The 55,149-nt window shown below is 68.5% G+C and carries 56 protein-coding genes and 1 pseudogene (1 of these 57 only partly in view); 36 read left to right on the plus strand and 21 right to left on the minus strand.

All coding sequences use genetic code 11. The annotated features are described in order from the left end of the window. Positions 1–100, plus strand: a pseudogene (locus DFP85_RS16735) (IS481 family transposase); the annotation flags it as partial. A gap of 75 nt (positions 101–175) precedes the next feature. Here DFP85_RS16735 and DFP85_RS16740 read toward each other — a convergent pair. The 5 genes from DFP85_RS16740 to DFP85_RS16760 all read right to left on the minus strand — a co-directional run bounded on the left by DFP85_RS16740 (position 176) and on the right by DFP85_RS16760 (position 4,478). Beyond that, positions 176–463, minus strand: a complete 288-nt coding sequence (locus DFP85_RS16740; protein ID WP_133637569.1) for a hypothetical protein — start codon at positions 461–463, stop codon at positions 176–178. 13 nt (positions 464–476) lie between these two features. Beyond that, positions 477–863: a CBS domain-containing protein gene (locus DFP85_RS16745; protein ID WP_133637570.1), complete on the minus strand. Its 387-nt coding sequence runs from the start codon at positions 861–863 to the stop codon at positions 477–479. A 26-nt stretch (positions 864–889) separates the two neighbouring features. Beyond that, on the minus strand, positions 890–1,240 hold the full coding sequence (locus DFP85_RS16750; protein WP_133637571.1) for a P-II family nitrogen regulator: 351 nt from the start codon (positions 1,238–1,240) through the stop codon (positions 890–892). Continuing rightward, entirely contained in the window at positions 1,237–2,733 is a 1,497-nt protein-coding gene (locus DFP85_RS19260) for a DUF1538 domain-containing protein (RefSeq protein ID WP_341776985.1), read from the minus strand. Before DFP85_RS19260 ends, DFP85_RS16750 begins: the two co-directional genes overlap by 4 nt. 146 nt (positions 2,734–2,879) lie before the next feature. Next, positions 2,880–4,478, minus strand: coding sequence for a cation:proton antiporter family protein (locus DFP85_RS16760; RefSeq protein ID WP_208108539.1), 1,599 nt, complete (start codon positions 4,476–4,478; stop codon positions 2,880–2,882). 143 nt (positions 4,479–4,621) lie between these two features. On the opposite strand from DFP85_RS16760, the gene yegS reads away from it, so the two are divergent. The 6 genes from yegS to DFP85_RS16785 all read left to right on the plus strand — a co-directional run bounded on the left by yegS (position 4,622) and on the right by DFP85_RS16785 (position 9,580). Next, positions 4,622–5,524, plus strand: a complete 903-nt coding sequence (yegS, locus tag DFP85_RS16765) for a lipid kinase YegS (protein WP_133637573.1) — start codon at positions 4,622–4,624, stop codon at positions 5,522–5,524. Between the two features lie 242 nt (positions 5,525–5,766). Further along, positions 5,767–6,363 (plus strand): LemA family protein, encoded by a 597-nt coding sequence (locus DFP85_RS16770; protein ID WP_133637574.1) that lies wholly within the window; start codon positions 5,767–5,769, stop codon positions 6,361–6,363. A gap of 10 nt (positions 6,364–6,373) precedes the next feature. Further along, a complete protein-coding gene (locus DFP85_RS19140) occupies positions 6,374–7,585 on the plus strand; it encodes a M48 family metallopeptidase (protein ID WP_243737332.1) in 1,212 nt (403 codons plus the stop codon). Next, a complete protein-coding gene (locus DFP85_RS19145) occupies positions 7,500–8,294 on the plus strand; it encodes a hypothetical protein (protein WP_243737333.1) in 795 nt (264 codons plus the stop codon). Before DFP85_RS19140 ends, DFP85_RS19145 begins: the two co-directional genes overlap by 86 nt. 40 nt (positions 8,295–8,334) lie before the next feature. Beyond that, positions 8,335–8,763 (plus strand): VOC family protein, encoded by a 429-nt coding sequence (locus tag DFP85_RS16780; RefSeq protein ID WP_133637575.1) that lies wholly within the window; start codon positions 8,335–8,337, stop codon positions 8,761–8,763. 70 nt (positions 8,764–8,833) lie between these two features. Beyond that, positions 8,834–9,580, plus strand: a complete 747-nt coding sequence (locus DFP85_RS16785) for an LptM family lipoprotein (protein ID WP_133637576.1) — start codon at positions 8,834–8,836, stop codon at positions 9,578–9,580. Positions 9,581–9,687: 107 nt separating this feature from the next. On the opposite strand, the gene DFP85_RS16790 is transcribed toward DFP85_RS16785, so the two are convergent. After that, positions 9,688–9,894 carry a cold-shock protein gene (locus tag DFP85_RS16790; RefSeq protein WP_040187864.1) on the minus strand — a complete coding sequence of 69 codons (207 nt, stop codon included), beginning with the start codon at positions 9,892–9,894 and terminating at the stop codon, positions 9,688–9,690. A 302-nt stretch (positions 9,895–10,196) separates the two neighbouring features. On the opposite strand from DFP85_RS16790, the gene DFP85_RS16795 reads away from it, so the two are divergent. Both DFP85_RS16795 and DFP85_RS16800 read left to right on the plus strand, forming a co-directional pair. Continuing rightward, a complete protein-coding gene (locus DFP85_RS16795) occupies positions 10,197–10,622 on the plus strand; it encodes an NINE protein (RefSeq protein WP_208108540.1) in 426 nt (141 codons plus the stop codon). A gap of 35 nt (positions 10,623–10,657) precedes the next feature. Continuing rightward, positions 10,658–11,302: a LysE family translocator gene (locus DFP85_RS16800; protein ID WP_133637577.1), complete on the plus strand. Its 645-nt coding sequence runs from the start codon at positions 10,658–10,660 to the stop codon at positions 11,300–11,302. Between the two features lie 70 nt (positions 11,303–11,372). Here DFP85_RS16800 and DFP85_RS16805 read toward each other — a convergent pair whose 3' ends face one another. Then, positions 11,373–13,313 (minus strand): transglycosylase SLT domain-containing protein, encoded by a 1,941-nt coding sequence (locus DFP85_RS16805; protein WP_133637578.1) that lies wholly within the window; start codon positions 13,311–13,313, stop codon positions 11,373–11,375. Between the two features lie 159 nt (positions 13,314–13,472). On the opposite strand from DFP85_RS16805, the gene DFP85_RS16810 reads away from it, so the two are divergent. The 8 genes from DFP85_RS16810 (at position 13,473) to sixA (ending at position 21,802) form a co-directional block, all read left to right on the plus strand. Further along, positions 13,473–13,829, plus strand: a complete 357-nt coding sequence (locus DFP85_RS16810) for a YkvA family protein (protein ID WP_133637579.1) — start codon at positions 13,473–13,475, stop codon at positions 13,827–13,829. A 48-nt stretch (positions 13,830–13,877) separates the two neighbouring features. Then, positions 13,878–14,375, plus strand: coding sequence for a PaaI family thioesterase (locus DFP85_RS16815; protein WP_133637580.1), 498 nt, complete (start codon positions 13,878–13,880; stop codon positions 14,373–14,375). Beyond that, a complete protein-coding gene (locus DFP85_RS16820; protein ID WP_133637581.1) occupies positions 14,368–14,838 on the plus strand; it encodes a PaaI family thioesterase in 471 nt (156 codons plus the stop codon). Before DFP85_RS16815 ends, DFP85_RS16820 begins: the two co-directional genes overlap by 8 nt. A gap of 87 nt (positions 14,839–14,925) precedes the next feature. After that, positions 14,926–16,830: a molecular chaperone HtpG gene (htpG, locus tag DFP85_RS16825; RefSeq protein ID WP_133637582.1), complete on the plus strand. Its 1,905-nt coding sequence runs from the start codon at positions 14,926–14,928 to the stop codon at positions 16,828–16,830. Between the two features lie 283 nt (positions 16,831–17,113). Beyond that, positions 17,114–18,685, plus strand: coding sequence for a Re/Si-specific NAD(P)(+) transhydrogenase subunit alpha (locus DFP85_RS16830; RefSeq protein WP_133637583.1), 1,572 nt, complete (start codon positions 17,114–17,116; stop codon positions 18,683–18,685). 16 nt (positions 18,686–18,701) lie between these two features. Then, positions 18,702–20,144, plus strand: a complete 1,443-nt coding sequence (locus tag DFP85_RS16835; RefSeq protein ID WP_133637584.1) for an NAD(P)(+) transhydrogenase (Re/Si-specific) subunit beta — start codon at positions 18,702–18,704, stop codon at positions 20,142–20,144. A gap of 115 nt (positions 20,145–20,259) precedes the next feature. Then, a complete protein-coding gene (locus DFP85_RS16840; RefSeq protein WP_133637585.1) occupies positions 20,260–21,327 on the plus strand; it encodes an NAD(P)H-dependent glycerol-3-phosphate dehydrogenase in 1,068 nt (355 codons plus the stop codon). After that, positions 21,320–21,802 carry a phosphohistidine phosphatase SixA gene (gene sixA / locus DFP85_RS16845; RefSeq protein WP_133637586.1) on the plus strand — a complete coding sequence of 161 codons (483 nt, stop codon included), beginning with the start codon at positions 21,320–21,322 and terminating at the stop codon, positions 21,800–21,802. The genes DFP85_RS16840 and sixA overlap by 8 nt, the downstream gene beginning before the upstream one ends. Here the strand turns inward: sixA and DFP85_RS16850 are convergent. Beyond that, positions 21,799–22,746, minus strand: a complete 948-nt coding sequence (locus DFP85_RS16850; protein ID WP_133637587.1) for an AEC family transporter — start codon at positions 22,744–22,746, stop codon at positions 21,799–21,801. The genes sixA and DFP85_RS16850 overlap by 4 nt on opposite strands. 231 nt (positions 22,747–22,977) lie before the next feature. On the opposite strand from DFP85_RS16850, the gene DFP85_RS16855 reads away from it, so the two are divergent. From DFP85_RS16855 to DFP85_RS16865, 3 genes are read left to right on the plus strand one after another with little or no spacing between them, the layout of a single operon-like run. After that, entirely contained in the window at positions 22,978–23,793 is an 816-nt protein-coding gene (locus tag DFP85_RS16855) for an alpha/beta fold hydrolase (protein ID WP_133637588.1), read from the plus strand. Then, the gene (locus DFP85_RS16860) at positions 23,790–24,647 is read left to right on the plus strand and encodes an alpha/beta fold hydrolase (protein ID WP_133637589.1); all 858 of its coding nucleotides are present in this window, start codon (positions 23,790–23,792) and stop codon (positions 24,645–24,647) included. The genes DFP85_RS16855 and DFP85_RS16860 overlap by 4 nt, the downstream gene beginning before the upstream one ends. A 28-nt stretch (positions 24,648–24,675) precedes the next feature. After that, complete coding sequence (locus DFP85_RS16865) at positions 24,676–25,764, plus strand: patatin-like phospholipase family protein (RefSeq protein WP_133637590.1); 1,089 nt, start codon at positions 24,676–24,678, stop codon at positions 25,762–25,764. A gap of 6 nt (positions 25,765–25,770) precedes the next feature. On the opposite strand, the gene DFP85_RS16870 is transcribed toward DFP85_RS16865, so the two are convergent. Next, positions 25,771–26,349, minus strand: coding sequence for a Smr/MutS family protein (locus DFP85_RS16870; protein WP_133637591.1), 579 nt, complete (start codon positions 26,347–26,349; stop codon positions 25,771–25,773). A gap of 161 nt (positions 26,350–26,510) precedes the next feature. On the opposite strand from DFP85_RS16870, the gene prmB reads away from it, so the two are divergent. From prmB to phaC, 5 genes are all read left to right on the plus strand, one after another. Beyond that, complete coding sequence (gene prmB / locus DFP85_RS16875; protein ID WP_133637629.1) at positions 26,511–27,425, plus strand: 50S ribosomal protein L3 N(5)-glutamine methyltransferase; 915 nt, start codon at positions 26,511–26,513, stop codon at positions 27,423–27,425. 30 nt (positions 27,426–27,455) lie between these two features. Then, positions 27,456–28,541 carry a chorismate synthase gene (aroC, locus tag DFP85_RS16880; protein ID WP_133637592.1) on the plus strand — a complete coding sequence of 362 codons (1,086 nt, stop codon included), beginning with the start codon at positions 27,456–27,458 and terminating at the stop codon, positions 28,539–28,541. Positions 28,542–28,598: 57 nt separating this feature from the next. After that, positions 28,599–29,033 carry a DUF6489 family protein gene (locus DFP85_RS16885; protein WP_133637593.1) on the plus strand — a complete coding sequence of 145 codons (435 nt, stop codon included), beginning with the start codon at positions 28,599–28,601 and terminating at the stop codon, positions 29,031–29,033. A gap of 133 nt (positions 29,034–29,166) precedes the next feature. Continuing rightward, positions 29,167–29,604, plus strand: a complete 438-nt coding sequence (locus tag DFP85_RS16890) for a phasin family protein (protein WP_133637594.1) — start codon at positions 29,167–29,169, stop codon at positions 29,602–29,604. 172 nt (positions 29,605–29,776) lie between these two features. Continuing rightward, on the plus strand, positions 29,777–31,600 hold the full coding sequence (gene phaC, locus DFP85_RS16895) for a class I poly(R)-hydroxyalkanoic acid synthase (RefSeq protein WP_133637595.1): 1,824 nt from the start codon (positions 29,777–29,779) through the stop codon (positions 31,598–31,600). Positions 31,601–31,828: 228 nt separating this feature from the next. On the opposite strand, the gene lnt is transcribed toward phaC, so the two are convergent. From lnt to DFP85_RS16925, 6 genes are all read right to left on the minus strand, one after another. After that, positions 31,829–33,298 carry an apolipoprotein N-acyltransferase gene (lnt, locus tag DFP85_RS16900; RefSeq protein ID WP_243737334.1) on the minus strand — a complete coding sequence of 490 codons (1,470 nt, stop codon included), beginning with the start codon at positions 33,296–33,298 and terminating at the stop codon, positions 31,829–31,831. Positions 33,299–33,326: 28 nt separating this feature from the next. Continuing rightward, on the minus strand, positions 33,327–34,196 hold the full coding sequence (locus tag DFP85_RS16905; RefSeq protein WP_133637597.1) for an HlyC/CorC family transporter: 870 nt from the start codon (positions 34,194–34,196) through the stop codon (positions 33,327–33,329). Then, positions 34,193–34,696 carry an rRNA maturation RNase YbeY gene (gene ybeY / locus DFP85_RS16910; protein ID WP_133637598.1) on the minus strand — a complete coding sequence of 168 codons (504 nt, stop codon included), beginning with the start codon at positions 34,694–34,696 and terminating at the stop codon, positions 34,193–34,195. The genes DFP85_RS16905 and ybeY overlap by 4 nt, the downstream gene beginning before the upstream one ends. Then, positions 34,693–35,790, minus strand: coding sequence for a PhoH family protein (locus DFP85_RS16915; protein ID WP_133637599.1), 1,098 nt, complete (start codon positions 35,788–35,790; stop codon positions 34,693–34,695). The genes ybeY and DFP85_RS16915 overlap by 4 nt, the downstream gene beginning before the upstream one ends. 73 nt (positions 35,791–35,863) lie before the next feature. After that, positions 35,864–37,207 carry a tRNA (N6-isopentenyl adenosine(37)-C2)-methylthiotransferase MiaB gene (gene miaB, locus DFP85_RS16920; RefSeq protein WP_133637600.1) on the minus strand — a complete coding sequence of 448 codons (1,344 nt, stop codon included), beginning with the start codon at positions 37,205–37,207 and terminating at the stop codon, positions 35,864–35,866. Positions 37,208–37,391: 184 nt separating this feature from the next. After that, positions 37,392–37,598 (minus strand): hypothetical protein, encoded by a 207-nt coding sequence (locus tag DFP85_RS16925; RefSeq protein WP_133637601.1) that lies wholly within the window; start codon positions 37,596–37,598, stop codon positions 37,392–37,394. Between DFP85_RS16925 and DFP85_RS16930 the strand changes: the two genes are divergently transcribed. Together DFP85_RS16930 and DFP85_RS16935 are read left to right on the plus strand one after the other, a co-directional pair. Beyond that, positions 37,597–38,226 carry a TIGR04211 family SH3 domain-containing protein gene (locus DFP85_RS16930; protein ID WP_133637602.1) on the plus strand — a complete coding sequence of 210 codons (630 nt, stop codon included), beginning with the start codon at positions 37,597–37,599 and terminating at the stop codon, positions 38,224–38,226. The two genes, DFP85_RS16925 and DFP85_RS16930, sit on opposite strands and share 2 nt — an antisense overlap. 23 nt (positions 38,227–38,249) lie before the next feature. After that, entirely contained in the window at positions 38,250–38,876 is a 627-nt protein-coding gene (locus DFP85_RS16935) for a class I SAM-dependent methyltransferase (protein WP_133637603.1), read from the plus strand. A 6-nt stretch (positions 38,877–38,882) separates the two neighbouring features. On the opposite strand, the gene DFP85_RS16940 is transcribed toward DFP85_RS16935, so the two are convergent. Then, positions 38,883–39,473, minus strand: a complete 591-nt coding sequence (locus DFP85_RS16940) for a YajG family lipoprotein (RefSeq protein WP_133637604.1) — start codon at positions 39,471–39,473, stop codon at positions 38,883–38,885. Between the two features lie 121 nt (positions 39,474–39,594). Between DFP85_RS16940 and DFP85_RS16945 the strand changes: the two genes are divergently transcribed. From DFP85_RS16945 to DFP85_RS16955, 3 genes are all read left to right on the plus strand, one after another. Beyond that, on the plus strand, positions 39,595–40,020 hold the full coding sequence (locus DFP85_RS16945) for a GNAT family N-acetyltransferase (protein ID WP_133637605.1): 426 nt from the start codon (positions 39,595–39,597) through the stop codon (positions 40,018–40,020). Between the two features lie 81 nt (positions 40,021–40,101). Next, a complete protein-coding gene (rpe, locus tag DFP85_RS16950; protein WP_133637606.1) occupies positions 40,102–40,800 on the plus strand; it encodes a ribulose-phosphate 3-epimerase in 699 nt (232 codons plus the stop codon). A gap of 8 nt (positions 40,801–40,808) precedes the next feature. Next, positions 40,809–41,105, plus strand: a complete 297-nt coding sequence (locus DFP85_RS16955; protein WP_243737335.1) for a GIY-YIG nuclease family protein — start codon at positions 40,809–40,811, stop codon at positions 41,103–41,105. Positions 41,106–41,131: 26 nt separating this feature from the next. Here DFP85_RS16955 and DFP85_RS16960 read toward each other — a convergent pair whose 3' ends face one another. Continuing rightward, a complete protein-coding gene (locus DFP85_RS16960; protein WP_133637607.1) occupies positions 41,132–42,430 on the minus strand; it encodes an NAD(P)/FAD-dependent oxidoreductase in 1,299 nt (432 codons plus the stop codon). A gap of 106 nt (positions 42,431–42,536) precedes the next feature. On the opposite strand from DFP85_RS16960, the gene gph reads away from it, so the two are divergent. From gph to trpC, 5 genes are all read left to right on the plus strand, one after another. Then, entirely contained in the window at positions 42,537–43,331 is a 795-nt protein-coding gene (gph, locus tag DFP85_RS16965; protein ID WP_133637608.1) for a phosphoglycolate phosphatase, read from the plus strand. Positions 43,332–43,583: 252 nt separating this feature from the next. Then, positions 43,584–45,071 carry an anthranilate synthase component I gene (gene trpE / locus DFP85_RS16970; RefSeq protein ID WP_133637631.1) on the plus strand — a complete coding sequence of 496 codons (1,488 nt, stop codon included), beginning with the start codon at positions 43,584–43,586 and terminating at the stop codon, positions 45,069–45,071. Between the two features lie 52 nt (positions 45,072–45,123). Then, positions 45,124–45,708 carry an anthranilate synthase component II gene (locus DFP85_RS16975; RefSeq protein WP_133637609.1) on the plus strand — a complete coding sequence of 195 codons (585 nt, stop codon included), beginning with the start codon at positions 45,124–45,126 and terminating at the stop codon, positions 45,706–45,708. Positions 45,709–45,738: 30 nt separating this feature from the next. After that, positions 45,739–46,758, plus strand: coding sequence for an anthranilate phosphoribosyltransferase (gene trpD, locus DFP85_RS16980; protein WP_133637610.1), 1,020 nt, complete (start codon positions 45,739–45,741; stop codon positions 46,756–46,758). Between the two features lie 8 nt (positions 46,759–46,766). Next, complete coding sequence (trpC, locus tag DFP85_RS16985; protein ID WP_133637611.1) at positions 46,767–47,573, plus strand: indole-3-glycerol phosphate synthase TrpC; 807 nt, start codon at positions 46,767–46,769, stop codon at positions 47,571–47,573. A 101-nt stretch (positions 47,574–47,674) separates the two neighbouring features. Here the strand turns inward: trpC and DFP85_RS16990 are convergent, their stop codons facing one another. The 3 genes from DFP85_RS16990 to DFP85_RS17000 all read right to left on the minus strand — a co-directional run bounded on the left by DFP85_RS16990 (position 47,675) and on the right by DFP85_RS17000 (position 53,061). Next, a complete protein-coding gene (locus tag DFP85_RS16990) occupies positions 47,675–49,474 on the minus strand; it encodes a cation:proton antiporter (protein WP_133637612.1) in 1,800 nt (599 codons plus the stop codon). Positions 49,475–49,553: 79 nt separating this feature from the next. Further along, positions 49,554–49,754: a DUF2905 domain-containing protein gene (locus DFP85_RS16995; RefSeq protein ID WP_133637613.1), complete on the minus strand. Its 201-nt coding sequence runs from the start codon at positions 49,752–49,754 to the stop codon at positions 49,554–49,556. Positions 49,755–49,824: 70 nt separating this feature from the next. Next, positions 49,825–53,061, minus strand: a complete 3,237-nt coding sequence (locus tag DFP85_RS17000) for an FAD-binding and (Fe-S)-binding domain-containing protein (RefSeq protein WP_133637614.1) — start codon at positions 53,059–53,061, stop codon at positions 49,825–49,827. A 215-nt stretch (positions 53,062–53,276) separates the two neighbouring features. Between DFP85_RS17000 and serS the strand changes: the two genes are divergently transcribed. Then, a complete protein-coding gene (gene serS / locus DFP85_RS17005) occupies positions 53,277–54,554 on the plus strand; it encodes a serine--tRNA ligase (protein WP_133637615.1) in 1,278 nt (425 codons plus the stop codon). A gap of 12 nt (positions 54,555–54,566) precedes the next feature. Here the strand turns inward: serS and DFP85_RS17010 are convergent, their stop codons facing one another. Continuing rightward, positions 54,567–55,149 carry the 3' portion of an SIMPL domain-containing protein gene (locus DFP85_RS17010; RefSeq protein WP_133637616.1) on the minus strand. The gene runs 200 nt beyond the window's last position, so the window shows 583 of its 783 coding nt (coding positions 201–783); its start codon lies beyond the right edge, outside the window — the gene reads right to left on this strand; it ends in the stop codon at positions 54,567–54,569.

Here is a 55,149-nt window from a genome sequence, read left to right on the forward strand (position 1 = left end):
TCAGTACAACTGGCATCGGCCGCATGCCAGCCTGGATTATCATCCTCCGGTTAGCCGGCTGGGCCTTTCCGTGAACAACCTGATGGGTTTACACAGCTAGGTTCGTTCCCGACGAACCAACGCACTTCCCACATCCATGTGGGTCGTCGAGCGCAGCAGCAAATCCTCCGCCCAATCAGTTGATCAGCCAGCTCAGCACCGTCACCCCCAGCAGCCACCAGATCAGGGTGGCGACGATGGCGCGGCGCATCAGCGCGGCGATGCCCTTCCACAGCAGCCACAGGCCGATCACCAGCACCACCAGGCTGATCAGCGTGGGGGCGATGCCCAGCGACTCGGAGAGCCCCTGCATGAAGCCGCGGGCCGCATCGTCGATACCCGTGAAGAAGCCGATGAGGCCATCGACGATGAAGCGGATGAACTCTCCGAAGGCGTTGCCGATGAAGGCGAAGACGTCGTCCATGGGTGAGGCGTTCCTATTCGATCATGTCGAGCACGGTGCCGACGATGTCATCCATGGTGACCAGCCCGAGGAGCCGGTTGTCGTCCAGCACGAGTACCCGCTTGACCACGTTGCTGGTCATCAGCCCGGCCACGTGGCGCACGTCCAGCGACTCGCCGACACCGATGGCCGGCTTGGCGCAGACGTCGTAGACATTGATCAGGTCGATGTCGCCGTTCTCGGCGACGATGGTCTTGAGGACATTGGTATAGGTGATCAGTCCCCAGGCATCGTGGGGGTCCTGCTGCTCCACCACCAGGCACTTGAGATTGTGCTGTTTCATCAGGCTCAGGGCGTCGCGCAGGGTGGCGAAGGGCGACACCGTCACCACGTCGCGCATCATGATGTCCTTGACCAGCATCGTGTTACTCCATCGGTAGAAAAAGGTCAGACTTCGTGCCTGAGGCGCTCCTCGAAGCGCTTGAGCTGTGACATGTCGATGCCGCCAAGATGCTCCACGGGCAGCGTCATCACCAGACCCTTGGAGTCCTCGCCCGAGGGATTGAGGACGTGGCGGATGGCCTTGAGCACCTTGAGGGAGAGGCCCTTCTCGAGGGTCATCAGCATCACGCTCTGGCTACCTTCGTAGGTCAGGCCGAAGAACGTCTTCTTGCGCTCTCCGCCGATGCCGCGGCCCGCCATCAGGGTCATGCCGACGGCGCCGGCCCTGGTGGCGGCGTCGATGCACTCCTGTTCCATGTCCTCGGGGACGATGGCGACCAGCAGGGAAAACTTCATGGCGTCTTGTCTCTCGTCTTGGCCACTCTATCCATCAGAATGGCATAGCCCATAACGGTCACGATAGGAAAGATCGAGGCGAAGGCGATCAGCCCGAAGCCGTCGATCAGCACGTTGCGGCCCTCGATCTGGCTGGCCAGGCCGATGCCCAGTGCGGTCACCAGGGGGACGGTCACCTCCGAGGTGGTCACGCCCCCCAGATCGAAGGCCAGCGCCACGATATAGCGGGGAGCGAGCAAGGTGAGGAGGATCACCAGCAGGTAGCCGCCGATGATGTAGTGGTGGATGGAATCGCCGCTGATGATGCGGTGCACGCCGATGGTGATGCCGATCGCCACCCCCAGCGCCACCAGCAGGCGGATGACGTTGCCCTGGATCTTGCCCGCGGCGGCTTCCTCCGCCTGCTGGCCCACGGCGAGCAGGGCCGGCTCGGCCATGGTGGTGGCGAAGCCGATGCAGAAGGCAAACAGGTAGACCCACAGCCAGGTGTCCAGGGCGATCAGCTGCTCCGCCATGTTCCGGCCGATCGGGAAGAGGCCTAGCTTGAGTCCTACCACGAAGGCGTAGAGCCCGACAATCACCAGGGCGAAGCCGATTCCGACCCTGACGGGGCTGGAGAGCGGGTGGCGAAGTACGGCGTACTGGAAGAACAGGATCACCAGGAGGATCGGCAACACATCGCGCAGCATGGCGAACAGCTCGAGCACCATCGCCAGCAGGCCGCCGGGTGCCTCGACCTCCGCCTGGACAGCGATCAGCGCAGCATTCCCCGCTTCGCTCTCCGAGCCGCCGTAGACCAGGATGCCGTAAAGCTGCACGCTGATCATGGGCACCATCACCGCCAGGGCCACCAGGCCGAAGCCGTCGATCAAGGGGTTGCGCCCCTGGATCGAGGACGCCAGACCGATGCCCAGTGCGGCGATCAGCGGCACGGTGACGATATTGGTGGTCACCCCGCCGGAGTCATAGGCCAGGCCGACAATCTCCTCGGGGGCGAAGAAGGTGACCAGCACCACCAGCACGTAGCCGATGATCATGTACCAGTGCAGGGGATGGCCGAGGATCACCCGGAAGACCCCGAGGGCCATCACCAGCCCCACCGAAGTGGCGACGATCAGGCGCAGGGTGAGGGCGTCGATGCGTCCCGCACTGATCTCCTTGGCCTGCTCCGCCACGGCGATCAGGGCGGGTTCCGCGACCACGGCCGAGAACCCCATGGCGAAGCCGAACAGCATCAGCAGGGGCATGGAGCCACGGCGGGTGAACTGGTTGGCCAGGCGCTTGCCCACCGGGAAGATGCTCAGTTCCAACCCCTGGAGAAACAGCGCCACCCCGACGGCGACGATCAGCAGGCCGCCGGCCATGGCCAGGCCACCCTCCGGCCACTGGCGAAGAAGCAGCGCCTGGAAGGCCACCACCACCACGATGATGGGCATCAGGTTGCGCAGCGCGTGGAGCAGGGCGTGGGCGAAGTCCCTGAGTTGTTCAGCCAAGACGGACTCCCTGGTTTCCCTGTTGACCGCCAACCTGTCCGGCCGGGGCGGGTATGACCTGCCCCAATCTATCATCAATAGACCGCCACGCCGCAGGTCGGGCTTGATATGGATCAAGCCTTTTCTGTGATTCTCTCCTGTCGCTATCAGCCCAGCTGACGCGTCATGGACTCGACACCGGACTCCTCGGCGGCGCTGTCGGCCAGCGCCCGACCGGCCTCGTCATAGACGTGGAAGACCGCATTGGCGCCGAGTGCCATGATCGGCTCGATCTCCTCGGGATATTCCACGATGGCGGTGATGCGCCCGCTGAAGGCCCGCGATTTCAGCTGCTTGAGGGCGAAGAGGTTACCCGCATGGTGGGGCATGGCCAGCACCACCATCTTGACGCCCCTGGACATCAGCAGCTTGTCCCAGAAATCCGAGTCGACGGCATCGCCCTCGACGATATTGAAGCCGCGCTTGCCGAGGGTCTCGACGGTATTGGTGTTGCTGTCGATGCCCAGCACGCGCAGCCCGTACTCCTTCTGCAGGCGACGGTAGACACTGCGGCCGATGCGGCCCATGCCCAGGACCACGGCCTCGGCGTCCCCGACCTCGATGGGCCGGTCGCGGGGCGCCAGCTGCCGAGGGTCGCGCTGCGGCATGCTGGGTTCGAACCGGCGATAGATCCCCTCGCTGAAACCGTTGAGGATGGCCGACGCGGCGAAGCTGATGGCCACGGCCAGCGACAGGACGACCAGCCACTGCTCGTCCAGCCAGCCGCTGGCCACGGCGATGGTGCCCACGATGAGGCCGAACTCCGAATAGTTGGACAGGCTTAGGGTGGCCAGCAGCGAGGTCCGGTTGCGCATCGGAAAGCACGAGAACACGAGCTGATAGAGCAGGCTCTTCAGCGGCAGGATGGCCACTAGCACCAGGGCCATGCCAAGGTGTGTCCAGCCCGGCATGGCGGTCAGCCCGATGCTCAGGAAGAACCCCACCAGCAGCAGCTCCTTGAGGTTGAACATCGAACGGGCGAGGGTCTGTGCCGCAGGGTGGGGAGCCAGCAGCAGCCCGATGATCAGCGCCCCCAGGTCTCCCTTCACGCCTACCGACTCGAAGAGGGCGTAGCCCAGCACCAGGGCCAGCAACATGCCGAACAGGATCTGCATCTCGCCATGACCCAGGCGGTCGAGCAGGGCACGCAGGGCCGGCGCCAGGGGGAGCAGCAGCACCAGGCCCAGGGCCCAGGGGCTCGGCAGCTCACCGGTGGAGGCGGTCAGGAAGAAGACGGCAAAGATGTCCTGCATGATCAGCACGCCGATAGCCAGTCGCCCGTAGGCGGTCTGGGTCTCGCTGCGCTTGTCGAGAATCTTGACCACGAAGACGGTGCTGGAGAAACTCAGCGCAAAACCCAGCATGGCGAGCTTCTGCCAGCCGGCCCCCGCAAGAAGGCCCAGCCCGAGCCACTTGAACAGCGACAGCAGCGCCACCATCAGAAGCGTCGATGCCAGCATGTGCAGGGAGGCACTGCCCCAGACATCCCGACGCAGCAGGGTGCGCACGTCGAGTTTCAGGCCGATGGTGAAGAGCAGCAGGGTGACCCCGATATCGGAGAGGGTCTGCAGCAGCGGGGTCTTGTCGAAGCCCAGAGCATTGAGCACGAAGCCGGCAGCCAGGAAGCCCACCAGGGGCGGTAAGCGCAGGCCCATTGCGGTGAAGCCACAGACGAAGGCTGCGAGAAGAAAGGCCGGTTCGATCATGCTCACTCCCTGTTCGGCACGCGACGGCAAGACGGATAGTGTAGGGAAATCCTAAGCTGATTGGCATGCATGATTCGGCCATGCCCTCATCGGGGGGATGGCGTCATGATCGGGACGGGACGCAGCAAGCGAGAGGAACGCGAATGGCCAGGTTGATTCTCAATGGCAAGTCGGCGCAGCTGCCGGCGGTGAGGGAGGCGGTCTTCGCCCGACGCGAGGCGGGGGACGACCTCGAGGTCAGGGTCACCTGGGAGCAGGGCGATGCCGCCCGCCTGGCAGAGCAGGCCGGGCGTGACGGGGTGGCGCGGGTGGTCGCCGGTGGGGGTGACGGCACGGTCAACGAAGTGGTCAACGGCCTGATGCGGCTGTCGCCCGGGCAGCGCCCCGGCCTTGGGATCCTGCCCCTGGGCAGCGCCAACGACCTGGCCACCTCGCTGGGTCTGCCGCTGGAGGCCGAGCCCGCCCTGGCCTCGGCCCTGCAGCTTCCCCTGCGGCGCATCGACGTGCCGCGACTGGACGACTGGCACTTCCTCAACATGGCCACCTGTGGCTTCGGGGCCGAGATCACCTCCTCCACCCCCAAGACCCTCAAGCGTGTGCTGGGTGGCGGCGCCTACTCGCTGATCGGTGCGGTGAAGGCCTGGGACTACCGGCTCTATCCCGGGGTGCTGCGCTGGGAGGGCGGTGAGCGTCGCGCCGAGGTCTTCATGCTGGCCATCGGCAACGGTCGCCAGTCCGGCGGTGGCCAGGCCTTGACGCCCGACGCCTCGCTGGACGACGGCCTGCTCGACGTGCTGCTGCTGCATGATGTCGCCTCCCTGGCACGGCTGCGCGCCATGCGCCGCGAACTGGCGTCGCGCCCCGAGCGGGGCCGCTACGTGGATGCCTTCCGTACCGACGGCCTTGCCTTCGAGGCCGAGGAGGAGCTGCCGGTGACCCTGGATGGCGAGCCGCTGCATCGGCGGGGGTTCCGGGTGGCCATCAGCCCCGGGGCGCTGGCGCTGGCGGCCCCGCCTGAGTGCCCGCTCTTCTCGCGCCCGCCGTGAGGCAGTATCCCGCGGTCAGGCCTGCGCCCTGGCTGAACACTGCCTGCGCTTGCTCCTATGGTGATAACCATCGGCTCGTGCGCGAGTCCGAACAATGTCCTCATTACCACCCCCCAGGCGCCGCCCTTTGCCGTTTCCTGGCTTGCCGGGTCATCGCTCGACGACGTGTCGGGCAAGGCTTAAGGTTAACGGCAACCGTCCCCTGGCGGCCCCTACCTCTGTCGACAAGGAACCACGACACCATGGACCTCTCGCTGATCATTCCCGTCGTGCTGCTGGGCGCCCTGCTGGTCTACGGGGTGGCCATCTACAACCGGCTGGTGACGCTGAAGAATCGCTACCAGAATGCCTTCGCCCAGATCGAGGTGCAGCTCAAGCGACGCCACGACCTGATCCCCAACCTGGTGGAGACCGCGCGGGCCTACATGAGCCACGAGCGCGAGACCCTGCAGGCGGTGACCGAGGCGCGCAACGCCGCCGAGGTCGGCCTGCAGCACGCGGCGGCGCGGCCCGGCGAGCCCGGCGCCATGGCCGAGCTGGCCGGCGCCGAGGGCGCTTTGGGCGCCGCCCTGGGGCGCCTCAACGTGGTGATGGAGGCCTACCCGGATCTGAAGGCCTCCGACAACATGCACCAGCTCTCCGAGACCCTCACCAGCACCGAGAATCGGGTGGCCTTCGCCCGCCAGGCCTTCAACGATGCGGTGATGCAGTACAACGCCTATCGGCAGAGCTTCCCGCCGGTGCTGCTGGCCGGCTCCTTCGGCCACAAGCAGGATGCGGCCCTGCTGGAGTTCGCCGACAGCGCCGAGATCCAGACGGCGCCCCGGGTGAGCTTCTGAGCCGGTCCCCGTGGACTTCTTCACGGCCCAGGATCGCGCCCGGCGGCTGACCGGGCGGCTGGTCCTGCTGCTGGTGCTGGCGGTGCTGGCGCTGATCGCCGTCACCTCCGTGGTGGTGGCCCTCGCGGTGGTGCTGCTCGACGGCGCTTCCTTCGCCGGCGATCCCCTGGCGCGCGCCCTGCAGCCGCGGCTGCTCGTCGGGGTGGCGACGGTGGTGATCCTGGTGGTGGGCCTGGGGAGCCTGGTCCGCCACCTGCAGCTGAGAGCCGGGGGCAGCGCGGTGGCCGAGGCCCTGGGTGGCCGACCGCTCAACCTGGAGACCCGCGATGCGGGCGAGCGCCGGCTGCTCAATGTGGTGGAGGAGATGGCCATCGCCTCCGGCATGCCGGTCCCGCTGGTCTACGTGCTGGAGGACCAGGCCATCAACGCCTTCGCGGCCGGGCACGAGCTCGACGACGTGGCCATCGGGGTCACCCGCGGCGCCATCGAGGCCCTCGACCGCGACCAGCTGCAGGGGGTGATCGCCCATGAGTTCAGCCATATCCTCCATGGTGACATGCGGCTCAACCTGCGACTGGTGGCGCTGCTCCACGGCATCCTGGTGATCGGCCTGATCGGTCGCATGCTGCTGCATGCCTCGGGCAGCGGTCGTCGGCTGCGCTCGCGACGGGGCAGGGGGCATGCCGCGGTGCTGGGGCTGGGGGCGGCGCTGATGGTGGTGGGCTATGCCGGCACTCTGTGCGGCAACCTGATCAAGGCCGCGGTGAGTCGCCAGCGCGAATTCCTGGCCGATGCCAGTGCCGTGCAGTTCACCCGCAACCCCGAGGGCATCGGTGGGGCGCTGAAGGTGCTGGCCGCCCATCGCCTCGGCTCGCGCCTGCTCGCCACCCATGCCGCGGAGTTCAGCCACCTCTTCTTCGGCAGCGGCGTGCGCTCCCTGTCGCGCCTGACCGCTACCCCCCCCCCCGGTGGAGGCGCGGATTCGCCGGGTGCTGCCCCACTGGGACGGCAGCCTGCCGCCGGCCCCGGCGATCCGCTCGCCACGACCCCGCCAGGCCAGTGTTTCTCCTCCCGGCGGGGCACGGGGTGCCGAGACCCTGGCCGCGGGGGCGCTGGCCGCCGCGGTGGTGGCAAGCGTGGGGCGGCCGAGCGCCGAGGACATCGCCCGCGCTCGCCGTCGCCTCGGCGAGATCGACGAGCGCCTGTTCGAGGCCGCCCATGAGCCCTTCGCCGCCCGGGCACTGGTCTACGGGATCCTGATGGGCGCGGACCCGCGCAGCCGCCAGGCGCAGCGCGAGGCCCTGGCCGGCCAGGCGCTACCCGAGGTGCTCAGCGAGCTCGAGGCCCTCGACGTCCCGCTGTCGGGGCTGGCGCCCGGACAGCGCCTGCCGCTGATCGAGCTGGCCCTCCCGGCGCTGCGCCAGCTTTCCGCGGCCCAGCATGCCCGCTTCCTGGCCTGCCTGCGCCGGCTGATGGCGCTGGAGCTGCATGCCGGTGCCCTGCAGTGGGCCCTGCACCGGCTGGTGGTCCAGGGCATCCAGGGGGAGCGGCGGGCCCGTCGTGACCGGCACCTGGCCGACCTGGCCGGGCCGCTGTCGCTGCTGCTCTCGACACTGGCACGGGCAGGCCAGCAGGACGCGGGGCAGGCGCGGGTCGCCGTCGAGCGGCTCGCCGCGGTGCTGGGCGTGTCCCTGGACTTCGTCGCTGAGCCGGCCCTCGCCTCCGACCTCGACTGGGCCATGGCGCGGCTGGCGCGCCTGGTGCAGGCCGAGCGGGGGCCCCTGCTGGCGGCCATGAGCTGCTGCGTGGAGCATGATGGCCGGATCGACCCCGAGGAGGCGGAACTGTTGAGCGCCGTGGCCTGGACCCTGGGGTGCCCGCTGCCCTCAACCGAGCGCGCGGCTGGCCAGGTGGGCGCCGGAACGGCATGATGAAGGAATCGACACCCGTCACCAGCCGGAGGACTCCGTGATGCTCACTCCCTTCCACCTGGCCGTTCAGGTCCGCGACCTGGCCGAGGCACGCCGCTTCTACGGGGAACTGCTGGGCTGCCCGGAAGGGCGCGCCAGCGATGCCTGGGTCGACTTCAACCTCTATGGCCACCAGTTCGTCTGTCACCTGAACCCTGCCCTGGGGGAGAAGGGGGTCGACGACCACCGAAACCCGGTGGACGGTCATGGCGTGCCGGTGCCGCACTTCGGGGTGGTGCTGGAGATGGCCGACTGGGAGGCCCTGGTCGACCGCCTCACTTCGGCGGGCGTGCGCTTCGAGATCGAACCCTATATCCGCTTCCGTGGCGAACCCGGCGAGCAGGCCACCATGTTCTTCCGTGACCCCAGTGGCAATGCCATCGAGTTCAAGGCGTTCCGCGACATCGCCGGCCAGCTGTTTGCCACCTGAGGCGCCACGCCGCCTTGCGAGAGCGGGGGCGCTCTGGTGCAATGTCGTCCCTTTCGTCAGGAGCAAGAGAATGGCAATGAAACCCTGGATGTCGCTGGTCGCGGTCATGGTGCTGACCATGGGGCTCGCCGGCTGCGGCAACGGTGACGACGAGCCTGCTCCGGCCGAGGTCGAGGAGACGCAGGAAGGGGCCACTGAATCGCCCGACGAGACGGATCAGCAGCCGGCCTCCGGCGAGGCTCCCCCGGAGAGCCAAGCCCCCGCGGAGAGCCAATCCGCCGCGCCTGACGAGGCGGCCGTCGGTGCCGAAGAGGAGGTCGACGGCGAGGGGCCGGTCGACCTTGAGGGCGAGGGCGAGGTGGACACCGAGGCCGAGACCCTGGGTGCTACACCGGACGATACCCTGGACGAGGATGAGGCCCTGCCCGGCGAGACGACCCGCTCCGATGTCGATGCGATCATCGAGGAGACTGAGCGGCGCTTCGAGGAGGCCAGCCGCCAGATCGACGAGCAGTTCGAGAGTGCCGAGCAGGAGCCCATCGAGCTCGAGCCCATGGAATCCTCTCCCGCGTTCGAGTCCGACATCGGCCTGGACGAGTCGCCGGGCAGTGACCTGGATGAGCAGCAGGCATTACCCGGGGAGAGCACCAGCTCGGACATCGAGGCGATCCTCGAGGAGACCGAGAAGCGCTTCGAGGAGGCCAGCCGAAAGATCGACGAGCAGTTCGAGGAGGCGGAGCGCCAGCCCCCGGGAAGTTCGTCGGAGCTCGATGCGCTCGAGCTCGAGGATAGCGACGGCGCCGGCACCGGCGATTGACGCCTCGTCCCTGAGGCCCGGAACGAAAAAGGCCCACCGTGAGGTGGGCCCTTCCCTGTGGCAACCGGTCGGCAGGGCCGTCCGGTTGCCTCCGGCTCGACCGAGGATCAGTCGGCGGCGCGGATGTTGGAGGCCTGAAGGCCTTTCTTGCCCTGGGTCACCTCGAAGGTGACCTTCTGGCCGTCCTGCAGGGACTTGAAGCCTTCAGCCTGAATCTCGGAGAAGTGAGCGAACAGGTCATCACCGCCGTCGTCCGGAGAGATGAAGCCGTAGCCCTTGGTGTCGTTGAACCACTTGACAGTGCCAGTTGCCATCGTCGATTTCCTTAACTAACTAAATAATGGTGCTGGGTCGGGCAGGGAGTATCCTCGCCGCAGACCCGTCATGCGTGGGCAAGGCAAGAAGGAAGTGCGCACCGGGTGCAACGAACGAATCGAAGTACAACTGACGACTTTTCTGCTTGCTGACCAACGCAGCGGATAGTGCAACAGCGCCAGGGTTGCGTCAACACGGTGGCACAGGGAGACTGGCGCTGCGCCCGCAAGATCACTGTAGATGCAAAGCCTGTGAGCGTCCAGCCTCCATCCCGACCGTTTCACCCATGGAAGAGCGCCCCATGACCCATACCCGAATCGCCTCCCGGGACACGCACAGCAAGCTGATCGGCTACCTGCTGTGGCTGTTCGGTTTCCTCGGTGCCCACCGCTTCTACTATGGCAAGCCGGTGACCGGCACCATCTGGTTCTTCACCCTGGGGTTGCTGGGGGTTGGCTGGCTGATCGACCTCTTCCTGATCCCCTCCATGGACCGCCAGGCGGACCTGCGCTTCCAGGCCGGCCCCATCAGCTACTCCCTGGCCTGGCTGCTGCTCACCTTCCTGGGCGTGTTCGGCATCCATCGCTTCTACCTCGGCAAGTGGCTGACCGGGCTCATCTACCTGCTGACCTTCGGGCTCTTCGGCCTTGGCGTGCTCTACGACTTCTGGACCCTCAACGACCAGATCTCCGTGCGCCATGCCCGTCGCGGGATCTTCAACGGCTGACGGCACTGCCCGTTCACTGACGGCTGAGGGCGATGATGTTCTTCGATGCACAGTTCTGGCCCTTCCTGGTGGCCATCACCCTGCTGAGCATGAGCCCGGGGGTCGACACCCTGCTGGTGATCCGCAACACCGCCCGGGGCGGCTGGCGCGACGGCGTGGTGACAAGCCTGGCCATCTGCTGCGGGCTCTTCGTGCATGCGGCGGTCTCGGCTCTGGGCATCTCGCTGATCCTGCTGCAGTCGGCCTGGGCCTTCGGCCTGCTCAAGCTGGCCGGTGCGGCCTACCTGGTGTGGCTGGGGGTCAACAGCCTGCGCTCGGCCCGACGAGGCCAGGGGCTGCCCGTGGGTGGCGTGCAGGCCGACCGCCAGGCCGTGCCGCTTTGGCGCCCGCTGCGCGAGGGGCTGCTCTCCAACGTGCTCAATCCCAAGACGGTGGTCTTCTACATGGCCTTCCTGCCCCAGTTCATCGCGCCGGGTGATCCGGCCCTGGCCAAGTCGCTGTGGCTGGCCGGGGTGCACTTCGTGGTTGCCAACCTCTGGCAGGTAGCCATCGTGGTGATGGTGGGCAGCGCGGGTCGCTGGCTGGCGAGCCCGGTGTTCTCCCGCTGGCTCAATGGCATCACCGGCGCGGTACTGGTGGGCTTCGGGATCAAGCTGGCACTGACGCGCCAGCCGGGCTGAGGCGGAGTGCCGAAACGCGAGCGGCCCCGGCATTGCCGGGGCCGCTCGCGCTGGGAGCGCCGCAGTTGGCTCAGTTGCTGGCCAGCAGCGAGCGGTCGTAGCGCACCGTCTTCTCCGTCGGGCTCAGCATCGAGACGCCCTCGCTCTCGCCGCCCCTGGAGAGGCTCTCGAAGATCACCCGATAGGCGAGCACGGCCTGCACGTAGTTGCGGGTCTCGCGGAAGGGGATGCTCTCGACGAAGAGGTCGAACGCTTCCGGCGCGTCGCGCAGCCAGCGGTCGACCCGGCCGGGTCCGGCATTGTAGGCCGCCGCGGCGGCGAGGCGGTTGCCGCTGTAGCGATCGATCAGCTCGCCCAGGTAGGTGCTGCCCAGGCGGATGTTCACCTCGGGCTCGAGGACGCCGTAGGGGCCGGGGTCGCCGATCCCCAGGCGCCGGCCGAGCTGGGCCGCGGTGGCCGGCATCAGCTGCATCAGGCCGCGGGCACCCGCAGGGGAAAGGGCCACGGGATTGTAGGCGCTCTCCCGCCGGGCGATGCCCATCAGCAGGTAGGGGTCGACGCCGGCCTTCCCGCCCCAGTGCAGGAAGTCATCGCGATAGGCCTCGGGGAAGCGCCAGGCCAGGGCGTCCCACATCTGGCCGACAATGGTGGTCTGCACCAGTTCGGGGAGCCAGCCCCGCTGTGCCGCATAGTCGGCCATGGCCCGGGCCTGCTCGGGGGTGCCGCGGGCCACGGCCCGGTACCATTCGCTGTTGGCAAGCCCCGGCTCGTCGATCCGGCGCAGCGCCTCGGTGCGCTGGACCGCCGGCCACTCGGCGACTTCCCGGCGGGTGGCCGCGTCGAGGGTGTTGCGCTCCAGGTTGAGGGCGTAGGGGCGGCCCAGGCGGTCGGCGGCGGCAAAGCCGAAGAAGTTTCGCTCGTCGGCCGCCGCGGCATAGGCCTGTTCCGCGGTGGCGGTGTCGCCCTGCTGTTCCAGGGCGCGGCCCAGCCAGTACTGCCAGCGGGCTTCCCGGCGGGTCTCGTCGGGCATGCGATGCACCCAGTCGATGACCTCTGACCAGTCCCGCTCGGCCAGGGCCCTGCGCACGCGAAGCTCCAGCAGCTCGGCATCGCCGAGGCGTGCCACGACCTCGTCGCGCCAGCCACCGTGCTGGTCGACCTCGCGCACCATCGCGTAGAAGGCCAGGTCACGCTCGATGGCGTCGCGGTGGCGTGCCTCCAGCGAGAGGTGGGGGGAGACCTTGCGCCAGGCCTCCAGGGCCGCCTCAGTGTCGGCGCGGGTGAAGCCGTGCATGGCCGCGGCGAACAGCGGCCCGCTGCCCCGGCAGCCCGGTCCCGCACAGGCCGGGACCTCGGTCACGGCCGCGTAGTCCTTGCGCAGCCGGTCGAGGCTGGCCCTGGCGGATTGCCAGTCGGTGCTCAGCTGCCGGCCCAGGTAGTTCATCAGGCCGCTCTCGCCGGCCTGCCAGGCGAGCATCATGCGCTCCCAGATATGCGCCTGGCCGATCTCGCCCCGGGCCCGCAGGGTGTCGAAGAGGGTGTCGCAGGCATCCGGCTGGGAGCGACCGACGAGCCAGAGCTCGCGACCGCCCCGGGCGGCGTCCTGTGGCGCGCGATCGAGCAGGGCGGTGTAGTAGTAGCACTGGCGGGCGATGCCCTCGGGCACGCCGTCGGCGACCGCCAGCAGGCTGGCCGGGCGCCCGGCGTGGCCGTACTTGGCGATCGCCTGGCCGCGCATCCAGTCGCTGAGCGGGGAGTCCTCGTGGCGCTCGATGAAGGCCAGTACCCGGTCGGGATCCACCTCCGGCAGGCGCTGGCGCAGCCGATGGTAGTCGACGTAGCCGACGAGGACATGGTCCTCGATGGCGCCCCGGTCGACCTTCTCCCACTGGGCATTGCGGGCGGCCTCGAGGGCCTCACGCATGGCGCGGTCATCGGCCTGTCCGGTCAGGGGCAAGACGCACAGGGTGGCGGCGATCAGGGCCTTGCAGCGGCCGAATGACGGGGGCATATCGTGACCTCTTGTGGTTCGCGGTCGTCAGGCTGCCATGGTGGCCGATGGCAGGGCACTTGAGTAGTGTCGCCGCTGCCCGACAGGCAGCGGCTGTCCGTGAGGAAGGGGATATCCTATCGTGTAGCGGTATTCCCGCCTGTCGGCAAGGAGATTGAGATGGCCAGACTGCGTGATGGCTTCCTGGTGGCGCGGCTGCGGCGTCGCGCCCACGTGCTGGGCCATATCGGCCGAGCCCTGCGACTGTTCCTGCCCATGACCCGCGATGTGCTGCTGGGACGCTTCCGTCCGGTGCCGTGGGGCGCCTTCCTGTGGATGCTGGCGGCCCTGGCCTACCTGGTCTCGCCGCTTGACCTGATACCCGACATGCTCGTGCTGCTGGGGCTGGTGGACGATGTGGTGATCGTCGGCTGGCTGCTGACCCGGGTCGATCGGCGCCTGGCGGGCTATCGTGCCTGGCGAGAGAGCGGGTCAGCCTCCGGCGAAGGTCGAGGCGACGAGACGCCGCCGCCTTGATACGATCGTTTGAAATTTTCGTTCCCTGCTGCCGCCTGCGAGGCCCGGATGACCCATGGCCAGATCCCGAGCGACGCCGACTGGCGTCGCGCCCTGACGCGTTTCGTCACGGTGATCCCCCACACCCGCGCACTGGGCCTCGAGGTGCTCGAGGTCACCCCCGGGGCGACCACCATGCGCCTGCCCTGGTGCGACGACCTGCTCGGCGACAGTGCCCGGGGGCTGGTGCACGGCGGGGTGCTGACCATGCTGCTGGATACTGTCTGCGGCTCGGCGGTATTGCCGGCCCTGCCGGCCCCGGAGGTCTGCCCGACCCTGGACCTGCGCGTCGACCACTTCCGGCCGGCAGTGGCGGGGCAGGCCATCCTCGCCGAGGCGCGCGTGTTGCGGGTCACCGCGTCGGTGGTCTTCACCGAGGGCAGCCTGTGGCAGGAGGCGGGGCGGCCGCTGGCCCGGGGCATCGGCAACTTCGTGCGCCTGGGGCCACGCAATACGCCCGAGGGCTTCGCCGAGGCACTCTTCGAGGGGGAAGGTGACCATGCGTGAGGGCTTCGACAATGTCGAGTGGCTGGCGAGGACCCGCGTCGAGGGCGATGTCGAGGCCTGGCTGGCCCTGATCCCCTATGCCCGGCGCATCGGCGTCTCGGCGCTCCCGGACCCGCAGGGCGAGGGCCTGCTGTTCCGCCTCGACCCCCGCGAGGGCAATGTCGGCAACGTGCTGCTGCCGGCGCTGCATGGCGGCGTGGTGGCCGCCTTCATGGAGACCGCGGCGACTCTGGACCTGATGCTCGCCACCCGTGCGCCGCGCCTGCCGCGCATCGTCGACGTCTCCATCGACTACCTGCGCACCGCGCGGGTGGTGCCGACCCTGGCCCGCTGCAGCCTGCTGCGCGAGGGGCGGCGCATGGGCAACGTGCAGGTCTGTGCCTGGCAGGAAAGCGAGGCGGTCCCCGTGGCCACCGCTCGGCTGCACTTCGTGCTCGGTGATCCCACCAGGGCCGGCGCTTGAAAAACCTCGCCCGGGCCCCATATCGACGACAGTTGTGAACCGGTGGTTCCTGCCACCATGGCATGTCGAAAGAGGGGTCCAAGCCACATGACCACAGCCACGCATGAGGAAACCCTCGGCTTCCAGACCGAGGTCAAGCAGCTGCTGCACCTGATGATCCACTCCCTGTACTCCAATCGGGAGATCTTCCTGCGCGAGCTGATTTCCAATGGTGCCGATGCCTGCGACAAGCTGCGCTATGCGGCGCTGGACAACGACGCGCTCTACGAGGGCGACAGCGAGCTGCGCATCGAGATCGACCACGACGCCGAGGCGGGCACCGTGACCGTGCGCGACAACGGCATCGGCATGAGCCGCGACGAGGTGATCGAGAACCTGGGCACCATCGCGCGCTCCGGCACCGCCGAGTTCCTCAAGCAGCTCTCCGGCGAGCAGCAGAAGGATGCCCGGCTGATCGGCCAGTTCGGGGTCGGCTTCTACTCCGGCTTCATCGTCGCCGACGACATCACCGTGCGCACCCGCAAGGCGGGCAGCGACAAGGCCGCAGGCGTCGAATGGCACTCGAAGGGCGAGGGCGAGTTCACCGTCGCCGATATCGAGCGCGAGGTCCACGGCACCGAGATCGTGCTGCACCTCAAGGAGGATGCCCGGGAGTTCGCCGACGACTTCCGCCTGAAGAGCCTGGTGCGCAAGTATTCCGACCATATCGAGGTGCCGGTGCGCATGCCGAAGGTCGAGACGGCTCGCGACGAGGACGGCAACGAGATCGAGGGCAGCGAGACCACCACCTGGGAGACCGTCAACGAGGCCACCGCGCTGTGGGTGCGCCCCAAGGGCGAGATCTCCGACGACGAGTACAAGGCCTTCTACAAGCACGTGGCCCACGACTTCAGCGACCCGCTCACCTGGAGCCACAACAAGGTCGAGGGCAAGCTCGAGTACACCAGCCTGCTCTACGTGCCGGGCCGCGCGCCCTTCGACCTCTTTGATCGCGACGGCGCGCGGGGCGTGAAGCTCTACGTGCAGCGCGTCTTCATCATGGATGACGCCGAGCAGTTCCTGCCGCTCTACCTGCGCTTCATCAAGGGGGTGCTGGACACACGCGACCTGTCGCTCAACGTCTCCCGCGAGCTGCTGCAGCAGGACCCCAAGGTCGACAAGATCAAGTCCGCCCTGACCAAGCGCGCGCTGGACATGCTCAAGAAGCTGGCCAAGGACAAGGAGGCCTACCAGACCTTCTGGAACACCTTCGGCAGCGTGCTCAAGGAAGGGCCCGCGGAGGACTTCGCCAACCGCGAGAAGATCGCCGGCCTGCTGCGCTTCTCCTCTACCCACACCGACAGCGCCACCCAGGACCAGTCGCTGGCCGACTATGTCTCGCGCATGAAGGAAGGGCAGGAGAAGATCTACTACATCGTCGCCGACGGCTTCAATGCGGCCAAGTCGAGCCCCCATCTGGAGATCTTCCGCAAGAAGGGCATCGAGGTACTGCTGCTGCACGACCGCATCGACGAGTGGCTGATGAGCCATCTCGACGAGTTCGAGGGCAAGCGCTTCGTCGACGTGGCCAAGGGCGAACTCGATCTCGGCGACGTCGAGGACGAGGAGGAGAAGAAGGCCCAGGAAGAGACCGCCAAGGCCAAGGAGGATCTGGTCAAGCGCGTCAAGGCGGCGCTGGGTGACGAGGTCCAGGAGGTCAAGGTGACCCATCGCCTGACCGACTCGCCGGCCTGCGTGGTGCTGCCCGAGCACGAGATGGGCTTCCAGATGCGCCGCATCATGGAGGCCGCCGGCCAGCCGATGCCGGAGGTCAAGCCGATCCTCGAGCTCAACCCCGAGCATGCCCTGGTGGCGCGCCTCGAGGGCGTCGAGGGCGAGGGCTTCGAGGACCTGGCGCGCATCCTGCTCGACCAGGCGATCATCGCCGAGGGCGGCCACCTCGACGATCCGGCGGCCTACGTCAAGCGGCTCAATGCGTTGCTGAGCGCCTGACAGCGCACGCCACTGGCCTCCACGACGCCACCTTCGGGTGGCGTCTTTGTGTCGGTTGCCGTGGCAGCCAAGTGGCAACGGGCACGATTCAGCAAGCGGCCTGTTGCGCTGCGGAAAGGTTCTTTTCGGGGATATCAGGATCTTGCTTCGTGCTGCGATGCAGCAAAAAACCTGGACCCGGGCCTTGTGCCGAGGGGCCGCAAAAGGTAACACTGATGGGATTGATTAAAACCACACTCTGACAAGCAATCGTAACAAACGTTGGCCACATGGGGGATCCATTGTGAAGATAGGCGCACCGAAGGAGACTGCCCGGGGGGAAGCGCGTGTCGCGCTCACCCCCGAGAGCGCGAAGCAGATCCAGAAGCTGGGACATGAATGCCTGATCGAGGCCGGGGCCGGGGTGGCCGCGGGCTTCAACGATGAGGCCTACCGCGAGGCCGGGGTCAGCGTCGTCGACGGGGCCGAGGCGCTCTGGACCGAGGCCGAGGTGGTCATCAAGGTTCGCGAGCCCTCCGAGGAGGAGGCCCGTCGGCTGCGCGAGGGGCAGACCCTGATCGCCTTCTTCTGGCCGGCCCAGAACGAGGCGCTGCTCGAGCTGTGCAAGGCCCAGGGCGCCACCGTGATCGCCATGGACATGGTGCCGCGCATCTCTCGGGCGCAGAAGATGGACGCGCTCTCGTCGATGGCCAATATCGCCGGCTATCGGGCGGTGATCGAGGCGGGCAACAACTTCGGTCGCTTCTTCACCGGCCAGGTGACTGCCGCCGGCAAGGTGCCGCCGGCCAAGGTGCTCGTGATCGGCGCCGGCGTGGCGGGCCTCTCCGCCATCGGCACCGCCACCAGCCTGGGGGCCGTGGTGCGCGCCTTCGACGTGCGCCCCGAGGTGGCCGAGCAGATCGAGTCGATGGGGGCCGAGTTCCTGTTCCTCGACTTCGACGAGAGCCAGGACGGCTCCGAGAGCGGCGGCTATGCCGCGCCCTCCAGCCCCGAGTTCCGCGAGAAGCAGCTCGAGTGCTTCCGCGAGCAGGCCCCGGACGTCGACATCGTGATCACCACGGCGCTGATCCCCGGCAAGCCGGCGCCCAAGCTGTGGCTGGAGGACATGGTCGAGGCCATGAAGCCCGGCTCGGTGATCGTCGACCTGGCGGCCGAGAAGGGCGGCAACTGCGACCTCACCAAGCCCGACGAGAAGGTGGTGACCGACAACGGGGTGACAGTCGTCGGCTACACCGACTTCCCCTCGCGCATGGCCACCCAGGCCTCGCTGCTCTATTCCACCAATATCCGTCACATGCTCACCGACCTCACCCCCGAGAAGGACGGCAAGGTCGTGCATGACATGGAAGACGACGTGATCCGTGGGTCCACGGTGACCCACCAGGGCGAGGTCACCTTCCCGCCGCCGCCGCCCAAGGTGAAGGCCATCGCCGCGGCCAAGCCCAAGCCCAAGGAGAAGGAGCCGACTCCGGAGGAGAAGAAGGCCGCCGAACTTGCCACCTTCAAGGCGCAGACCAAGCGCCAGGTAACCCTGCTCGCCGTGGGCGGCGCCCTGATGCTGCTGCTCGGCCAGGTGGCCCCGGCCTCCTTCATGCAGCACTTCATCGTCTTCGTGCTGGCCTGCTTCGTCGGCTTCCAGGTGATCTGGGGCGTCAGCCATTCGCTGCATACGCCGCTGATGGCGGTGACCAACGCGATCTCCGGAATCATCATCCTCGGGGCGATCCTGCAGATCGGCTCCGGCAGCGTCGTCGTCGGCGTGCTTGCAGCGATCTCGGTGCTGATCGCGTCCATCAATATCGTGGGTGGCTTCCTGGTGACACGCCGGATGCTGGCCATGTTCCAGAAATCCTGAGCGGCGGAGACACGACATGTTGGGTCAAGGATTCGTATCTGCCGCGGCGATCGCGGCAAGTGTACTGTTCATCCTCTCGCTGGGGGGGCTGAGCAACCAGGAGAAGGCCAAGCGGGCCGTCTGGTACGGTATCGTCGGCATGGCCGTGGCGGTGTTCTTCACCGCCTTCGGGCCGGGTATCGGCGGCTACTGGTGGATGATCCCGATGATGCTCATCGGGGCGGGTGTCGGCGTCTACGTGGCCGGCAAGGTCGACATGACCGAGATGCCGCAGCTGGTCGCGGCGCTGCACAGCTTCGTCGGCCTGGCCGCGGTCTTCGTGGCCTGGAGCGCGGACCTGGAACGTCGCCGGGTGATGGCGGCGAGGGCCGCGGAGGCCTCCATGGAGGAGTTCTCGGCCTTTGCCGCTCTGGTGGCCACCAAGGCACCGGACGAGTTGATGTTCCTGCAGGTCGAGGTGGTGCTGGGCATCTTCATCGGCGCGGTGACCTTCACCGGCTCGGTGATCGCCTTCGGCAAGCTGGCCGGCAAGGTCGACGGCAAGCCCAAGCAGCTGCCCGGCGGCCACATGCTCAACGCCGGTGCGGCGGCGCTGTCGCTGCTGCTGGCCATCCTCTACCTCAACGGGGCCGGCTTCTGGACCCTGCTGGTGCTGGCGGCGCTGGCCTTCTTCATCGGCTACCACCTGATCATGGGCATCGGCGGCGCCGACATGCCGGTGGTGGTGTCGATGCTCAACAGCTACTCCGGCTGGGCCGCGGCGGCCATCGGCTTCACGCTCTCCAACGACCTGCTGATCGTCACCGGCGCCCTGGTGGGCTCCTCCGGTGCCATCCTGTCGTACATCATGTGCAAGGCGATGAACCGCAACTTCATCAACGTTATCCTCGGCGGCTTCGGCGGCAGCCAGGGGCCGGCAGCGGAGATCGAGGGCGAGCAGGTATCCATCGACGCCGGCGGCGTGGCCAGCGCCCTAAATGATGCCGACAGCGTGATCATCGTGCCGGGCTACGGCATGGCGGTGGCCCAGGCCCAGAATGCGGTCAGCGAGCTGACGCGCAAGCTGCGCTCCGCCGGCAAGAACGTGCGCTTCGGCATCCACCCGGTGGCGGGTCGCCTGCCGGGGCACATGAACGTGCTGCTCGCCGAGGCCAAGGTTCCCTACGACATCGTGCTGGAGATGGACGAGATCAATGACGACTTCCCGAGCACCGACGTGGTGATCGTCATCGGCTCCAACGACATCGTCAACCCGGCCGCCCAGGAGGACCCCAACAGCCCCATCGCCGGCATGCCGGTGCTCAAGGTCTGGGAGTCCAAGCAGGTCTTCGTCTGCAAGCGCGGCCAGGGGACCGGCTACTCCGGTATCGAGAACCCGCTGTTCTTCAAGGAGAACACGCGGATGTTCTACGGCGATGCCAGGTCGAGCATCGACTCGCTGCTGCACCTGATCGACTGACCCGGTCGCGCCCGGGCCGGCAATCCGGCCCGGGCTTCTCCCTACCCTGATACGTCCCTTCGCGGGGCGTTTTTTCGTTACACTCCCCTCATCCCTCCAACTTCCCGGGGCAACCATGTCAGACCAACCCATGCGCGTGGCGGTGCTCGGCGGCGGCAGCTTCGGCACCGCCCTGGCCAGCATCGCTGCCGACAACGGCGCCGAGGTGCGCCAGTGGCTGCGCGATCCCGACCTGGCGGCACAGATCACCCGTGAGCACCGTAACGGCCGCTACCTGCCGGGCTTCACCATCAATGCCGCGGTGGTGGCTTCCACCGAGATGGCCGAGGTCCTCGAGGGCGCCGAACTGGTGCTGGTGGCCATTCCCTCCAAGGCCTTCCGCGAGGTGGTGCGCCAGGCACGGCCCTTCCTGCACGAGGTGCAGATCCTGGTCAGCACCACCAAGGGCATCCAGGAGGAGGGCTTCAAGCTGATGAGCCAGATCCTCGAGGAGGAGACCGGCTTTCCGCATATCGGCGTGATCTCGGGACCGAACCTGGCCTCGGAGATCGCCGACCGGCAGCTCACTGCGACGGTGATCGCCAGCGACGACCCGGAGACCCGCACCCGCGTGCAGAGCGCGCTGGGCTGCGACTACTTCCGGGTCTATGCCAGCAACGACCGCTATGGCGTGGAACTCGGCGGGGCGCTGAAGAACATCTACGCCATCGCCGCCGGCATGGCGGCGGCACTGGGCATGGGCGAGAACACGCGCAGCATGCTGATGACCCGCGCACTGGCCGAGATGAGCCGCTTCGCCGTCGACCAGGGGGCCAACCCCATGACCTTCCTGGGACTCGCCGGGGTGGGCGATTTGATCGTTACCTGCTCCTCGGCGCTGTCGCGCAACTATCGCGTGGGACAGGCCCTGGGCGAGGGCAAGACCCTGGACGAGGCGGTCCAGGCCCTGGGTCAGGTCGCCGAGGGGGTCAATACCGTGCGCCTGGTGCGCGACAAGGCCCACGAAGACGGCGTCTACATGCCGCTCGCCGAGGGCCTCTACCAGGTGCTGTTCAAGGGCGTGCCCGCCCGGGACATGGCGCGGCTGCTGATGCTCGGGGAGCAGAGCAGCGACGTGGAGTTCGTGCTGCCCCGCAAGGACGTGCAGCAGGATCGTCGCGAGGGGGGCGAGCGCCATGGCTGAGCGGCTGCTGATCATGCGACACGGCGAGGCCGCGGCGGGCCGTCCCGACGCCGAGCGCGAGCTGACACCGCTCGGCGTGGAAGAGGCGCGGCGCATGGGCCGCTGGCTCGCCACCCGCGAGGACCTGGACCTCCCGCGCCTGCGCCTGCTGGCCAGTCCCTACGTGCGGGCCCGACAGACGGCAGCGTGGATCGCCGAGCCCCTGGGCCTCGAGGTGGAGCCGCTGCCGCTCATCACCCCCGACGATCCTCCCGAGGCGGTGGTGGAGTGGCTGCTCGGCGAGCCCGATGACCGGCCACTGATGCTGGTCAGCCACATGCCGCTGGTCGCCGCCCTCACCGGCCTGCTGGTGGAAGGGCGAGGGGATCGTGGTCCCGGCTTCCCCACGGCCGCCGTGGCGGAGCTCGAGGCGGAGATACGGGCCGCCGGCTGTGCGCGGCTTGCACGGTTCACGGCCCCCGTCGACCTGAACTAGATCAGTCCGGCCACCTGCAGGCCGAAGGCGCCCAGGGTGATGGTCACGCTGGCCATCAGCGTGGTCAGGGCGATGATGTTGGCGGTGAGCGCGGCATTGCCGCCCATCGCCTTGGCCATCACGAAGGCGGCGGCGGCGGTGGGGCTGGCGAAGAACAGGAACATCACCCCGAGCTCTCGGCCCTCGAAGCCGACGCCCCAGGCGGCGCCAGTGGCCAGGGCCGGCAGGGTGACCATCTTCATCAGGCTGGCGCTGATCGCCAGCCGGCCCGAGTTGCGGATCTCGCCAAGCGACAGGGTGGCGCCGATGCAGATCAGGGCCAGCGGCAGGGTCAGCGAGGCGAAGTAGTCGCCGGAGGTCATCAGCCAGTCGGGCAGGGGCAACCCCACCGCGGCCACGGGCACGGCGGCGACCACCGCGAGGATCAGAGGGTTGGTGGCGATATGGCCGAGGAGGCTGCGCCAGTCGGTGTGGCGGCCCTCCCGGTAGTGGGCCAGGGCGATCACCGAGAAGGCATTGTAGGTGAGGATCACCACTCCCAGAAGCAGGCCACCGGCGGACAGCCCGTAGTCCCCGTACATGCCGGCGGCCAGTGCCAGGCCGACGATGCCGCAGTTGCCGCGAAAGGCGCCCTGGACATAGACGCCGCGCTCCTCTCGGGGCACGCGCAGGACCGCCCAGCCCCAGCTGAACAGGAAGCTGCCCAGGGTCGCCAGGGCAAAGGTGCCCAGCAGTGCCGGGTTGAGGGTGGCCGCCAGGTCGGCACGGATGATGCTGAGAAAGATTAGCGTCGGCAGGGTGGCCTTGAAGACCAGCATCGAGGCGGTGGCGACGAAGGCCTGGTCGATCCAGCCGGCGCGCTTCAGGCCGAGACCGATGAACACCATGGCAAAGACCGGCAGGGTGATCTCCAGGGTCCGCAGGAAGAGGGTCGAGAGCTCCATGGGCCTGGGCTAGCGCGTCAGCCAGAAGCCGACGACGATGGCGGCCACCACGGTCATCAGGAACACGCGATTGCGGGTGCGGGTATCACGGACGGGCTTGCGGGGGTCTTCCACGAGGGGCTCCTGTCGATTGGCCTGTCGCCGCCGGGCGACTTGGCGGATCATGGTAATCCCGTTAGCCTGCTATCGCCAGAAGGGTGCCGGCCGGGTGCCCGCCAGCAGGAAGAATCCATGAGCAGATCCGATCACGTCTCGCGCACGCCTCTCGTCTTTGCCCACGCCAACGGCTTCCCGGGGCAGAGCTACCGCAGCTTCCTGGCGCCCCTGGCCGAGCGCTTCGACCTGCACCCGCTGGATCGACTGGGCCATCACCCCGACTTCCCCGTCGGCCATAACTGGCTGGCCCTGCGCGACGAGTTGCTCGGGCACCTGGCTCGCTTCCCGGGCCCGGTGGTCGGCGTGGGCCACTCCATGGGCGGCGTGCTGATGGCCATGGCCGCCGAGCACTCCCCCGACCGGTTCCGCTGCGTGGTGATGCTCGACCCGCCGCTGATGCTGGGCCTGGAGGCCTGGGCCATGAAGGTGGCCAAGCGCCTGGGGCTGGCCGATCGGGTGACCCCAGCGGGCAGGAGCCTCGGCCGTCGTGACAGCTGGCCCGACCGCCAGGCCATGTTCCATTACCTGCGCCGGCGGGGCCTCTTCCGGCGCTTCACCGAGGCCGCCCTGCACGACTACGTGGACGGGGGGACCCGGGAGCTGGAGGACGGGCGCGTGGTGCTGCTCTACGACCCCGACATCGAGGTAGAGATCTTCCGTCACCTGCCGGACCACCTGGGCGATCTCCCCGGTCGGGTCAGGGTCCCCCTGGGGGTGCTGGCCGGCGCCGAGTCCGATGTGCTCACCTCGCATCGGCGGCACCGCCTGGCGCGTCGGGGCGTGAGCGTGGCCCAGGTTCCGGGCGGGCACATGTTCCCCATGGAGTACCCCGACCAGACCCGCTCGGCCCTGCTGGCCATGCTCGACGACCTGCTGGGGGCGTCGGCATGAGCGAGCCCCGTTCCCTGAGGCTGGCCGGGGACCGCCTGGCGGCGCTGGCCTGGGGCGATGACCAGGCCCCGACCTGGCTGGCGCTGCATGGCTGGCTGGACAACGCCGCCAGTTTCACGCGCCTGGCGCCCCGGCTGGTCGACGCCCTGGGCATTCGGGTGGTGGCGATCGACTTCGCCGGCCATGGCCTCTCCCGCCACCGTCGTGACGACTATGCGCTCTGGGACTACTGCCACGACCTCCTCGATGCCTGCGACCATCTGGGCCTCGCGCGGGTGCCCCTGCTGGCCCACTCCATGGGGGCCGGGGTGGCCTGCCTGACGGCTGCCGCCCTGCCGGAACGTGTCGAGACGCTGGTGCTGCTCGACGGCCTGGGGGCCCTGACCACCGAGGCCGGCGAGGCACCCGCCCAGCTGCGCAAGGGGTTGCTCGCCGATCGGCGCCCCCTCTCGTCGGCGCCGCGCTATCCTGATGGTGAGACCGCCGTGGCGGCACGGGTGGCCGGCGGGGCGACGCCCATCGATGCCGAGACGGCACGCCCGCTGGTCTCGCGCAACCTCGAGGCGCTGCCCGACGGCCATGTGCAGCTGCGCACCGATGCCCGCCTGCTGCGACCCTCCCTGGTGCGGTTCTCTCCCGAGCAGGTGGGGGCCATGCTGGCGTCGGTCCGCGGCCCGGTACTGCTGCTGGAGGGGGAGGCCGGCATCCTGGGTGAACGGGCACGGGCACGCCAGGCCCGGGCGGCGGTGGCGAGGCTGACCCGCCGCGTGCTGCCCGGCGGTCATCACCTGCACCTGGAACCGTCAGCGGTCGCCGGGGTGGCGGAGGCCATCGTGGCGTGGCACGACGGCTGATGGTGGCAGCCGAGAGGGGAGACGCGTCATGAGCCAGCAGCGGATAGCCGAGGATGCACGGCAGAAGAGCGTGGCACTGGTGCTCGGCAGCGGGGGCGCCCGTGGCTATGCCCATATCGGGGTGATCGAGGAGCTCGAGGCGCGAGGCTATCGGGTGGTGGCGATCTCCGGCTGCTCCATGGGGGCCCTGGTGGGCGGCGTCTACGCGGCAGGGGAGCTCGCGGCCTACCGCGACTGGGTCTGCCGGCTGGACTACTTCGACGTGCTCAGGCTGGTCGATGTCACCTGGAGCCCCATGGGGGCCATGCGGGCCAACAAGGTGATGGGCAAGCTCGAGAGCCTGATCGGCGATACTCGCATCGAGGACCTGGCGATCCCCGTGACCACCGTGGCCACCGACCTGACCCGCCAGCGCGAGGTGTGGTTCCAGAGCGGCTCGCTGCTCGAGGCGATCCGCGCGTCCATCGCCGTGCCCGGGGTGATCACGCCGGTGCATCGCGGCGACCAGGTGCTGGTGGATGGCGGGCTGCTCAACCCCCTGCCGATCATCCCCACGGTGTCCGCCCAGGCGGACTTCGTGCTGGCGGTCAACGCCACCGCCCACAGCCCGCGCCCGGTGACCCTGGAGGAGCTGCTGCCTCCCGAGGAGGCCGCCGAGGAGCAGGCGCGCGAGAAGTCCCGGGACGCCGGCGGCGTCGACTTCGCCAGCTGGATCGACGGGGTTCGCGGCGCCACCCGTCGGCTCTTCGATGGCCTCGGCAACAACAGCGCCAGTGGTGGCCATTCGGACAAGAGCGAGGAGGACGAGGTCCTGGAACGCGGTCGCCGCGAGTGGGGGCGCCTGGACATGGTGCTGGCCTCCTTCGACATCACCCAGGCCGCCCTGGCCAAGTACAAGGTGGCGGGCTACCCGCCGGATGTGCTCATCGAGGTGCCCAAGACGGTCTGTGGTGCCTACGAGTTCCACCGTGCCGAGGCGCTGATCAGCCTGGGCAGGCACCTGGCCGTGGAGGCACTGGACCGCTTCGAGGGGCGGGTCCACCCCGGCTGGGGAAGCCCGGCCATCGTCGTGGAGGCGCCGGCCCTGGAAGGCCAGGAAGGGGAGGGGGCAAGCTGAGCGGCGTCAGGCCTCGTGGCCTCGCCGCCTGAGCAGCACGTAGACCGCCCCGGTGCCGCCGTCGATCGCGGTCGCCGAGCAGAAGGCGAGCACGCTCGGCCACTCCCGCAGCCAGGCATTCACGTGGCTCTTGATCACCGGATAGTCGCTGGTGGCGCCCCAGGCCTTGCCGTGGACGACCAGCACGCAGCGCCGGCGGCGGCCCGCGGCGTCGCGCAGGAAGGCCTCCAGCTCCGCACGGGCCTCTTCGAGGGTATGGCCGTGCAGGTCGAGCCCCGCCTCCCAGCCGATGCGTCCGCGCTTGAGCTGCTGACGGGTGCGCCAGGGCAGGTCGGGCAGCGCGAAGTCGAGGAACTCGGAGGGCCGCACCGGTTCCACCCGGCCGTCAGAGGTGCGTCCGGCCGCGGCGATATCGTCGCTGGCCGAGGTTGCCGCGGCCCGTCGCTCGGCCGCGGCGGGATCCCCCCGGCGCCGGCGCCCGGGGTCGGCCCGGTTGCTGGCGATCGGGCGCACGCCGGCCTCCTTCAGGGCCTGGCGAAAGGCGCTGATCTCGTCCTCGTCCGGGGAGTGGCGGTCTCGACTCATGGGGCCTTCGGCTTGTGACGCAAAGCGCCAGTATACCGCCCCCGCCGTGGCTGTGAACCGCGGGCCCGGTTACAATCGGCTCTCGTCCCGACCCGAACCCTCCGACTCCAGGATGCCCCGTGGCTGAATCTCTCCCTGATGCGTCTTCCTCCACCCTCGTGATGAGCGACGAGGCCCTTGCCGATGGCCTGGTCACCCTGCGCGACTGCCTGCGCTGGGCTGCCAGCGAGTTCCACCTGGCGAGCCTCTTCTATGGCCACGGCACCGACTCCGCCTGGGACGAGGCCGTGGCGCTGACGCTGGGCGCCCTGCACCTGCCCTGGAACGTCGACCCGGCGGTCCTCGAGGCGCGGCTGCTGCCCATGGAGCGCGCCCGCATCGTGTCGCTGGTTCGCGCCCGCATCGAGACCCGCCGCCCGCTGCCCTACCTGCTGGGCGAGGCCTTCTTCGCCGGTGTCCCCTTCAGCGTCGACGAGCGGGTACTGATCCCCCGCTCGCCCATCGCCGAGCTGATCGAGCATGGCTTCGCCGCCTGGTTTCCCGTCGAACCACCGGCGCGCGTGCTCGACCTCTGCACCGGCTCGGGCTGCATCGGCATCGCCACGGCGCTGCACCTGCCCGGCTGCGAGGTCGACCTGGCCGACATCAGCCCCGAGGCCCTGGCGGTTGCGCGCCAAAACATCACCCGCCACGAGGTGGGCGAGCGGGTACGTGCGGTGGAGTCCGACCTCTTCGCGGGGCTCGCCGGGCAGCGCTATGACCTGATCGTCTCCAACCCGCCCTACGTGGACACCCGCGACCTGACCACCATGCCCGCCGAGTTTCGCCATGAGCCGACACTCGCCCTGGGTGCCGGCGCCGACGGCCTGGATATCGTGCGGCGCATCCTGCGCGAGGCCCGCGACTACCTGAGCGACGCGGGCGTACTGATCGTCGAGGTCGGCAACTCCGACCACCACCTGGAGGCCGCCTTCCCCGAGGTGCCCTTCCTGTGGCTCGAATTCGAGCGCGGCGGCCAGGGAGTCTTCGCCCTGAGTGCCGCGGAACTCGACGCCCATGCGGCGTCCTTCGCCTGATCCCCATCTCCCGACCCAGGAGGAGCGCCCATGTCCGGCAACACCTTCGGCAAGCTGTTCACCGTCACCACCTTCGGCGAGAGCCATGGCCCCGCGCTGGGGGCCATCGTCGACGGCTGCCCGCCGGGACTCCCCCTCAGCGAGGAGGACCTGCAGCGCGACCTGGACCGCCGTCGCCCCGGCAGTTCCCGTCACACCACCCAGCGGCGCGAGCCCGACCGGGTGAGGATCCTCTCCGGGGTCTTCGAGGGCGTGACCACCGGCACCACCATCGGCCTGATGATCGAGAATACCGACCAGCGCTCCAAGGACTACTCGAAGATCAAGGACCAGTTCCGCCCGGCCCACGCCGACTACAGCTACCACCACAAGTACGGCATTCGCGACTACCGCGGCGGCGGGCGCTCCAGTGCCCGGGAGACCGCCATGCGGGTGGCGGCCGGGGCCATCGCCAAGAAGTATCTTGCCGCCCAGGGGATCACCATCCGCGGCTACATGAGTCAGCTTGGCCCCATCGCCATCGACTTCAAGCAGTGGGAGGCGGTGGACGAGAACCCCTTCTTCTGCCCCGACCCGGACCGCGTGCCGGAGCTCGAGGCCTACATGGACCAGCTGCGCCGCGACCAGGACTCGGTGGGGGCGAAGATCACGGTAGTGGCCGAGGGGGTGCCGCCCGGGCTCGGCGAGCCGGTGTTCGACCGCCTGGATGCCGAGCTGGCCCACGGCCTGATGAGCATCAATGCGGTCAAGGGGGTGGAGATCGGCGACGGCTTCGCCGCCGTGGCCAGCCGTGGCAGCGAGCATCGCGACGAGATGACCCCCGAGGGGTTCCTCTCCAACCATGCCGGCGGGGTGCTCGGCGGCATCTCCAGCGGCCAGGCGATCATCGCCCACCTGGCGCTCAAGCCCACCTCCAGCATCACGACCCCGGGGCGCAGCATCGACGTCCATGGCCATCCGGTCGAGGTGGTCACCCGGGGGCGCCACGACCCCTGCGTGGGCATCCGGGCCACCCCCATCGCCGAGGCGATGATGGCGCTGACCCTGATGGACCACCTGCTGCGTCACCGCGGTCAGAATGCCGAGGTCCAGGTAGCGACCCCGCGACTGCGCTGAGCCGTGCCATCCGGCATGGCTGCTACACTTCAGGGGACCATCCACAAGAGTGACGCCATGAAGATCAACGTCGAGTTCGACCTGACCCCCGAGGAGTTTCGCCGGGCGCTGGGCCTGCCGGACGTGGAGGCCTTCCAGAAGGACCTGCTGAACCGGATCTACAAGCAGATGGAGTCGGGGACGGAAGGGTACGACCCGATGAGCCTGATGCAGCCCTTCCTGCAGCAGCCCGGCTTGTCCCAGAACCTCTCCCAGGGGCTCTCCCAGGGCCTCTCCAGCTTCGGCAACTACCAGCAGATGATGCTCGACATGCTGACCAAGGCCGCCAGTTCCGCGGGCAGCGGAACGGCGAGCGGAGGCCAGAAGACGGACCCGGGGGAATCCGGGAGTTCGGGAAAGAGCGCTGGCGGCTCAGCGAGCAAGTCCAGCACCGGCAGCACCTCCCGCAAGTCCACGGCCAGTGCGCGCTCCCGCACCAAGCGCGAGAGCTGACGGCGTAAGCCGAGGGGCACATTCGACCTTCGCTGGGGGCGCCGTTAATACGGTTGCAACAGCCTAGGTGGCAGACTACGCTTTGTGCAGTGCAGCAAATCGTTCGTTACCGATCCTCGAGGAGGGATTCGACATGCAGGACAAGATGATCGACGCATTCAACGAGCAGACCCGTCAGTTCTTCGAACCGATGCGCAAGCTCAACTCGCTGATGCTGAACAACATGGAGAAGATGACCCAGTATCAGATGGAGTCCATGAAGCGCTACAGCCAGATGGGCACCGAGCGCATGCGGGACGCCAGCGAGGTCAGCGATGCCGAGAGCATGCGCGACTTCGGCACGCGCCAGGCCGAGATGATGAACGAGCTCTCCAAGCAGATGCTCGAGGATGCCAAGGCGATGAGCGAGATGAGCCTGGAGTTCAAGGCCGAGCTCGAGAAGCTCTATGCCGAGTCGGGCAAGCAGCTCGCCGAGCAGGCCGAGAAGGCCGGCCAGGCCGCCAAGGGCGAGGCGCCGAAATCGGATGAGCCCGCCAAGGCGACCAGCCAGTCCTCTTCGCGCAAGCGCTGATATCACGGTAACCTAGTCACGCCTGTCCGGTGCCCGGGTCTCCGGGGCCGGACAGTGCCGTTGTTGGCCATGCCTTGCCCGTCGCAAGGTGATGCGGTTCTAGACGTAGATGGCCTAAGGCCGGTGCCTGGCCGTCAGGAACACCGGCCTTCATGAATAACAGGAGGGGTCAATGCAGTCAGGGGTGCAAGCACCGACACAGGCCGAGCTCGAGGCGTGGAATGCCCAGCTCGCCGCGATCGGCGAGGAGTACAAGGCCTTGATGCAGGATCTGCTGGCACGCATGGTGCCCAGCGATGCCGCGGAATCGGTCCATGAAGACATGCGCCAGAGCTTCCAGGCCGGCGCCCAGTCGCTGATGCAGAATCCGCCCCTGCTGTGGCAGACCCAGTCCCGGCTGCTCCAGGACCAGTTCCAGCTGTGGCAGCAGTCGCTGCGCAGCCTTGCCGGTGAGGAGGTCGAGCCGCTGATCACGCCGGACAAGGGCGACCGCCGCTTCCGGGACGATGCCTGGCGCGACGACCCCTATTACCTGGCGATCATGCAACAGTACCTGCTGTTCTCGCGCATGGTGGAGGAGCTGATCGAGCGCCTGGATGGCCTCTCGGAGGATCAGAAGCGCAACCTCGGCTTCTACGCGCGCCAGCTGGTCAATGCCATGTCGCCGACCAACTTCGTCACCACCAACCCCGAGGTGATGCGCAAGACCATGGAGACTCGCGGCCAGAACCTGGTCGAGGGCCTGGCCCGGCTGCGCGAGGACCTGGCGAACTCCGCCGAGGGCCTCAATGTCACCATGACCGACCGCAGTGCCTTCGCGATCGGCGAGAATATCGCCGTCACTCCCGGGGCGGTGGTCTACGAGAACGAGCTGATCCAGCTGATCCAGTACACGCCGACCACCGAGCAGGTCTACAAGACCCCGTTGCTGGTGGTGCCGCCCTGGATCAACAAGTACTACATCCTCGACCTTCGCCAGGATAACTCCCTGGTGCGCTGGCTGGTCGAGCAGGGCCACACCGTCTTCCTGATCTCCTGGCGCAACCCCGGCCCCGACCAGCGTGACCTGACCTGGGCCGACTACATGCAGATGGGCCCCATCGCCGCCATGGGGGCGATCGAGCAGGCCACCGGCGAGAAGTCGGTCAACCTGGTGAGCTACTGCATCGGCGGGACCCTGGCTGCCTCGACCGTGGCCTACCTGACCAGTACCCGGCGTGGCCGCAAGGTCAAGTCGGTGACCTACATGGCTACCCTGCAGGATTTCCGTGACCCGGGCGAGATCGGTGTCTTCCTCTCCGAACCGGTGCTCGAGGGCATCGAGGCCAAGCTCGAGCGCGACGGCTACCTGGACGGCCGGGTCATGGCCTACTCCTTCAACCTGTTGCGCGAGAACGACCTCTTCTGGTCCTTCTACATCAATAACTACCTGAAGGGCGACGCGCCGGCCCCCTTCGACCTGCTCTACTGGAACACCGACGGCACCAACCTGCCGGCCGGGACCCACGCCTGGTACCTGCGGCACATGTACATGGAGAACCGCCTGGTCCAGCCGGGGGGCATCGAGCTCGACGGGGTCAAGATCGACCTGCGCAAGATCTCCACGCCGAGCTACTTCGTCTCTACCCGCGAGGACCACATCGCCAAGTGGAACAGCACCTACTACGGCGCCCTGCTGCCCAAGGGACCGGTCAAGTTCGTGCTGGGCGGCTCCGGTCATATCGCCGGGATCGTCAACCCGCCCAGCAAGAACAAGTACGGCTACTGGACCAACGACGCGCTGCCGGAGACCGCCGATGAGTGGCTCGAGGGCGCCGAGCAGCACGAGGGCTCCTGGTGGCCGCACTGGCAGGCGTGGATCACCGAGAACGGCTATGTGGATACCGAGAAGCTGGTGCCGGCACGACAGCCCGGTGATGGCGAACTCGACATCCTCGAGCCGGCCCCGGGGCGCTATGTGCGCATGACCATTCCCGAGGTGCTGGGCGACAAGTAAGCGCCGAGCTACAAGCGCCGAGCTACAAGCAAACCCCGAGGCCATGACCTCGGGGTTTGCTTTTTTCGGGAACAGCACACACTGCTTGGCAGCTTGGCAGCTTGGCAGCTTGGCAGCTTGGCAGCTTGGCAGCTTGGCAGCTTGGCAGCTTGGCAGCTTGGCAGCTTGGCAGCTTGGCCGCTTGGCCGCTTGGCCGCTTGGCCGCTTGGCCGCTTGGCAGCTTGGCTGCTATTGGCTCGGCGCTCGGCGCTGAATCCCTGGCAGCACCAGCAGCGCGGCCAGCAGCCAGGCCGGCCAGCTGCCCATGCGGGTGAAGGGGGTGAGGCCCTGCATGGGCGTGACTTCGCCCTCGAGGACGGTGGCCTCGAACTGCGGCGCCCGGGCCGTGATCCGGCCCCGGGGGTCGATGAGGGCGGTGACGCCGTTGCTGGTGGCGCGAACCACCGGGCGGCCGTTCTCCAGGGCCCGCAGGCGGGCCATCTGCAGGTGCTGCAGCGGCCCAATGGAGCGCCCGAACCAGGTGTCGTTGGAGACCGTGAGCAGGACCCCGGCCTCGCGGGCTCGCGAGGCCACCAGGTCGGCATAGATGATCTCGTAGCAGATGGCGTTGCCGATGGTCAGCCCGCCGGCGCGGATCGGCGCCTGGTCGGCCGGTCCCGGCGCCATGGTCGGCGCCGGCAGGTCGAAGAAGGCGATGGCCCCGCGCAGCAGACTCTCCAGCGGCAGGTACTCGCCGAACGGCACCAGGTGGGCCTTGCGGTACTCGCCCTCCACGTTGCCCCGGCCGACGACGCTGTTGTAGTAGCGGCCCTGCTCGTCACGCTGCAGGATGCCGGTGAGCAGGTCGGTGCCCGCCGGCAGGCCGGCCCGGGCGCGGTCGAGGATCGGCGCGGCCTGGTCCTCGAACATGGGCAGGGCGGCCTCGGGCCAGATCACCAGGTCGACGTCTGCCTCCAGCCCGCGGGTCATCGAGAGGTAGGTGTCGATCGCCCGGCGTTGTCCCTCGGGGGTCCACTTGATCAGCTGGGGGAGGTTGCCCTGGAGCAGGGCGACGCGCACCGGCTCGCCGGCGGGGGAGGCCCACTGGGCGGGCAGGGCCAGCGGCACCAGCCACAGCGCGGCGAGCGGCGCGGCGGCCCAGGCGCGGCGCCGCAGGAGCTCGACGCCGAGGCTGCCGGTGAGGGCGGTGATCAGCGTCAGCAGGTAGACGCCGCCCACCGGGGCCCAGGGCGCCAGTGGAGAATCGACCTGGGCGCTGCCCAGCAGCAGCCAGGGGAAACCGGTGAACAGCCAGGTGCGTAGCCACTCGCCGAGCACCCAGGCGCCCGCGAAGCTCAGCGCCGCGAGGCGTGGCCCGCACAGCCGCCGGTAGAGCCAGAGGGTGAGGGCGAAGAACAGCGCCAGGCCGGCGACGAACAGCGCGGTGAGGAAGAGCGCCAGGGGCACGCCGGTGTAGCCGTAGTCATGGATCGAGACGTAGACCCAGGAGGCCCCGGAGCCGAAAAGACCCAGCCCGTAGCACCAGCCACGAAGCGCCGCCTGGCCGGGCGTCAGCGCAGGCAGGCCCAGGTAGACGAGACCGGCCGCCATCGGGCCCAGCCACCAGAGCGAGAAGGGCGCGGCACTGAGGGTGGTGAGGCCGCCGGCGAGCAGCGCTGCCAGGCAGCCCAGTGCCGGGGTCAGTCGGGCGTCAGCCATGGTGTCCATCCGTGGTCATGGGGCCGCGTCACTCCTCGGCGTTCTCCTCGCAGGGTTCGGCCTCGAGCAGGCGGATGCGGCGGTTGTCGGCGTTGAGTACCGTGAAGCGCCAGCCACCGATCTCGGTGTGCTCGCCGCGTCCCGGCAGGTGGCCGAAGCGTTGCATCACCAGGCCGCCGAGGGTGTCGAACTCGTCATCCGAGAAGCGGGTGCCGAAGCGGTCGTTGAAGTCCTCGATGGTGGTCAGGGCGCGAATCGCGTAGCGCTCGTCCCCCAGCTCGCGGATATCGATCTCCTCGTCGATGTCGTGCTCGTCCTCGATCTCTCCGACGATCTCCTCGAGGATGTCCTCGATGGTGACGATGCCCGCCGTGCCGCCATACTCGTCCACCACCACCGCCATGTGGTTGTGGGTATCCTGGAACTCCTTGAGCAGGCTGTTGAGGCGCTTGGATTCGGGCACGAACATGGCCGGCCGCAGCACCTCGTCGAGCTGGAAGGGCAGGCCGTTCCCCTGGCCGCTACGCAGCAGCGGCAGCAGGTCCTTGGCCAGCAGGATCCCCTTGACCTCGTCGAGGTTCTCGCCGATCACCGGGTAGCGGGAGTGTCCGGTCTCCAGTATCACCGGCAGGTACTCCTCGAGGGGCTGGTCGAGGGCGATGGCGGTGATCTGGGAACGCGGGATGAGGACCTCGCGTACCTGCTGGTCACTGATGTTCAGGGCGCCCTCGATGATCATCATGGCGTCCTGGTCGAGCTTGAGGCGGGCGCCTGCCTGGCGCAGGAACTCCAGCAGTTCGTCGCGGGAGCTGGGCTCATCGCTGTCGCTGGACAGGGCGCTGAACAGCTTGTCGAGCCAGGACTTGCTGGCCTGGCTGCTCGATCGGTCTTCGCTCATGCGTCGGCTCTCTCGTCCTCGGTATCAGAATCGCGATTCGACGGCGCATAGGGGTCGGCGAACCCCAGCGACGCGAGTATCTCACGCTCGAGGGCCTCCATGGCCTCGGCCTCGGTCTCCTCCAGGTGGTCATGGCCCAGCAGGTGCAGGGTGCCGTGGACCACCATGTGAGCGTAGTGAGCGCGCAGCGACTTGTCCTGCTCGGCGGCCTCGCGGACCACCACCGGGTGGCAGACCACCAGGTCACCGAGCAGCCCAAGCTCGACCCCGGGCGGGCTCTCGAAGGGGAAGGAGAGCACGTTGGTGGGCCTGTCCCTGCCGCGGTAGTCGCGATTGAGGGCCTGGCTCTCGGCGTCATCGACGAAGCGGATGGTGAGCTCGTGGCGCGGCTCACCGGCATGGCGCGCCAGCACCGCGGCCACCCAGGCCTCGAGCTCGGCCTGTGACGGCAGGCGGTCGGCCTCGAGGACGACCTGCCGGTCGACGAGAAGGGCGCTCATGAGTCGGCGGGCCCCGGGTCGTCGTGGCGGTGCTTCTCCTGCCGGACGCGCTCCAGGCGCTCCTGGCGCTGGGCCTCGCGCTCCTCGCGCTGGGCACGCTCGGAGGCTTCCTGCTCGGCCTCGAAGTGGTCATAGGCCTCGATGATGCGCTGCACCAGCGGATGGCGCACCACGTCCTTGGCGGCGAAGTGGGTCACGCCGATGCCGGGGGTGCCCTTGAGCACCTCGAGCACCTGGATCAGCCCCGAGGTCTGGCCACGGGGCAGGTCGACCTGGGTGACGTCGCCGGTGATCACCGCGGTGGAGCCGAAGCCGATGCGGGTCAGAAACATCTTCATCTGCTCGCGGGTGGTGTTCTGGCTCTCGTCGAGGATGATGAAGGCGTTGTTGAGGGTACGCCCGCGCATGTAGGCCAGCGGGGCGATCTCGATCACCTGGCGTTCGATCAGCTTGGCCACCTGCTCGAAGCCGATCATCTCGTAGAGGGCGTCGTAGAGCGGGCGCAGGTAGGGATCGATCTTCTGGGCCAGGTCGCCGGGCAGGAAGCCGAGCTTCTCGCCGGCCTCCACGGCCGGGCGCACCAGCAGGATGCGGCGCACCTCCTGCTGGTTGAGGGCCTCCACCGCGGCGGCCACGGCGAGGTAGGTCTTGCCGGTGCCCGCCGGGCCGATGCCGAAGTTGATGTCGTGAGCGCGGATGCTCTGCACGTAGCCCTGCTGGTTGAGGCCGCGGGGCTTGATCAACGTGCGCGGGGTGCGCAGCAGGACCTCGTCGTCCGGCTCGCCGCCTTCCTCCTCGTCCAGCGCCTCCAGGCCCGACTCCTGCAGGAAGAGGTGCACGGTGTCCGGCTCCAGGTCGCTGGCCTCGGTCTCGCGGTAGAGGTGTTCCAGCACGTTGGCGGCCGCCTTGACGCGATGGGTCGGTCCGGCGAGCTGGAAGATGTTGCCGCGGTTGCGCAGCGTGATGCCGAGGCGTGACTCGACCAGCTTGAGATGCTCGTCACGCTGGCCGCAGAGGTTGGCCAGGCGACGCGGGTCGTTGGGCTCGAGGTTCAGGGTGACGATGCGATTGGCCGGAGAAGATGGCTGGCTCAAGACAGGGGGATCCGTGCTGGGAGAATGTGGGGTCAGCTTACTGCCCCGGTGCTGGCCGGGGCAATCGTGGCACTCAGAAGCGAGCGGGGGAGGCCAGCTCGCCGCGCAGCGAGTTGGGCAGCGCCTCGCTGATCTCCACGTCGACGAAGTAGCCGATCAGCTCGACGGGGTTGGCGGCACGGAAGTTGACCACGCGGTTGTTCTCGGTGCGCCCCGAGAGCTGGCCCGGGTCCTTCGGCGAGAAGCCGGTGACCAGAATGCGCTGGGTGCTGCCCACCATGCGCCGGCTGATCTGCATGGCCTGCTGGTTGATGCGCTCCTGGAGGATCGCCAGGCGCTGCTTCTTGACCGCTTCCGGCGTGTCGTCCTCGAGACTGGCCGCCGGGGTGCCGGGGCGTGCCGAGTAGACGAAGCTGAAGGAGTGGTCGAAGCCGATGCGGTGGATAAGGGCCATGGTGGCCTCGAAGTCCGCCTCGGTCTCGCCGGGGAAGCCGATGATGAAGTCCGAGGAGAAGCTGATCTCCGGGCGCAGCGCGCGGATGCGCTCCATCTTCTCGACGTACTCCTCGACGGTGTGGCCGCGCTTCATGGCCGCGAGCACTCGGTCCGAGCCGGCCTGGACGGGGAGGTGCAGGTGGCTGACCAGCTCCGGGATCTCTCCATAGGCTTCGATGAGGCTGTCGGAGAACTCCACCGGATGGGAAGTGGTGAAGCGGATCCGGTCGATCCCCTCCACGGCCGCCACGCAGCTGATCAGCTCGGCCAGGTCGATCTCGTCGCCGAGCTGGTTCTCGCCGCGGTAGGCGTTGACGTTCTGGCCCAGAAGGTTGATCTCGCGCACGCCCTGGTCGGCCAGGTGGATCACCTCCTCCATCACCGCCTCGAAGGGGCGCGAGACCTCCTCGCCGCGGGTATAGGGCACCACGCAGAAGGTGCAGTACTTGGAGCACCCCTCCATCACCGAGACGAAGGCGGTGGCGCCGTCGGAGCTGGGCTTGGGCAGGTGGTCGAACTTCTCGATCTCGGGAAAGGTGACGTCGACCACCGAGATCTGGTCGTTGCGACGCGAGTCGAGCATGGAGGGCACCCGGTGCAGGGTCTGGGGGCCGAACACCATGTCGACATGGGGGGCGCGCTTGCGCAGCGCCTCGCCCTCCTGGCTGGCCACGCAGCCCCCGACGCCGATCACCAGGTCGGGGTTGGCCTCCTTGAGCTTCTTCCAGCGCCCCAGCTGGTGGAACACCTTCTCCTGGGCCTTCTCGCGGATGGAGCAGGTGTTGAGCAGGATGACGTCGGCATCGCGCTCGTCGTCGGTGAGCTCGAGCTGGTGGGATTCGCCGAGCAGATCCGCCATGCGCGCGGAGTCATACTCGTTCATCTGGCAGCCGTGCGTCTTGATGAAGAGTTTCTTCGCCATAAGAATAGGTCGCGGCTTCTGGCGCGACGGTGCACCGGTGGTTGGACGTTGGTAGGCGGCCGAGTGGCCACCCGGGACAAGACCCATCATTATACGCGGCGGCCGCCATCGGGGCCAGCAACCGGCCGGCGCGACTGTGGTACCCTGTGCGGTTTCCAGGGGCGGGCACGGGTGCGTCCCCTGGTCAGAAAGTGACCGGCAGCGGCAAGGGGCGGTTGGCATGCCGGCTGCCGGTGGCTTTCCAGCGGTTTTCCCGATGGTTGTCCACAGCCACTGTGGGTAACCCGACCCCGAACATCAGCAGCGCCGCCTCGGCAGGGAGGGCCTGGGTGGTGTGCCCCATGTGACAGAGCCGCGACACGCGGGCCTTGGACAGCCAGGACAACGGCATGACGATTCATAGACTCAAGATACTGACACTGGGCGTGGCGCTCGCGACGCTTTCCCCCATCTTGCCTGCCCAGGAGGCGGCCGACGGCTCGGCCTGGGTCTCGGACGAGCTCACCACCTATGTGCGCAGCGGTCCGACCGACGGCTACCGGATCATCGGCACCCTGACCGCCGGCGAGCCGGTGACGGTACTGGAGACCAGCGGCGACTACAGCCGGGTCGAGGACGCCGACGGCGACACCGTCTGGGTGCTCAGCCGCGAGTTGCAGGAGGCGCCCAGCGCCCAGCAGCAACTGCCGGCGATGGAAGCCCGGGTGGAGGCGCTGACCGAGGAGCTTTCCGGTATCAACGACACCTGGAAGGGCCGTACCGCGTCGATGACCGAGACCTTGGAGGTCCGCGAACGGCGCATCGCCGAACTCGAGGCGCGCAACGCGGCGCTCGAGGGGGAGACCGAGGCGTCGCGCTCCACCATCCGCGAGCTCCAGGCGCGCCTGGATACCCAGGAGGAAGACCTGCTGATGCGCTACTTCATGTACGGTGGCGGGGTCGCCGGCGCCGGCCTGCTGGTGGGGCTGGTCGTGCCTCACCTGCCGCGCCGTCGCCGCAAGCGCGATCGCTGGTTCTGATGCCGGCCCGGCAGGGGGGAGTGATGGCCAACGAATGGCTGGAGCGCTGGCGCGAGGGGCGCATCGGTTTCCACCGTGACCGCCCCCACCCCGTGCTGGTCCGTCACTGGCCCGACCTGGGGGTGCGGGCCGGCACCAAGGTGCTGGTGCCGCTGTGCGGCAAGAGCCTCGACATGCGCTGGCTGGCGCGCCATGACCATCCGGTACTGGGCATCGAGCTGGCCGGGCAGGCCATCGAGGCGTTTGTCGCCGAGGGCGTGGGGGAGGTGACCCGCTATCGCCAGGCGGGTTTCGACATCTGCCGCCAGGGCAGCGTGGAGCTCTGGTGCGGCGACTTCTTCCACTTCCATATCGAACAGGCGGCGGAGATCGGCGCCTTCTACGATCGCGCCGCCCTGATCGCCCTGCCGGCGGCCACCCGCCAGCGCTACGCTTTCCACCTGGCCCAGCTGATCCCTCCCGGGGCCCGAGGGCTGTTGATCAGCCTGACCCGCGGCCCGGGCGGGCCACCGTTCAGCGTCTCCGCCGAGGAGGTGCGCGAGCTGTTCGAGCCCAACTTCCGCATCACCCACCTGGGAGATGGCGAGCCGGAGCCCAATGGCTTCCGAGAGAGTGCCTGGGCCCTGGAGCGCCGGGGGCCACTGACCTGAGGGCGTTCAGCGAGCCAGCAGGCGTCCCAGCTCGGGGTCGCGGAAGGCCCGGTCGAGGCCATCGGAGAGCAGCTCGTTGACCATGCGCGTGTTGGCGTCCTTGTCGGGGCGCACGGCATAGCTCTGGGTGCGGCGGGAAGTATAGGTGCCGGTGTAGGTGGTGCCGCCGTTGATCGCCTCGGCGACCAGCACCGCCTCGAGCCGTGCCTCATCGATGAGGGGTCGGCTCTCGCCACGCTCGTAGCCCAGGTGATCCAGGGTCAGCGTCAGGCTGGGGCGTCCCGTTGCCCGCTCGGTGGTCGGGGTGAAGCCCATTTCCCGCACGGCGCGCTCCGCCTCTGCCTGCAGCCGCGGCACCAGCTCGTGGGCGTTGACGGTGATTACGGCGGTGGACATGGCGCTGCCGGAGCGGGTCCCGATCACCTCGCTGTCGCGACCGTCCACGGCCGTCACGGTGACCGCCTGGCCGCTGCCGCTCTGCGGCACCGGGGCAGTGCGCCTGGGATCCAGCTGCAGGTAGTGGGGGCTGGTACAGCCAGCCAGCCAGCCGGTGGCGAGGAGCAGGGCACAGGCCCCCAGGAAGTGACGACGCTGCATGGAAGGTCTCCGATGATGGCAGGGCCCCGAGTATATCCCCCGCTCCGGGTGGCCGAAACCGGTGGCGCGACCCGTCTCGCGCGAGGGGTTACACTGCAGGGATAGCCAAAGGAGCCGCCACATGATCCGACCCGCCACCCGGGAGGAGTTCCCGCAGCTTGTCGACATCTGGCTGCGTGCCTCCCGGCAGGCTCACCCCTTCATCTCCGAGGCCTGCTGGAAGGCGCGTGCCGATGACATGGCCCTTCGCCGCCTGCCCGCCTGCGAGGTGCAGGTGCTGGAGGCCGGCCACCGCGTGATCGGCTTCAGCGCCATGCACGGTGACCACCTCGAGGCGCTGTTCGTGGACCCCGAGGTGCAGAGCTTCGGGCATGGGTCCGGCCTGATGGCCCACGCCATGGAAGGCCACCGCACCATCACCCTCTGGGTCTATTCCCGCAACGTGCGTGCCGTCTCCTTCTACCGGCGGCTGGGCTTCAGCATCGTCGATGAGCGTGAGGATCCGGAGACCGGGGAGCAGGAGTCGCTCATGGTCTGGTCACGCTGAGGCGCCTGGCGAGGTCCAGGCTCTCGCGGGGCTCTGGTAGAATGCCCCGGATCGCCTGCCCATCCCATGACGGACGACCCCATGACCGACACGACCCGTGACTTCCTTATCGCGCCTTCCATCCTCTCCGCCGATTTCGCCCGGCTGGGCGCGGAAGTGGATGATGTGCTGGCCTCCGGCGCCGACATCGTCCACTTCGACGTGATGGATAACCACTACGTCCCGAACCTCACGATCGGGCCGATGGTCTGCGAGGCCCTGCGCAAGCACGGGGTGACGGCGCCCATCGACGCCCACCTGATGGTCAGGCCGGTGGATCGGCTGATCGGGGACTTCGTCGACGCCGGGGCCAGCTACATCACCTTCCACCCCGAGGCCTCGGACCACATCGACCGCTCGCTGCAGCTGATCCGCGACGCCGGCTGCCGGGCGGGCTTGGTGTTCAACCCGGCCACGCCGCTCTCCTATCTCGACTACGTGATGGACAAGGTCGACATGATCCTGCTGATGAGCGTCAACCCCGGCTTCGGGGGCCAGTCGTTCATTCCCGGGACCCTGGACAAGCTGCGCGAGGCCCGGCGGCGCATCGATGCCTCGGGGCGCCCGATCCGCCTGGAGATCGATGGCGGGGTGAAGGTCGACAACATCGCCGAGATCGCCCGGGCCGGGGCCGATACCTTCGTGGCCGGCTCGGCGGTGTTCAAGGCCCGCAACGAGGCCGACCCGCATCGCTACGACAGCGTGATCCGCGAATTCCGCGACCAGCTGGCCGGGGCATAGGGCGCGCCGTGGCGGAGGCGGCCCCCGCTCCCCTATGGCACCTCTACCTGGTGGAGACCGCCGGCGGTGCCCTCTATACCGGGATCACCACCGACGTCGCCCGACGCCTGGCCGAGCACCGTGCCGGTCGGGGGGCCAAGGCGCTGCGCGGCAAGGGGCCGCTGGTGCTTCGCCACCAGGAACCCGTCGGCAGCCGCAGCGAGGCCTTGCGCCTGGAGGCACACCTGAAGCGCCTGACCGCCTCGGCCAAGCGCGCCTGGCTGGCAGAGCGCAGGGCGGTGATAGCAGCGGTCCCGGTGACCTGACGGCCTGTTCGGCTGAAGCGTCTGGGTCAGTGCAGCTTCATGCGTGGCTTGAGGAAGCGGTTGATGCCATCCACCACCACCATGAGGCCCGTCTTCAGCGTGCCGTGGATGGCTCGCTGGTGCATGCGGTAGAGGGAGGCGTAGAAGAACTTCGCCAGATGGCCCTCGATGAAGAGGCTGCGGGCCGAGGCGCCGCGCATCAGGCTGCCGACGGCATCGAAGTGGGCCAGTGAGATCAGCGACCCCCGGTCCCGGTAGACGAAGGGCTTGAGCGGCTTGCCCTCCAGCTGGGCGCGCAGATTGCGATAGAGTGTCTCGACCTGCTGGTGGGCGGCCTGGGCACGCGGGGGCACCGTGCTGTCATCCGCCTGCGGGCAACTGGCACAGTCACCCAGGGCGAAGACATGGGGATCCTCCGTGCTCTGCAGGGTCGCCTGGACCTTGAGGCGGTGATTGCGTTCCGTCGGCAGCCCCAGCTCGGAAAGGAAGGACGGTGCCTTGATGCCCGCCGCCCAGACGCCGAGGTCCGTGTCGATGCGCTCGCCATCGGCAGTATGAATCGCGTTGGCCTCCACTCGGGTCACGCGGGTGTCGGCATGGACATGCACGCCGAGGCCCTCGAGCTCGCGGTGGACCGCCTGGCTGATGCGCTCGGGCAGGGCCGGCAGGATCCGGGGAGCGGCCTCGATCAGGTGAACCTCGAGGTGGTCACTGTCCAGGTTCGTGACGCCGTAGCTTTGCAGCATGCGCGAGGCCTCATGGAGTTCCGCCGCCAGTTCCACCCCGGTGGCGCCGCCGCCGACGATGCCGACGACCATGCGGGCATGACGCTCGCTGCCCGGGGTGCTGTGGCGCAGGAAGGTATTGAGCATGTCCCGACGAAACGCCTCGGCTTGCTGCGGGCTGTCGAGGAAGTGGCAGTGCTCGCCGACACCCGGCGTGCCGAAGTCATTACTGACGCTGCCCACCGCCAGCACCAGGAGGTCATATCCCAGCGTGCGGGAGGGCAGTACCTCACTGCCGTCGTCTTCGAGGACGGGGGCCAGGGTCAGGGTGCGGGCCTCGCGGTCGATATCACACAGTGTGCCGCGCTGGAAGCGGTAGCCGTGGGCGCCGGAGTGTCCCTGATAGGAGATCTCGTCGAGACCCGAGTCCAGCGCACCGGTGGCGACCTCATGCAGCAGCGGCTTCCAGATGTGGGTGGCATTGCGGTCGACGAGCACGATCTCGGCGCGCTTGCGCCTGCCGAGCTTGCGGCCGAGCCGCGTGACCAGTTCGAGGCCACCGGCGCCACCCCCGACCACGACGATTCTTGGCACACCCATGCAGTGACTCCAGTAGGGGACGAGCCTCCAGCATAAGCCCTCACCGATTTCCTGCCCATGCCCCGTCCGGCATAATGTACGCCCGACCGCATCGCGATGAGGCATCATGCACCCCATACTGAACGACATCCGCCTGGTGGCCTTCGACCTGGACGGCACCCTGGTCGACTCCGTGCCCGACCTGGCCGCGGCGGTGGACGCCGCCCTCGCGGATCTCGGCATGCCGCCTGCCGGGGAACCCCGAGTGCGAGACTGGGTGGGTAATGGGTCGCTGAAGCTGATGGAGCGTGCGCTGCGGTTCGCAACACAGGTTAGCGAGGTGCCGGGGACTGATCGCAGAGGGGGTCCTATGCCGGGGATGGCATCGGTAGCGCCCAGGGAGGGGTTCACAGCGCCCCCTCGTAGATCAGTCGTCGGAAAAGCCTCGCGTGAAGCCGGTGAAGAAATCGATAAAGTGTTGCTGGAGCAGGCCCACACCGCCTTCCTCGACCACTACGGTCGCGACCCCAGCGCCCATACCCGGCTCTATCCCGGGGTGCAGGAGGCGTTGGACGCCCTGCGTGACCGGGGGCTGCTCCTGGCGCTGGTGACCAACAAGCCCAGCGCCTTCATCGCGCCGATCCTTGCAGCCTTCAACTTGCAGGCGCACTTCGGCCTCTGCCTGGGAGGCGACAGCCTGGCGCAGAAGAAGCCCGACCCGGCCCCGCTTCAGCATGTGGCGGCCCACTTCGACGTCCCGCCCGCGGCCTGCCTGATGGTCGGTGATTCGCGCCATGACATAGAGGCCGGGTGCGCCGCGGGGTTCCGTACCCTGGCCGTGCCCTACGGCTACAATCACGGCGAGCCGGTGCGCGACAGCGCCCCGGATGGCGTGGTTGAATCGCTGGCGGAACTCGTTTAACGTGAGCTCGGCTAATGCTATAAGCGCGGCCCAATCAATATGTTATTGCTATAAGACGCGGAAACCCTTGATGATCAGCCGCATGAAGCCGGACCCTCTCTCTACCGCCGGCGGCGTCATGCCCGCCGCACGATGCCTGCCCCGCTCGCCTGCCCGCGGCGGCTGGCGATGGTGACGCTCGCCTCGCGAGCCTGACCTGCGGCGCTCCTGCGCCCGCCATCGCCAACCCGTCACACCGAGGACCCGGGCATGATGACTCCCGAACGCTTCCGCGAGCTGGCCGACGCCGGCTACAACCGCATTCCGGTCACCCGCGAGGTGCTGGCCGATCTCGACACGCCGCTCTCCACCTACCTCAAGCTGGCCGACGAGCCCTGGACCTTCCTGCTGGAGTCCGTGCAGGGCGGCGAGAAGTGGGGGCGCTACTCGATCATCGGGCTGCCCTGCCGCGAGCGCCTCGAGGTCCGCGGCTTCACCGTCAGCCATATCGTCGATGGCGAGCTCCAGGGCGCCGGCGAGGTCGAGGATCCGCTGGCCTGGATCGAGCAGTTCCAGGCCCGCTTCAAGGTGCCGCGCCTCGATGACCAGCCGCGCTTCGACGGTGGCCTGGTGGGGTACTTCGGCTACGACACCATCCGCTACATCGAGCCGCGCCTGCGGGGCGTCGAGAAGCCAGACCCGATCGGCGTGCCGGACATCCTGCTGATGGTCTGCAACGACCTGGTGGTGTTCGACAACCTCTCCGGGCGCCTGGCGCTGTGGACGCATGCCGACCCCGCCGAGCCGGAGGCCTACGCCCGCGCCCTGGACCGGCTGGAGCGCCTGGAGATCCGCCTGCGCAGTGCCACCCTCAACACCATCAGCCCCGGCACCGGTCGCGCGGCGGTGGAGGAGGGGCACTTCACCTCGGGCTTCACCGAGGAGGGGTTCAAGGCGGCCGTGGAGAAGATCAAGGAGTACGTGCTGGCTGGCGACGTCATGCAGTGCGTCCCGTCCCAGCGCATGTCGATCCCCTACCAGGCACCACCGCTGGACCTCTACCGGGCCCTGCGCAGCCTCAATCCCTCGCCCTACATGTTCTACCTGAACCTGGGCGATCATCAGGTGGCGGGCTCCTCGCCGGAGATCCTCACGCGGCTGGAGGACGGGGAAGTCACGGTGCGGCCCATCGCCGGCACCCGCAAGCGCGGCCACAGCGAAGCGGAGGACCGCGCCCTGGAGGCCGACCTGCTGGCCGATCCCAAGGAACTCGCCGAGCACCTGATGCTGATCGACCTGGGGCGCAACGACGTGGGCCGCATCAGCGAGACCGGCTCGGTGAGGGTGACCGACCGGATGGTGGTCGAGCGCTACTCCCACGTGATGCACATCGTCTCCAACGTCGTGGGACGCCTGAAGCCGGGGCTCTCGGCGATGGACGTGCTGCGCGCCACCTTCCCGGCGGGCACGGTGTCCGGCGCGCCCAAGATCCGGGCACTCGAGATCATCGACGAGGTGGAGCCGGTCAAGCGCGGCGTCTACTCCGGCGCGGTGGGCTACCTCTCCTGGCACGGCAACATGGACACCGCCATCGCCATCCGCACGGCGGTGATCAAGGATGGCCAGCTGCATGTCCAGGCCGGCGCGGGCATCGTCGCCGATTCGGTGCCCGAGATGGAGTGGCAGGAGACGCTCAACAAGGGCCGCGCCCTGTTCCGTGCCGTGGCCATGGCCGAGCGTGGCCTGGACAACCTCGAGTGACCCCTGATTCCTGTCGTCCGGCGCTGGCCGGGCGAGTGCCGGAGAGCCTGCCATGTCCGTGCTGATGATCGACAACTATGACAGCTTCACCTACAACGTGGTGCAATACCTGGGGGAGCTGGGCGCCGAGGTGGTGACCCACCGCAACGACGCCATTACCCTGGAGGAGATCGAGGCCCTGGCCCCGAGCCACCTGGTGATCTCGCCGGGGCCCTGCACCCCCGACGAGGCCGGCATCTCCATGGCGGCCATCCGCCGCTTCGCCGGGCGTATCCCCATTCTGGGCATCTGCCTGGGGCACCAGGCCATCGGCCAGGTCTATGGCGGCGAGGTGGTCCGCGCGCCCCAGGTGATGCATGGCAAGACCTCGCGGATCCGCCACCTCGGCCAGGGGGTCTTCGAGGGCCTCGAGGACCCCCTGGAGGTGACGCGCTACCATTCGCTGGTGGTGGAGCGCGAGGGCCTGCCCGACTGCCTCGAGGTCACCGCCTGGTGCGACGACGACGACGTCACCCCGGGGCTGATCATGGGCCTGCGCCACCGTGAGCTGGATGTCGAGGGCGTGCAGTTCCATCCCGAGTCGATCCTGACCCGCCAGGGCCATGAGCTGCTGGCCAACTTCCTGAAACGTCGCTGAGCCGTGCCCATGCCAGAGGAGAGCAACGTCATGCAGATGCGAGAGGCCATCGGTGCGGTGATGCGCCGCGAGAACCTGAACTTCGCCGAGACCCATGAGGTGATGCGCCAGATCATGACCGGCGAGGCCAGCGACCCCCAGATCGCCGCCTTCCTGGTGGGCATGGCCATGAAGGGCGAGACCGCCGAGGAGATCAGTGCCGCGGCCCAGGTGATGCGCGAACTGATGAACCCGGTCCGGCTGCAGGCCGACAACGTGGTCGACATCGTCGGCACCGGCGGCGATGGCGCCAACCTCTTCAACGTCTCCACCGCGGCGAGCTTCGTGGTCGCCGCGGGCGGGGCCCATGTCGCCAAGCACGGCAACCGCGGGGTCTCCTCGTCGTCGGGCAGTGCCGACCTCTTCGCCGTGGCCGGCATCAACCTGAACCTGGATGCCGAGCAGGTGGGCCGCTGCATCGAGCAGGTGGGGGTGGGCTTCATGTTCGCCCCCAACCACCACCCGGCGATGCGCTATGCCGTGGGCCCGCGTCGCGAGATGGGGGTGCGTACCCTGTTCAACATCCTCGGGCCGCTGACCAATCCCGCCGGCGCCCCCAACCAGGTGCTGGGGGTCTACGCCCCCGAACTGGTGCCGCTGATGGCCGAGGTGCTGCGGCGCCTGGGCAGCGAGCACGTGCTGGTGGTGCATGCCGAGGACGGCCTCGACGAGATCTCGCTGGCGCAGCCAACGCTGGTCGCCGAGCTCAAGGAGGGCGAGATCCGCGAGTACACTATCGCCCCCGAGGACTTCGGCATTGCCCGTCAGTCCCTGGACCCGCTGCGGGTGAAGACCGCCGAGGACAGCCTGCGGCTGGTCGAGCAGGCCCTGGTAGGCGAGGGGCCGGCGGCGGATATCGTCGCCCTCAACGCCGGTGCCGCCCTCTATGCCTCTGGCGTGGCCGACAGCCTCGCGGAAGGCGTGGCCATGGCGCAGGACGCCCAGGCCTCCAAGCTGCCCCTCGAGAAGCTCCGGGAACTCGCCAACTTCACCCGCGTCTTCACCCAGTGAGGCCCGACATGACCGAATCCCGTCCCCTGCCCACCATCCTCGAGCGCATCCTGTCCCGCAAGGAGGAGGAGGTCGCCGAGCGCCGCCGCGTCGTCTCCGAGCAGGAACTGCTGCGCCTGGGCGCCGAGCAGTCCGCGCCGCGAGGCTTCGTCGCCGCCCTCTATCGTGCCATCCAGGCCGGCGATCCGGCGGTGATCGCCGAGATCAAGAAGGCCTCGCCCTCCAGGGGCGTGATCCGCGAGGACTTTCGCCCCGGCGAGATCGCCGCAAGCTATGCCGAGGGCGGCGCCGCCTGCCTCTCGGTGCTCACCGACGCCGACTTCTTCCAGGGCCACGAGGACTACCTGATCGAGGCGCGAGAGGCCTGTGGCCTGCCGGTGATCCGCAAGGATTTCATCACCCATGGCTACCAGGTGAGCGAGGCGCGCGCCATCGGCGCCGACTGCATCCTGCTGATCGTCGCCGCCCTGGACGACGCCCGGATGGTGGACCTGCATCGCCAGGCCGTGGAGCTGGGCATGGACGTGCTGGTGGAGGTGCACGATGCCCTGGAGCTCGATCGGGCCCTCAAGCTCGACCTCGCCCTGGTGGGCATCAACAACCGCGACCTGCACACCTTCGACACCCGGCTCGAGACCACCCTGGAGCTGCTGCCGCGGATACCCGCCGGCGTCAACGTGGTCACCGAGTCCGGCATTCATACTCACGATGACGTGCTGCGCATGCGCGAGCATGACGTCAACGCCTTCCTGGTGGGCGAGGCCTTCATGCGCGAGGCCAACCCCGGCCAGGCCCTGCGGCGGCTGTTCTTCTGATCCTTCTCTTCTTGTGATCTTTCTCTTCTTCTGATCCCCCTGCGCAAGCGACATCGGGCAGCCTTCGGGCTGCCCGCTGTGGTTCGGGCGGGGCGAGTGGCTCAGAAGGCGGGAGAGTCCGGGTAGACCAGGCTGATCAGGCGCTCTCCCGGCTGAGGCTCGAGGGACGACTGGTCGCTGGCGACGCGGATCTGCTCCTGGGCATCGATGCAGAACAGCGGCAGCAGGCGGTGCGCATGGGTCGCGAGATAGGCGTCGATGTCGAAGGCCTCGTGCAGCCGCGTGGTTCGCACCTCCGCCCCCTGGGCCACCAGACTCGCCAGCTTGTGCCAGGTCACCCGCTCGCCGAACAGCCGGGGCAGCTCGGTCAGTTGTCGAGGCCGCTCCCGCTCGGCGTCGCGCTCCCCGTCGACCTCCAGCTGGAAGACTTTGCCATGACCCAGGGTCCCCTCGAAGTGCAGGGCGGCCAGGTCGTTCTGTTCGCGACAGGGGGAGAGGGGCAGGAAGTGCCCCAGGCCGGTCATCTCCAGGTGCTCCTGGGCATGCGCCGAGGTCGGGTTGCCGAAATAGGTCGGCAGGCCGGCCATGCGCGCCTCCTCCAGGGCGTCCCGGTCATGGTCGCAGAGGCGCACGGCGAAGCCCGCCTCCCGGAGCGCCTGGCCCACGGCGCGTGCGACCGGGTTGGCGCCGAGGATCAGGAACCCTCTGGGCGGCGGGGTCATGACGCCGAGCGCACCGGCGATGGGGCGGGAGAGCAGGCTCTGGATCACCACCGTGGCGATGATCACCATGAAGGTCACCGGCACCAGCATCTCGGCCCCCTCGAGCCCCTGGGCCTCGAGCTTGAGGGCGAACAGCGAGGCCACCGCCGCCGCCACGATGCCTCTTGGCGAGATCCAGGCCAGCAGTGCCTTCTCCCGCCAGTCGAGCCCGCTGCCCGCGGTGCAGAGCCACACGGTCAGCGGTCGCGCCACCAGCATCAGCACCCCCAGGTAGGCCCAGGCCGGCCAGCCCAGCAGGGCCAGCTGGTCGAGGCCGAGCCGCGCGGCGAGCAGGATGAAGAGGCCCGAGATCAGCAGTACCGACAGGGTCTCCTTGAACTCGATGATGGGGCCGGTGGGCACCCGTGGCATGTTGGCCATCCACACGCCCATCACCGTGACGGTCAGCAGCCCGGACTCGTGGAAGAGCTGGTTGGAGAGGGTGTAGAGGGTCAGCATGACCATCAGGGTGCCGAAGCTGTGCAGCTGGCGCGGCAGCCAGTGGTGGCGCAGCACGCAGCCCCAGAGGTAACCGCCCAGGCCCCCCAGGCCGAAGCCGATCAGGGCAGTCAGGCCGAACAGGCCCAGGGTATGCAGGAAGGCATCCCCCGAGGCGCCGATCACCACGTACTCGTAGACCAGCACCGCGCCGATGGCGCCGATGGGATCGATGAGGATGCCCTCCCAGCGCAGGATCTGGGACAGCGACTCCTTGGCGCGCAGGGTCTCGAGCAGGGGCAGCACCACGGTGGGGCCGGTGACCACCAGCAGGGCGCCGAGCACGCTGGCCATCCCCCATGACAGCTCGAGCAGCCAGCGGGCGGCCAGGGCGCTGATCACCGCCGTGAGCAGCACGCCCCAGGTCACCAGGCGACGCACCGTATGGCCGTGCCCGCGCAGCTCGGCGAAGCTCAGGGTCAGGCTGCCCTCGAAGAGGATCACCGCCACGGCCAGCGAGACCAGCGGGAAGAGCAGGTCGCCGAGCAGGGCGTCGGGGTCGAGCAGGCCGGTGATCGGCCCGACCAGGATGCCGATGAGCAGCAGCGGCAGGATGGCGGGCACCTTGAGCCGCCAGGCGAGCCACTGGCAGGCGAGGGAGAGGAGACCGATGCCGGTGAGCAGGACGGCGGGGCTTTCCATGGCGTGCTTCCTGGCGAGGGGGCCGTCTCAGATTAGTCACTGCCGATGGGTCGCACAATCGCTGCCGTCGAGCCCGGGCTCAGCGCTGGAAGAGCCAGAGGAGCGCCGAGACCACCAGGCTGACCAGGATCATGGTGGTGACCGGGAAGTAGAACGAGACGTTCTCGCGGCGGATCACGATGTCGCCGGGCAGGTGGCCGAGGGGCAGTCTGGACAGCCAGGGCCAGAGCAGTCCGATGGCGACGATCAGCAGTCCGACGAGGATCAGGGTGCGGTTCATGCCTCGGGCCTCCTGTCGCGCCGCGCGGAAGGTGGGGCCCGCCGGCCGAGCCGGCGGGCGAGGGGTAGCGCTATCGGCGCTGCCTGAGCACCGCCAGCAGGGCCTGCAGCGGGTGGGGCAGGGCCTGGTCCGAGAAGCGTTTCACCTGGCTGCGACACGAGTAGCCGGTGGCCAGCAGCCGGCCGGCGCTGGCCTCGTCCTCCACCACCGGCTGCCAGGACTGGGCGTAGATGGTCCGGGAGGTCTCGCGGTTGCGCGACTCGTGGCCGTAGGTGCCCGACATGCCGCAGCAGCCGGTATTGACCAGCTCGAGCTCCAGGCCGAAGGCGGCGAAGACCAGCTGCCATGCCCTGGGGCTGCCCGGGGCGTTGGTCTTCTCGGTGCAGTGGGAGAGCAGCCGGTAGCCCGGGTCGTCGACGCCCAGGCCAGGGGGCGCCAGCCGGGCGGCCAGGGATGGAGACTGAGCCACCAGCCACTCCTGCAGCATCAGCACCTCGGGCACGGCGTCCGGCCCCAGCGCCCTCACGTACTCCTGGCGATAGGTCAGGGTCATGGCCGGGTCGATGCCGACCAGCGGCACGCCGAAGTCGGCCAGGGTCCTGAGGCGCCTGGCCTGCGTCTCGGCGGTACGCGCAAAGGCCCCCAGGAAGCCCTGGACATCCAGCGGCTTGCCGTTGGGCGTGTAGGGCGCGACGAAGACCCGCACGTCGAGGCGCGAGAGCAACTCGACGATATCCATCACCAGCCTGGCCTCGAAGTGACTGGTGAAGGCGTCCTGGACGAGCACCACGCTGCGCGCCTTCTGGGCATCGGTGAGCAGGCCGAGCGATGTCGGCGTCGCCTCCGCCACGCCCCAGGCGGCGAGCTGCTTCTTCAGGCTGGCGCGGGAGAGCTTCGGGCTGTCCACCAGGCCCAGCGGGCCGGCCAGCAGCCGGTCGACCAGGCGATTGCCCAGGGCGGCGTTGTAGAGCGGCGCCACCCGGGCCAGCGTCGGCACCAGGAACTCCATGCCACCCACCAGGTAGTCGCGCAGTGGGCGCAGGTAGCGGCCGTGGTAGACCTCGAGGAAGCGCGAGCGGGAGTCGGGGACATTGACCTTCACCGGGCACTGGCCGGCGCAGGACTTGCAGGCGAGACACCCCGCCATGGCGTCGTACACCTCGTGGGAGAAGTCCTTCTCGCCGCGCCGCCTGGCCAGGGTATTCCTGAGTCTCAACGGGAAGTCCCTGACGAATCCCCAGGCACCTTCTTCCTTCTTCTTCCTCGACTCCTCGACCAGGTCGATGCCGGCCTCGCCCTGCAGCCGCAGCCACTCGCGGATCAGGCTGGCGCGCCCCTTGGGCGAGTGTATCCGGTCGCGGGTGGCCTTCCAGGAGGGGCACATGGCGTCATCGGGGTCATAGTTGTAGCAGGCGCCGTTGCCGTTGCAGTAGACCGTGGCCGCGTGGGCGTGCCAGACCCGCTCATCGATCTGGCGGTCGAACTGGCCGCGGGTGGGGACGCCGTCGATGGTCAGCAGGTCGGGATCGACCCACTTGACCGTTTCCTCTTGATCAGAGGCGCTGGTTTGTGAGGCCTTACCCGCGGCATCGGGCGGGATGGAAAAAGCCGCGGCATCGGGCGGGATAGAAAGTGGCGAGGCGATCTTGCCGGGGTTGAGCTGATTGTTGGGGTCGAAGGCCGCCTTGACCCGCTGCAGGCTGGGGTAGAGCTCGCCGAAGAACGTCGGCGAGTACTCCGAGCGCACGCCCTTGCCGTGCTCGCCCCACAGCAGGCCGTGGTACTTCTTCGTCAGCGCGGCCACCTCGTCGGAGACCTCGCGGATCAGCCGCTCCTGGGCCGGGTCCTTCATGTCGATGGCCGGCCGCACGTGCAGCACCCCGGCATCCACATGGCCGAACATGCCGTAGGCGAGGCCCCGGGCGTCCAGGGCGGCACGGAACTCGGCGATGTAGTCGGCCAGGTGCTCCGGCGGGACGGCGGTGTCCTCGACGAAGGGGATCGGGCGCTTCTCGCCCTTGGCATTGCCCAGCAGGCCCACGGCGCGCTTGCGCATCCCATAGACCTTCTGGATCTGCTCGCGCCCCTCGGCCAGGGTATAGCCCAGGCGGGGCACGCTCGCATCGGCTTCCAGGTGGCGGCAGAAGGCGTCGACGCGATCATTCAGCCGCTCGGGGTCGTCGTCATTGAACTCCACCAGGTTGATACCGCGCACCGGCGTCTCGCCCGAAGGAAAGAATTCCGCCACGCTGTCCCAGACGAAGTCCTCCATGGCCAGCATCAGCACGGTGTCGTCCACCGTCTCGATGGAGGTGGGCCGCGCCTGCGGCTGACTGGATGAAGAGCCGAGCGCCCGCGGCTGATCTTGTGAAGAGCCCATCAGCGCCTTGGCATCGCGCAGGGCCTCCATGAAGCCGGCGTAGCGCACGTTGACCAGCGTCGAGTGCCTGGGGATCGGCAGCACGTTGAGCACCGCCTCGTCGAGCAGGCCCAGCGAGCCCTCCGAGCCGCACAGCAGGCTGTTGATGTCGAGGCGGCCCTCGGCGTCGCGAAGGTGCGCCAGGTCGTAGCCGGTCAGGCAGCGGTTGAGCGGCGGGAACTTCTCGGCGATCAGCTCGCCCTGGGTGTCGATGATCTCCCGGGCGGTGCGGTAGGCGCGGCCGGTAACGTCCTGGCGCTCGCATTGGCGCTCGAGCTCGGCGTCCTCCAGCGGGCGGCTCACCAGCCGCTCGCCGCCCAGCAGCAGGGTCTCGAGCTCGAGCACATGGTCGCGGGTCTTGCCGTACTCGCAGCTGCCCTGGCCGCTGGCGTCGGTTGCGATCATGCCGCCGATGGTGGCGCGGTTGGAGGTGGAGAGGTCCGGGGCGAAGAAGAGCCCATGGGGCCTCAACGCCGCATTGAGCTGGTCCTTGACCACGCCGGCCTGGACCCGCACCCGGCGCTTCTCCACGTCGATCTCGAGGATCGCGTTCATGTGCCGCGAGACATCCACCACCAGGCCGTCGGTGAGCGACTGGCCGTTGGTGCCGGTGCCGCCGCCGCGCGGGGTGAGCGCCACCTGGCGGTGCTCGTCACGGCCGGCCAGCCGGGCGATGCGCTCGAGGTCGGCGCCGTGCCTGGGATAGAGCACCGCCTGGGGCAGGCGCTGGTAGATGGAGTTGTCGGTGGCCAGCACCGTGCGGGCGGCATAGTCCGGGGCGATCTCGCCCTCGAAGCCCGCATCGCGCAGGGCGTCCAGGAAGCGCAGGTAGGGAGCGGCGAGGCCCTCGATGCGGCGCGAGTCGGCGGTATCCAGTCGTGCGATCATGGAACTCTTGTCTGGGGAGGAGAGAGTGGCGCTACTTTACCGCGAGAGGACGGTGCCGCGCATCCTGCCCCGGGCGAGCACGCCGCGGGGCAGGCGGCGACGCGTGGCACCGCTGAGGCCTTTTGCCTACAATGGTCGCCCTGTTTACCGAGGCCATTGCCGGCGCGCCCGGCCCTGGCGATCTCCCACGTCACGACTGCAACGGACTGGATGCCATGCTCGACCCCAAACTGCTGCGCAGCGACCTCGATGCGGTCGCCCAACGACTGGCCAAGCGGGGCTTCGTCCTCGACACCGACCGTCTCGAGGCGCTCGAATCCCGGCGGCGCGAGCTGCAGGCCAGGACCGAGTTCCTGCAGGCTGAACGCAACACCCGCTCCAAGGCGATCGGCAAGGCCAAGGCCCAGGGCGAGGACATCCAGCCGCTGCTCGACGAGGTCTCCAACCTGGGCAATGAGCTGGACTCCGCCAAGGCACGCCTGGCTAAGGTGCAAACCGAGTGGGACGAGGTGGTCAGCGGCCTGCCCAACCTGCCCCACGAGAGCGTGCCGGTGGGTGACAGCGAGGAAGAGAACGTCGAGCTCCACCGCTGGGGGACGCCGCCCGCGTTCGACTACAAGGTGCGCGACCATGTCGACCTGGGGGCGCTGAAGGGCCACCTGGACTTCGAGCTGGCGGCCAAGCTGACCGGGTCCCGCTTCGCGGTGATGCGTGGCCCCATCGCGCGACTGCATCGCGCGCTGACCCAGTTCATGCTCGACAAGCAGACCCTCGAGCATGGCTACGAGGAGTGCTATGTCCCCTACATGGTCAACGAGGCGTCGTTGCACGGCACCGGCCAGCTGCCGAAGTTCGGCGAGGACCTGTTTCGCCTCGACGACGAGCGCGGCTACCACCTGATCCCCACCGCCGAGGTGCCGCTGACCAACTTCGCCCGTGACGAGATCCTCGACCACCGGGCGCTGCCGATGAAGCTCACCGCCCACACGCCGTGCTTTCGCAGCGAGGCGGGCTCACACGGCCGCGACACCCGCGGCATGATCCGTCAGCACCAGTTCGACAAGGTGGAGATGGTGCAGCTGGTCGACCCGGCCACCAGCTACGAGGCCCTCGAGGAGATGCGCGGCCACGCCGAGGCGATCCTCCAGGCGCTGGAGCTGCCCTATCGCGTGGTAACGCTCTGTACCGGCGACATGGGCTTCGGTGCGGCCAAGACCTACGACCTGGAGGTGTGGCTGCCCAGCCAGGAGACCTACCGCGAGATCTCCTCGGTCTCCAACTGCGAGGATTTCCAGGCGCGGCGCATGCAGGCGCGCTTCCGCCACCCCGAGCAGAAGAAGCCGCAGCTGCTGCACACCCTCAATGGCTCCGGCCTGGCGGTGGGGCGCTGCCTGCTGGCGGTGATGGAGAACCACCAGCGCGCCGATGGCTCGATTGGCGTCCCCGAGGCGCTGCGCCCCTACATGGGCGGGGTCGACACCATCAACGCTTGATACCCCTCGGCGCTACCGGGCAATCTCCCAGCTGACGCTGACCCCCGCCTCGATGGTGATGGTGCCGGGACGGTACTCGGCCTGGGGCAGGCTCTCCCGGGCATCGGCACTCATGGCCATCATGCGCGGCTGGAAGATCGGCGAGCGGGTCTCGCTCACCGCGATCACCTCACCCAGGCCGATGCCCAGGGTCTCGGCCATCAGGGTGGCCTTGTGGCGGGCCTTCTCCAGCGCCTTGACCAGCGCCTCGTCGGTCGCGGCGTCGCGGTCGGCCAGGTCATAGCTCACGCCGTCCAGGGCATCCACGCCGGCCTCGGTCAGGGCATCGAGCAGCCCGGGGAGTTGCTCGAGGTCATCGAGCTGGAGATGAATGGGGCGCTCGAGGCGGGTGCGCACCAGGGTCTCGCGCTCGTCTTCCTCGAGCCGCTCGCCCGGCAGGTGCTCGGGTTGCACGTTCAGGGAGCCGGCGCGGATCGCCTCGCGCGCAAGACCCGCCCCCTCCAGGGCGCGAATCAGCTTGGCGGCCCGGGCTTCCAGTCGGTCGCGGGCCTCGCGCAGGGCATCCGGGGCGTTCGCGGTCGCCTCGTGCCGGGCG

It is taken from the genome of Halomonas ventosae (assembly GCF_004363555.1).
Classification (GTDB): Bacteria; Pseudomonadota; Gammaproteobacteria; order Pseudomonadales; family Halomonadaceae; genus Halomonas; species Halomonas ventosae.

Coding starts and splice junctions, on each gene's coding strand:
- trpC (WP_133637611.1), top strand. CDS start 46,767: ATGACCGAATCCCGTCCCCTGCCCACCATCCTCGAGCGCATCCTGTCC.
- gph (WP_133637608.1), top strand. CDS start 42,537: ATGCACCCCATACTGAACGACATCCGCCTGGTGGCCTTCGACCTGGAC.
- DFP85_RS16890 (WP_133637594.1), top strand. CDS start 29,167: ATGCAGGACAAGATGATCGACGCATTCAACGAGCAGACCCGTCAGTTC.
- yegS (WP_133637573.1), top strand. CDS start 4,622: ATGGCCAGGTTGATTCTCAATGGCAAGTCGGCGCAGCTGCCGGCGGTG.
- trpE (WP_133637631.1), top strand. CDS start 43,584: ATGACTCCCGAACGCTTCCGCGAGCTGGCCGACGCCGGCTACAACCGC.
- DFP85_RS16835 (WP_133637584.1), top strand. CDS start 18,702: ATGTTGGGTCAAGGATTCGTATCTGCCGCGGCGATCGCGGCAAGTGTA.
- ybeY (WP_133637598.1), bottom strand. CDS start 34,696: ATGAGCGCCCTTCTCGTCGACCGGCAGGTCGTCCTCGAGGCCGACCGC.
- serS (WP_133637615.1), top strand. CDS start 53,277: ATGCTCGACCCCAAACTGCTGCGCAGCGACCTCGATGCGGTCGCCCAA.
- rpe (WP_133637606.1), top strand. CDS start 40,102: ATGACCGACACGACCCGTGACTTCCTTATCGCGCCTTCCATCCTCTCC.
- DFP85_RS16945 (WP_133637605.1), top strand. CDS start 39,595: ATGATCCGACCCGCCACCCGGGAGGAGTTCCCGCAGCTTGTCGACATC.
- DFP85_RS16740 (WP_133637569.1), bottom strand. CDS start 463: ATGGACGACGTCTTCGCCTTCATCGGCAACGCCTTCGGAGAGTTCATC.
- lnt (WP_243737334.1), bottom strand. CDS start 33,298: ATGGCTGACGCCCGACTGACCCCGGCACTGGGCTGCCTGGCAGCGCTG.
- DFP85_RS16935 (WP_133637603.1), top strand. CDS start 38,250: ATGGCCAACGAATGGCTGGAGCGCTGGCGCGAGGGGCGCATCGGTTTC.
- trpD (WP_133637610.1), top strand. CDS start 45,739: ATGCAGATGCGAGAGGCCATCGGTGCGGTGATGCGCCGCGAGAACCTG.
- DFP85_RS16820 (WP_133637581.1), top strand. CDS start 14,368: ATGCGTGAGGGCTTCGACAATGTCGAGTGGCTGGCGAGGACCCGCGTC.
- DFP85_RS16940 (WP_133637604.1), bottom strand. CDS start 39,473: ATGCAGCGTCGTCACTTCCTGGGGGCCTGTGCCCTGCTCCTCGCCACC.
- aroC (WP_133637592.1), top strand. CDS start 27,456: ATGTCCGGCAACACCTTCGGCAAGCTGTTCACCGTCACCACCTTCGGC.
- DFP85_RS16995 (WP_133637613.1), bottom strand. CDS start 49,754: ATGAACCGCACCCTGATCCTCGTCGGACTGCTGATCGTCGCCATCGGA.
- DFP85_RS16905 (WP_133637597.1), bottom strand. CDS start 34,196: ATGAGCGAAGACCGATCGAGCAGCCAGGCCAGCAAGTCCTGGCTCGAC.
- DFP85_RS16960 (WP_133637607.1), bottom strand. CDS start 42,430: ATGGGTGTGCCAAGAATCGTCGTGGTCGGGGGTGGCGCCGGTGGCCTC.
- DFP85_RS16870 (WP_133637591.1), bottom strand. CDS start 26,349: ATGAGTCGAGACCGCCACTCCCCGGACGAGGACGAGATCAGCGCCTTT.
- miaB (WP_133637600.1), bottom strand. CDS start 37,207: ATGGCGAAGAAACTCTTCATCAAGACGCACGGCTGCCAGATGAACGAG.
- DFP85_RS16885 (WP_133637593.1), top strand. CDS start 28,599: ATGAAGATCAACGTCGAGTTCGACCTGACCCCCGAGGAGTTTCGCCGG.
- prmB (WP_133637629.1), top strand. CDS start 26,511: ATGAGCGACGAGGCCCTTGCCGATGGCCTGGTCACCCTGCGCGACTGC.
- DFP85_RS16810 (WP_133637579.1), top strand. CDS start 13,473: ATGGCCAGACTGCGTGATGGCTTCCTGGTGGCGCGGCTGCGGCGTCGC.
- DFP85_RS16930 (WP_133637602.1), top strand. CDS start 37,597: ATGACGATTCATAGACTCAAGATACTGACACTGGGCGTGGCGCTCGCG.
- DFP85_RS16745 (WP_133637570.1), bottom strand. CDS start 863: ATGCTGGTCAAGGACATCATGATGCGCGACGTGGTGACGGTGTCGCCC.
- DFP85_RS16865 (WP_133637590.1), top strand. CDS start 24,676: ATGAGCCAGCAGCGGATAGCCGAGGATGCACGGCAGAAGAGCGTGGCA.
- DFP85_RS16850 (WP_133637587.1), bottom strand. CDS start 22,746: ATGGAGCTCTCGACCCTCTTCCTGCGGACCCTGGAGATCACCCTGCCG.
- DFP85_RS16750 (WP_133637571.1), bottom strand. CDS start 1,240: ATGAAGTTTTCCCTGCTGGTCGCCATCGTCCCCGAGGACATGGAACAG.
- DFP85_RS16840 (WP_133637585.1), top strand. CDS start 20,260: ATGTCAGACCAACCCATGCGCGTGGCGGTGCTCGGCGGCGGCAGCTTC.
- DFP85_RS16770 (WP_133637574.1), top strand. CDS start 5,767: ATGGACCTCTCGCTGATCATTCCCGTCGTGCTGCTGGGCGCCCTGCTG.
- DFP85_RS16800 (WP_133637577.1), top strand. CDS start 10,658: ATGTTCTTCGATGCACAGTTCTGGCCCTTCCTGGTGGCCATCACCCTG.
- DFP85_RS16760 (WP_208108539.1), bottom strand. CDS start 4,478: ATGATCGAACCGGCCTTTCTTCTCGCAGCCTTCGTCTGTGGCTTCACC.
- htpG (WP_133637582.1), top strand. CDS start 14,926: ATGACCACAGCCACGCATGAGGAAACCCTCGGCTTCCAGACCGAGGTC.
- DFP85_RS16790 (WP_040187864.1), bottom strand. CDS start 9,894: ATGGCAACTGGCACTGTCAAGTGGTTCAACGACACCAAGGGCTACGGC.
- DFP85_RS16785 (WP_133637576.1), top strand. CDS start 8,834: ATGGCAATGAAACCCTGGATGTCGCTGGTCGCGGTCATGGTGCTGACC.
- sixA (WP_133637586.1), top strand. CDS start 21,320: ATGGCTGAGCGGCTGCTGATCATGCGACACGGCGAGGCCGCGGCGGGC.
- DFP85_RS16780 (WP_133637575.1), top strand. CDS start 8,335: ATGCTCACTCCCTTCCACCTGGCCGTTCAGGTCCGCGACCTGGCCGAG.
- DFP85_RS16805 (WP_133637578.1), bottom strand. CDS start 13,313: ATGCCCCCGTCATTCGGCCGCTGCAAGGCCCTGATCGCCGCCACCCTG.
- DFP85_RS16855 (WP_133637588.1), top strand. CDS start 22,978: ATGAGCAGATCCGATCACGTCTCGCGCACGCCTCTCGTCTTTGCCCAC.
- DFP85_RS16975 (WP_133637609.1), top strand. CDS start 45,124: ATGTCCGTGCTGATGATCGACAACTATGACAGCTTCACCTACAACGTG.
- DFP85_RS17000 (WP_133637614.1), bottom strand. CDS start 53,061: ATGATCGCACGACTGGATACCGCCGACTCGCGCCGCATCGAGGGCCTC.
- DFP85_RS16925 (WP_133637601.1), bottom strand. CDS start 37,598: ATGCCGTTGTCCTGGCTGTCCAAGGCCCGCGTGTCGCGGCTCTGTCAC.
- DFP85_RS16795 (WP_208108540.1), top strand. CDS start 10,197: ATGACCCATACCCGAATCGCCTCCCGGGACACGCACAGCAAGCTGATC.
- DFP85_RS16815 (WP_133637580.1), top strand. CDS start 13,878: ATGACCCATGGCCAGATCCCGAGCGACGCCGACTGGCGTCGCGCCCTG.
- DFP85_RS16990 (WP_133637612.1), bottom strand. CDS start 49,474: ATGGAAAGCCCCGCCGTCCTGCTCACCGGCATCGGTCTCCTCTCCCTC.
- phaC (WP_133637595.1), top strand. CDS start 29,777: ATGCAGTCAGGGGTGCAAGCACCGACACAGGCCGAGCTCGAGGCGTGG.
- DFP85_RS16860 (WP_133637589.1), top strand. CDS start 23,790: ATGAGCGAGCCCCGTTCCCTGAGGCTGGCCGGGGACCGCCTGGCGGCG.